The organism is Haloarcula terrestris, from assembly GCF_031624315.1.
Lineage (GTDB): Archaea > Halobacteriota > Halobacteria > Halobacteriales > Haloarculaceae > Haloarcula > Haloarcula terrestris.
The window spans coordinates 1-42645 of record NZ_JAMQOM010000015.1; the positions used below are offsets into that span (position 1 = coordinate 1).

Consider the following 42645-nt stretch of genomic DNA (forward strand, 5'->3'; position numbering starts at 1 on the left):
GCCGTGCGTGCGCGAAGCTGGTGGCTCGAATTCCGTGAAATCATCCTCAAAGCCACCGTCTACAACCTTCGTCGGAGCGTCCGATATCCGTGAAATCCAGCGCAGTGTATCGAAACTACAGAGCCGAGATATTGATACTGATCAGGCGAATCGCCCGAGTAATTTGATCACTCTCTGTGTAGGTCATCACGGCGTTTGGGAGCAACTGTCGCCACTCCAATTCGATATCCGACATATAGAATAAAGCTCTACGATGAGCGAATCAATATTCTCCCGTCCTCTTGTCAGTATATCAAGGATCATTACTGGGAGCTAATCGTTTCGGAGAGTCGACCAGTGTACTTTTAGGCTGGTTGCATTTTGTGGTCTTTCTGTATTTTGATCAAGTATCATCTACGCTCAGGACTGCAAACCCACCAACACTGTGTTTGCACCGACAGGATGGACACAAGGGGCCATCCAACAGCTCTGCACCTATCTTTCCGAGAAGGTACACGACTGCGCGCTCCCTCTCTTTTTTTATTATGCGCCAGACCAGCCCAGACCCCACCGCCCCACCCTCCGCTCCGTGCTCGCTACGCTGCGCGCGCAGCCACGACCACGGGTGTGGTTTTTTCCGCCGTGATGGGTGCCGGCGAAGTTGGGACGGGCTCGCCCCGTACCCATGCGTCGGCGCTTGAGGTGTACAAAATGCACATGGTGATCTACGCGCTGGTAGAGGCATCGACAGAAGACGAAGCATTGGCTGCAGGAAAGGCAGTGTTCAATCGACTCGTTGGCACTGGACCCCATTCTCGAGCGGTCTTTGATTATTTCGTCACTTTCGAGCAGGAAGATGTGACGATGGCTGGAAAGGCTCGCTGGGGAGACCTGCCGACGGCAGCACCCATCAACTCCGAGGAAGGTAGCGAGCTACTCGATCGGGCCTGGAACGCCACGAAAGAAGAGTTCCAACGGAATCTCGACCGCGTGAAGGAGGCTCTTGACGAACTCAGCGACGAGGCGATCATGCGCGACGAGGACCTCGCTCGCCATGCGTTCCATCAGGTCGGGGCGTACGAAGGGCCGTCCATCCCGATGTACGACCAACACGCACAGGGGATTCGACATCGGGGTCAGCTCGACCGGATTCTCGAGGAAGACGAAGACGGCCAGACGCTCTGGATCGTGCCCGCAGACGTCCACTACTGACAGGATGCCCCGAATCACAAAGATAGGTATCCCGCTATCTGAATGTACACTAGAGAGACCATGGAAAAAGGAGCGGCCCCTGTGAGGATAGCGAAACGCAGACCAATGGGAGACGATAGAACCCCGATTGCCAGTAACTCTATCTAGTCGGTCACATAACGTCTGGCACAGAGGCCACAGTGAATGAACGATGAATTCGTCACCGAAGCTATTGCTAACGATCGGTGTCTGAAGGCGAAAAGACTCTTGGACCGGTTCGAATCCGAACTCCATGCCGAACTCAGCCGTGTTGGCACCGAGATGCAGGCCGCCCAACCAGAGCTATTTGAATCGGATGCCCCTGCGAATATCAAATATCACTGGGATTCAGGGACAATTCTGGCGAACGTACGCGACAATCTACCGATGACACGTATCAACCCCGAAACCGGGAACCAACTCAAACTCAACATCTCGGTACGGTGGGTCGACCCCACGGACTGGGGGGAGAATACCGATGTTGGTGCACTCTGTGCAGCGTGTTACAAAATAAACCACGACCACGCCGACGATTTCGAGGTGGTGAAAGAGAAGACCCTGGCGGGCGATTGGGAAGTGAACTTCGGCACTGATCAGTTCAACAATGCCGCGGGTATTATCTACATCCCGGTCACGGACGGAACCGAGTTGCGGGCTGCGACCGACAACCTCATCGACCATTTCGAGCAGTTCGGCACATACTGGGGTGTTGAACCCGATACCGACGATTAGGCCTTACTCAACTGACGAGAGCATCGTCTCTAACGAGTCGAAATAGGCTAGTTGGGCCGAGATATCCGATCGTTCGAGCGCCCAGAGATCCGGGACGCCTTCAGCAGCTGTATCGCTGTGGGCTGTCCCTAGGACAGGATCGAATCCGAGAAGTTTCTGTTCTATGAGTGCGACACAAAGATAGGCTGTACTCAGCCAGTGTGACGATGGTTCCGCGTCGGTTACCAGCACCCGGCGAAGTGCCCGTGCAATTCCCTGCCAGTACAGCACTTGGATCTGTGGTTTCCGTGAGGTGTCGATTGTCGGTGGATCCGTCTTCGTATCGAATGCTGTGCCGAAGGTCGCTTGAAGTACAGATTGCTTCTGTTCGGGGAGGAGCAATACGTGGGTCCAGTCACGTGTGTCGTGGCGTTCGATGAGCGCAGCGGTATCCGGGGTCTTGCCGTAATGCTCATCACCGACTTTGATTTCAATCGAGATGGCCTTGGCTGGATATTCGACAAGAATATCGATACGACGGTTCATTTTGTCCGGTGCGTGAAATGGGACTTCGCGACGGACCCGTGTCGGTGTGGTTGCGAATGCTTCTCCAAACACCGCCTCAAGGAATGGGCCAGCAGAATTCCGACAGAGATACGCGAGGAGCTGCGACCAATCTTCTTCGTGGGTAATTCGGAACGGGCCACTGTTGCCCGTGCTCTGGTTCCAGGGTTCCGAGAGTGGATCCGTGTCGAAGTGGCTGTCACTGGCCTTCCAGTGGGCTGTGAGTGTGGCCACAGTGTTCTGAAGGGTTCGGTAGGTAGTTTCGGCCTCGGTTGCATAGACATCCCACCACGGCTCGATGTCGGCCCATGTCTCGGTCAGCCAGTCAGAATCGAGGATATAGCGTTGAGAGTTCTCGAGATTGGCGACGGGATCGTCACTCGTGGTGGCCCACCATGGATCGATCGTTGCCCACTCTGCAGCCCCGGCCTGGATGTCCATTGGCGGGGTATGTATACCAAGCCGTATCACTGTTCGGCCGGATGCTGTGGCGGTGTTTAGTTAAGCGTGAAAAGTGAGGCGAGAGTGATTTCAGCTGTCCATGGCAGAAATCACACGCCTCAGCGGATGTAGAGACTGGATTGATTTGGATTTTGTGGAGCGTGAGCGGACACCCGAGCCGGCGATGGCGCTGGGTATTCAATCGCACGTTGCGGGGCTCTCGTTGTCGAATACCGTCGAATTACTCGACTCACTGGGTGTCCAACGTTCGAGAAAAGCGATCCACGATTGGGTGCAGAAAGCCGATCTACAGCCAGAATCTGGGCGATCTCCGAATCAAATTGCGCTCGATGAAACGGTGATTCGCATCAACGACCAGCAGTATTGGCTGTACGCCGCTGCCGATCCACAGACGAACGAACTGCTTCACGTCCGGTTATTTTCGACGACTACCACCGCCCTGACTGAAATCTTTCTCAACGAACTACGGCAGAAACACGATATCGAAACTGCCGTGTTCCTCGTCGATGGTGCGAAACACCTCCAAACTGCACTGCAACGAGTTGGACTCCGATTTCAGATGTGTCGCCACGGAAATCGGAACGCTGTCGAACGGATTTTTCGAGAGCTAAAGCGTCGAACCTCGTCATTTTCGAACTGCTTCAGTCACGTCGAACCGGAAACCGCCGAAAACTGGTTGCAGAGCTTCGCTCAATGGCTCAATGCTACTAACTAAACACTACCGATGCTGTCTAGATAACAGTCAGACATTGATGCAGGTACCGTCAGTACTGGTCCTGAACCTTGTCCATCTTACACTGAACACACAGGTCGTCAACGACACACCCGACACTATCGTACGGGCAATCGTAGTCCTCAACGTCGACAGCAAGTCGTCGCTTCGCACGCCCCCATTCGTTCTCCCAGTCGTCGATATCCATTTCGTCAGACGTGAACAGAATCTCTTCACTTCGGTTTTCAATTTTCACAGTGGTCTCAGGACCATTTTTTGCTTTGACCAGACGAATCGCTTCTTTGAATGAAGAACACGCAATCCGCTCTCGCCGGTTTGGCTTCCCCAAGATGATGACTGTAATCTCGTCATCTGTCGTTTCGGTTGGCTCTAACCCGTCTGTCATGGTGTGTTCATATCCATACTGGTACAATAACCCGTGCGACGGACTGGTAGTATTATACGACGTGTCTTGGATTCGTGATCTCAGTCACACAGGCACTCACTCATTCTTCGCCGACCTCCAGGTTTCCAATCCGTGTCCGCATGTACTCCTGCAACTGATCGTCACAGCAGTACAGATAGCAGCCTTTCATCCCCCGTGTCATCAGTGTCCGATACGTGTTCTTGATCAACTCCTCGGCCAGGTCAGCTGCTTTCTCTGGCTGTTCGTCGAACATCTTCTTGATGCCAAACAACGACCGATCGGTACTTGCCCGGGCCTCGTGATCTGCGCTAATATCATCATATCTATATTTGGTAGCCTCACGAATGATCTTGCCCACTAGCCCACTACTCTCAATAGAACATATAAGCAATTATCTCCCGGTAGCCTCAAAATATAGTATTCCAGTCTCAGGTTCCCAAATCTGACTCGAAACGGCAGTGATCAGATACAAAGTCTGCGATCAATGCTCTATACATATTATTCCGATATTGCTGACTCACTTTATATGATAGAATTCCAGCTACAAATAGAGCAAGAGCGGGAACAGTGGTGAAATAAGGCATCTCCAGGATATTTGGACCATTTCTTAGAAATATATCATATATTGAAAGGCAAGCCAACAAAAAAGATAAAAAAGACAAGCTCCGGAATAAATTCGAGATAGCGAAGAAGCGCTCAACTCGTCCAGTGACACCCTGTGACGCCACATATGTAAACGACAATTGGAATATTTCATTTGCTTTGCCTGTTTGGATACGCTGAATCGACTTATTCATATTATAGCCAATCGATAAAAAATATATCAGCTTAGCTTCAAGCGTCTGAAAATGGAGCTTATCATCAGAGTTGACCAGCCAATAGTCAAGCGTTTCAGAATCTATCTCTCCTCCGTCTGGCGTTTGTTTAGGGCTGGTTTGCTTATATTGTTCCTCTATTTCATTCACCCCCCTTTTTTCGAGCTTCTGTTCAAATCCGCTCGGATTGCCAAACAGATTCCAATATAAGAACTCTGAAATACGCTGTATAAAATGACCAAGAATGTAGCTGAGTAGCAATATAGTAAATAGACCAGTTGGTTCTACTGAATACTTTATATCTGGAGAGAATTGCTGATACATGAAAACCAGAAATAGGAAGCCTGGAATAATATCTACAAAAAAGTCGAAAACATTAAAATCTATAAGCGATATTTGGTTTGCCGACATTGCTTTAGGATAATCGAAGTACTGCGTTGACCGCGTCAGAGAGATCTTCCATGATCTCCTCTGAATGTCCCTTGAGAAATAATGGAACCTCTGAGGTGGTATCATTCCATATAATGACTGGGATTCCATGTCGATTAGCTTCATAGCATTCAATCGATGCTCCTGCCAAATTTTGTCCGTCAACTCTTCGTAGAAGGACCCCGTCTGAGCTCCGGACAAGATCCAGGTCTTCTACGATGATTTCCTGCACGTGGTCATGTGCCTCAGAACGTGGGTAGGAATGTGATTTGAACGGGTTAATCCATGTAATATCTGGCCATCTTTGTTGGATCTTTTCATGCCAAGCGAAGGGATTAGGGCCATCGCTAATCGGTCCTGCTAAGTAAATTGATATAGTATCCGTATTGTCCATAGACTGAATACTGGCTATTTCTACATATATGCCGGTGACTTCTGTTCCGAGCCCAATCAGTCATGATCACCAGAAGTTTTAGAGGTATCTTCTTGACCTACTCTCACCCTTCACTAGGAAATTATCACACCTACTGAGCGGAGATTTGAATTACCGGTATTGCTGTACGTCAATACTCCCGACCAGCGCAATTAGCCGGATTGAATCTCCGAGTTGATCGCGGGAAGGGTCTGGTTTTGGCGGTATTCACAATCCCCGAATCAAATAGGTATACCACGGCGTCAGATATCAAAGATGAAGTGGAAAAGTAATCCCTCCATTCCAAACTAGCAAATCCAACCTATTTCTACTCGTATTGGGATGATTCAGTATCACGAAGTCTTTCTGAATGTTTTCCCGGAATATCGCAAGTGAATCGTTCTGGCGATATTTTTGGAAACCAGTTATATAAGAGTTGAATATCCTCTGTTAATTCCCGGCGTGATGGAGTCGGTACGTCCACACACATCTGTTGTACGAATTCTTTCATTTCTCCAAAATATATTGATGGCTCCATACGTGCAATGATCTCTTTGATAAAAGGATGACTCTCAAATTGCTGCCTCATCCCATCTCTGACTTCAGCTTCGCTTCGACCCTGTAGGTGCTTCAATGAATAAGATGTCATATCATGCATGACACAATGTCGCTGAGGTGCTGGCAAATCTGTGAGTGTTCGATCATAATTACTCGCTAACACAGATACGATCACTTCAGGATCCTCAGTGGTCGGAAGCTGTGAGACAAGGAATTCAGGTTGATTACCAATATCAATGGATTCATCATCTAGATCTGAATTTATAGTCGATTCCTGAGTAACTTCAAGCGCTTTTTCATAACCAGCTTCGGTCACAAGTTGTGCATTTTTTTCGGCTCGGCGTAATTTGAACTGAGCTTCAGTAGATAATTGAAGTGGATCAGTCAATATCTCAATATTTGTCTCTTGACCGATACCCATTCCAGCATCAGTTAAATTCGCACTTCCAACAATCGCTTTATTCAAGTCCCAAGAATAGACTTTGGCATGGAGATAGGGGTTTATTTTAAGTACATATCCATGTTCCTCACAAAATTTATACACATCAGGGTCAGAGACCCCTGAACGCAGATCATCTCTCTGCCACCGTGTAATTACAATGGTATCTACACTTTTTTCGGGTAATACGCGAGCAATTGTATCCCGTTGGATAAATGGAGAAAAAATATATCTGATATCCCCAGATTCAGATGAAAAGTACTCCTCTATTTGGTCTGTCCCAGAAAACTCAAAGTTCATATTTATGATCTAACTAGTATTCGAGTGATTTGTATCACTCTGGTACTTGATCTTGGGCTAAGAATTCCCGGGCAACTCTACCCCAGTCATTCCGGATATCTTTCAACTGGTGCTTTGTCTCGCCAGATTCTTCATCCTCCATACGAGCCCATGCTTCTAACAGAAGCTTCAGAGCCATATTTGCTGCTTCAAGTTTTTCTGTTGCCTCTTCTTCATCAAATTCTTCTTCATCCTCGAATTCGAGTGAAGAAAACAATTCCTCATAAGCAAGATGATCTTTATTGACCCCTATAATAATACTACCTGCTGTAGGTTCGACAGAGAATATTTGTGAGCTAGCCAGTGGCTTCTCTACAAAAGAGAACTTGAGTCCATAATCAACCACATCTCCTTTCACTTCTTCAATAGTTCTCTCATCCAATCCTTGTTCTTCTAATCTAGTTTGTATTTCTTCTTCCTTCTCATTTTCTGATAGCTCTTCTTCTTCATCGCTTTCGCCAGTCTGACCCTGTTCCTTCCGTTCCTCTGTTACTGCCGTTCCAACTCGTTCTGGAGTCCCCTCATGACGGTTATCTTCATCATTGTCTTCTGTATCGTCAACATTATACTCACCTATCTCTTCAACCTTTGTGGCAAGTTCACCGATAACCTCGTCAATTTTTTGTCGGAGGTCAAGACAAACATATGTTTGAAAATCCTCACTCTTTAAACGCTCTCGCGTTTCTGCTGTCGTTTCGCCTTCTTCCGCATAATCTTCCCAGTCACTGTTAGCAACTTCGACGAGTCGATCGGCTCCCTGCTTGTTATTTGTAACACCAAAGATATCATCCATCCGACGACCAAACTCGATTTGTGCTCCCCACCATCTGTTACGGGGATCCTTAGTAGTCCAACTTCTGTCGAGGAGTAGTTCACGTCCTTCTCTAACGATTGATAGGCCCATGTTGTCCTTTGCATGCTTACCATGGGATGCAGCACCAGCTGGTGTTCCATCAACTCTTTGCCGAGTTTCTGGTTTACAAATCGAAAAAGTAAGTGTGACCGTCTCCTCCGTCGTTCCTTCGCCGGGTTTTGTGACCTGGTATTTTCTCTCGATTTTTTCTCCCATCTGTTCAAACATAGGATCTGGAACGCCTTCTGGGAGATCGACATTCGTGTTCTCCATGAGATAGAGAGGATCGTTGGGTTGGAATTTCCAGGTTTGGTCAACCTCTTTTGTCTCCTCATTGTAAATCTTGAGTGATATGGATGCATCCGGTTGCTCAGTATCTGTATGGATCCAATTCCGGTACATTCGACCGATCAGATCTTCAGAATTTTTGTAGATGGTTTTACCTTGTTTCCAATTGACCCGATCAACATGAGACCAAACGACTAGTGTCCCAGAGTCTTTTGGGAAACTAGTTGTGTCCTTCCATTTTTGAGGGATTTCTACATCTTGTTCCGGTTTTGGAATAGACATATTTTTGACCCACTCCTCGTCGTCAAGATCGATATAAGTGTGATATGCATTCTCAATATCATTTTGCCATGTCCAAACGTCAATCCGTTTAGCTTGTGAGACAGAGGCTTGAGGTAATCCAACTCCAAATTTTCCTATACCCGATTGATCGTCAAAGTGTGTCCCATCACCAAGCCTGAGTGCGCGACGGAGGAGATCACTATCCATTCCCTCACCATCGTCAAGGACCGCTATCTCGTTAACCCTATTGACAGTATATTTGTTGGGAGTTACTTCTTTTTCTGAGACGAGAATGTCGACATCGGAAGCCCCAGCCTGTATTGAATTATCAACCAGTTCCGCGAGGGCTCTCGCTACGTTTTTGTAACCACTACTTCGGATTGATTCTAAGAACTGGCTTCCGCTGGCAAAATGATAATCTTGTATCGTTTCTTGTTGCGACATAGTTACCAGACGTCCTCCCAGTTCCAAAATGCTTCTGTTAAATCCCCGAACCCTGGTAGGTCAGTATCAATGACTGTCCAGATGTCAGCATCTTCAGTACCTCCGACTTTAGGACCTCGAATAGCCCGACCCACCATCTGTGAATATAACACTAGTGATGTCGTTGGTCTTGCAATTACGGCTGCACTAGTTTGTGGGGCATCAAATCCGGTCGTCAATACATTGTAATTGCATAACACACGGGGCCCATCGTTATCAGATTTGAATCGCTCAATTTGTCGCTCCCTAATATAATTCGGCGTCTCCGCTGTGATGACTGCCGAGTCGACATCCTGACCTTTCAATGCGGCAGAAATAATTCTTGCATGGTCGACGGTTGTCGCAAAGAGGATTATCCGGTTGTGACCTTCTTTAATTAGGTCTAAGATTTTGCGTATAATCGACAGATTACGTCGTTCATCTTCGGATAATTCCCTCAAAATAGCTTTTGAATAATCCTGTCCTTGACTCATCCCCTCAACTTCCTCTCGTAGATCCTCACTCAGAATTTGTTTGTTGATTTTTAATGTGTGGAACTCCGGTTTGGATAGATATCCTTCAGATTTCAAGTAATTGAAAGGGTCGCTGTAACCCGAGACATCGATTTCGATTTTATTCTGATCATATAGTTTAGCTAGCTCCCTATCCGCAGATCGGTCAGAATAACTCCTCCCAGGTGTTGCAGAGAGACCTAACAGTCGACAGCTCTCATTGAATAGAGTTAGACGATCAATCATTTTTTGATATGTTTCGGCGACTGATTGATGAGCCTCATCAAATACTACCAATGAAACATCACTAGAAAAGTTAGCCAGGAATGTTGCTGATTTTTTCTCTTTATTCCAAAGTTTGCGCAACCCTGCAACGACTAATCCTTGATTAATTTCATTCCACTCATGGGTCCCATAGAAGCGACTGATCTGAACCTCTTGATTACCTAAATGGCTCCAGGCTGTTTGAAATTCGTCAGCTGCTTGGTCAAGAAGTTCTTGACCTTCGGCCAACCACAAAACCAGGCCGGGATCAGACGCTCTGATTATACTACATACCAGTGACATAGTGATTCGAGTTTTACCCGATCCAGTTGGCATATGAAGAAATACCCGGTTTTCCCCTCCCTGGAATTCCTTCATAACACGATTGAAAACTGTCCGTTGATAATCGAACAAACCGTACTTTGGCGTTACATCAGTTAATCCTGGTAGGTCTCCGTCATCATCTCTATCAGGAAGTGGGACATCAAAATAATCAAATAAACTCGTCTCACGACTACTATATTTATAGAATTGACTACCTTTTAGGGTAGAGAAGGAGTTTTTGTCATCGTTTAGACCTAATTTTTGAACTAACTGGTCTGCTTCATCTTTTTTTAATCGAGTGAAGAGTTGGTCACGGTAGGTTGTGTTACGAAGAAGCTGTTCTGGGGGAGTTATACTGAGAGCGATCTCCACCCTTCGTTGCGAGGATAGCGACTCATTATTTAATATCTCCAAAAGTCGATCAACTGACTCTGGGATTAACATATCCAGTTCGTTCCTGGGTGCCCGCGAAAGAACTTCAGCTATAGTTGGCATTTGAATACACTTTCCATGAGCCAGGATATGTGTCTACCTATATAAATGGTCAAGTATGATTACCAACTGCCACCATTGGTTAAATAACTGCAAATTATAGTATAATTCAGTAATATTAAAGGCACAACTGAAAACAAATCAAGAACTATACTTTCATTTATATTTTCAATTAATGAAATATTACAGCTATAAATACTATCTTTTTGTCACACATCGCGGATCGACTTGAAGCTGTAGAGTCAAATTTCACTTCCACCGCGGTAAGACAGCTATTAAGTGTTCTGAGGGGGGAGTGATTACCAGACCCTCTATGAGTACAGACGATACGAATGCCAATGAATCTGGGCGATCTGACCCGAATGAAAGGGATCGCGAGTCCGTATTTAGTACCCGGAGTTTAGAAGAAATTCATCAAGAAATCAGGGAAACGTACGTTCGCGACGAACGACCCTGGGTCATTGGTTATAGCGGGGGAAAAGACTCGACGACTGCTCTCCAATTAATTTGGCATGCTCTCAGTGAATTAGAAGAGGACCAGTTAACGAAAACTGTCCACGTGATCTCAAGCGATACATTAGTCGAGACGCCCAAAATCGTCAACCACATCACGTCTACTCTCGAGAATGTTGACAAATATGCAGAGGAAGCAGGGTTACCATTTGAGGCACACAAAGTCTATCCTGAAGTTGATGATTCATTCTGGGTCAATCTGATCGGCCGAGGGTACCCGGCACCCAATCAAAATTTCCGTTGGTGCACTGACCGGCTGAAAATTGACCCAGCGGATCGGTTCATCGAAGAAACAATCTCAGAGCATGGTGAAGCAGTCGTAATCTTGGGTGCTCGCAAATCTGAAAGTGCCACCCGCGAGCAGGTAATGAACCTGAATAGTATCGATGGGTCAGTTCTCAGTCGCCATTCGAAGTTCTCAAGCGCATATATCTACACCCCAATTGAGGATTTCCTTGTTGACGACGTCTGGGACTACCTACTGCAGGTTGAATGTCCCTGGGGCAAGAGCAATCGTGACCTCGCTGCGCTGTACCAGGAAGCAGATGACGAATGCCCAATGGTAATCGATACATCCACGCCCTCCTGTGGGAATAGCCGGTTCGGCTGCTGGACCTGTACTGTCGTCTCTGATGACAAAGCGATGGAAGGTATGATCGATGCTGGGAATGAGTGGATGGAACCACTTCTCGAATTTCGGGACATGTTGAAGTCAACACAAGATCCTGATGAGAAATCTACCTACCGGGAAATGAAAGGGCGCCGCTACGGGAAAGTCAAGCCCAAAACCAACGGCGCTGAGGGGGAGATTATCCCAAGAGCATATAAGCTAGAATTCCGGAAAGATTTGCTCCGTAGACTCTTAGAAACCGAAAAGGAAGTCAATGAACGCCGGAGTGACGATCAGGAGTACTTGGAACTGATTCGCGATCCAGAACTGAAAGAGATCCGTCGTCTCTGGCGTAATGAGGAATCGGATTGGGAAGATTCTGTTCCCCAGATTTACGAAGATGTAATGGGTGACAGCCTGGATTGGGTTGATGATGATCTTGACTCTTTCAGTAAAGAGGAGGAAGAGGTTTTGAGAAAGGTCGCTGCTGAAGAAGACATTCCACCGAAACTCCTCAAACGGCTCCTGGATACGGAATTGCAACACCATGGTATGAAGCGGCGAGCTTCGATTTATGGCCAAATTGATTCCATTCTCAAGGAGGACTGGCGGACGAAAGAAGAAATTCTCGATGAGTATGAAAATGAGGATTCGGATAGTTGGGTGTATGATGTTGCATACGAGGAACTGTAAGAGCCACCAATGAAAATTGATAACTTGACTATCACAGACTTCGGGCCATACCGTGGCGAGAATCGATTCGACCTCCGTACAACTCCCGAGTCGCCAATTATTCTCTTTGGTGGAAAAAATGGCGCGGGTAAGACGACTCTCTTCCAAGCTGTTCAATTGTGTCTCCATGGGAAGAGCGCCCTCGGCCGACGGACTAGCAACAGTGAATATGAAGACGAGATCCGTGCCAAGCTCCACCAAAGCACAGATGGGAAGGCCGACCAGGCTTCAGTGGAGCTGCAATTTCAGTACGCCAATCTTGGTGACAGAGATACATATGTAGTCAAGCGAAGCTGGCGGGACCGAGGTAAGAGTATTGCAGAGGATCTCACGGTCAAACGGAACGGTGAGGAGCTCTCAGATCTAGATTCCGACCAGTGGGAAGACTTTTTGAAAGAATTGGTCCCGCCTGGTGTCTCGCAACTGTTCTTTTTTGATGGCGAAAAAGTCCAAAAGCTGGCGAGCGCCATTGAAAATAATTCCAGCTTTGAGGATTCGCTCCGGTCGCTATTGGGGTTAGATCTGGTCGAACGACTGGAAGCTGATCTGTCAATCTATCTTTCTAACAAGCTGGACGAAGGTCAACAGTCCGAACTACGCGCCGAAATGGAGGAACTGAATGACGAACTGGATGAGCTGAGTGACGAACTCCACGAGGTCGAGTATGAGATAGCAGACAAACGCGATGAAGTATCCGAACTTGAACGAGAGATCTCTCAACGAGAAGAGGACCTCGCCCAACAGGGTGGTGCATTTGCTCAAAAACGGAGCGAACTGAAAGGCCGGCGCGCGAAACTCGAATCAAAACAAGAATCGCTCGAGGAGCAAGTTCGTGAGGTTATTATGGGCCAATTTGCCTTCACTCTCGTACCTGACCTCTGTCGAAATGTTCGCGATCGGTTACAGCGACAGGCAAAGGAGCACAACATCGAAGCAGCCCGTGAGGAAGTCGCAGAAGAGATCGATACTCTTCTGCAAGATCAGGAAACGATCCTGTCAGAATCTGATCTGTCCGCGGATGAGCGTGCGGATCTCGCCGAGCAATTACAATCGGCCTTGCTCGATAAGCCAGATGAGACGACCGATGAACATGATTTGGCCGCTTCCTTCTCTGAGCGACAACGCCAACGAATGTACTCGGTGGTTGAACGAGCGCTCGCCGAAGTGCCTGAAAAGATGGCTGAATTAACGACTGAACTGGAAGCTACCTCACGCGAACTCAACGAGGTTGAACAACAGATCAACCGGGCACCAGAGGAAGAAACGATATCGCCACTAATTGAGGAAATCAATGAGCTGAACGAACAAAAAGGCGAGTTACAGTCCCAGCTGGATACGCTGGAATCTAAGCGGGAAGATCTCGATAAGCGGATTACTTATCTGGAAACAGAACGGGACAGAAAGCTAGAGAAGCAAACGGAGCTGGAGGATATCTCCGATCGGGCTGAGCTGGCGAAAAGCTCTCGCCAGGCTGTAAAAAAATATCAACAGCGACTCACTGAGCGCAAACTCTCGCGCTTGGAAGAAGTACTGACCACTCGGTACCGCCAGCTCTCTAATAAGAGTGAGTTCTATCAGCACGTCCATATTGATGAGGAGTCCCTAGCCATTGAGATCGAAACTTCGAATGGAGCGATGAAACAACAATCACAGCTATCCGCAGGCGAGCGCCAGATTTTCGCGACGGCTATTATTTGGGCTCTTGCAGAAATCTCTGATCGGCCATTACCGTTCATTGTTGATACGCCGATGGGTCGATTAGACAAAGAACATCGGGAGAACCTTGTTAAATACTTCTTCCCCCAGGCATCTCATCAAGTGATTGTCCTCTCCACTGACACTGAAATCACCGATGAATACTATGAGTATCTCTCAGATCAGATCGCAAGCCAGTTCCACCTGAATTATGATGAAGACGAAGGGTACACTGAGATTAGTGGTGGATACTTTGATGATGAACAGACGGACACTCCGGTTGAGCAAGCCAGAGAGACGAACGACAGCCAAGTCACAATAGACGGATACAATGAGTAAAGGATCAGATTTCAACCGTGTACAGCTCGATAAGGGTGTCACACACCTGCTCCGGAATATGAAGGCCCGCACCGGACTTTCACGCAACTATCTGTGTCGCATCGGCTTATGTTATTCACTAGGTGAGCCGGTTCCTCCAAGCCCCGAAGAATACGATTCCAACGGGCAGGAACTTGACCGGTACCTATTGCTCGGTGAGGATGCCCCACTATATATTGCACTCACGCAGGAGCGACTGATCGAGGAGAATCGAGACCCAGAGGCAGAATTCTATGACCAGTTTGTCGCGCATATCAACCGAGGTGTCGAACAGATGTCGGGCCGGATCAGTAACCTCACAGATATCCAGGATCTGATCCCAGCCGATATGAATGCTGCAGAAACAACTGAGGATACATGACTGATGACAATCCAGTTTATTTAGACCATCACGCCACGACACCTGTGGATCAGTCTGTCGTCGCCGAAATGGAGCCGTATTTTACCGAGGTATACGGAAATCCGGCTAGCGATGATCATAGCTATGGAGTTGAAGCTGACCGAGCTGTACGAGAGGCAAGAGAACGGATCTCTTCGGCAATTAATGCCAGATCAGAGGAAATAATCTTCACCAGTGGAGCAACGGAGTCGGATAATTTGGCTATTCGAGGAACAATGGAATACGCTCGGGAGCAGGGCCATGGTAACCACCTCATCACAGCAGCCACCGAACATGAGGCTGTTCTCGAGTTATGTGGGCGGTTAGAGAAAGAAGGGTTTGAAGCTACAATATTGGATGTTGATGAAAACGGGTTCGTAGACCCAGACGCAGTCCGTGACGCAATCCATTCTGAAACGGTTCTCGTCTCGCTCATGGCTGCAAATAATGAAATCGGGACGATGGCACCTATCGGAGAAATTGGCCAGATTACAAGCGAGACGCAAACACTGTTCCATACTGATGCGGTACAAGCATTAGGATATCGAGATCTAGATGTAGATGAGCACGAGATCGATCTGATGTCGCTGTCAGGACATAAGGTGTATGGACCAAAGGGTGTTGGGGCCCTCTACATCCGTCGACGGCGGCCGAAAGTAAAAATCAAGCCACTGGTTTACGGCGGTGGTCACGAACGTGGATACCGCTCAGGCACGCTGAATGTACCGGGAGTTGTGGGCATGGGGAAGGCGGTCGAATTGGCGGATAAAAACATGGACTCTCGGAAGTCCCATGTGCAGGAACTGAGGGATCATATGTGGGAACGCCTGCAGGACGAGGTTGATAGTATCATATTAAATGGTCCGCCAGTTACCGGCGATAGGTTGCCCAATAATCTCAATGTGAGTTTCTACGGGGTAGAAAACAAGGCTATTGTCCGAAAATTACGGTCAGATGTGGCTGTCTCTGCTGGGAGTGCCTGTACTACAGGGTCCGTAGAGGCCTCACATGTGCTCCAAGCTCTAGGAGGCGATGAAGAACACTGGCATTCGGCAATCCGATTTGGTTTGGGAAAGGACAACACTTTGGAAGAGATCGACTTCGCTGTCGACCGGATGGTTGATTCTATCTCCCGTCTCCGGCAATTCTCGTGATTCGAGGGCTCGTCTCCCTCTTTAGCAGATAGCAATACCAGGAGCATTAAGCTCTCTGATCGGATAGAAGCGTGTACGTGTGAAGGTTCTCCGCAATCGGCCCGAGACTACTTTACCGTCAATCTTCGCTGCTGAGTTATCGAAAAGCTAGTCAAGCGAGCGGTCTTTTAAAATTAAAATTGGCATGCAGTATACCCATATATAAACCCACATTCAAATAGATTAGCTAGCAAAAAAATGAATGAACACGAGACAACAGATCATACTCCGTTTAAAGCTTCGTGATACTGTCGAAGGAATTGGTCAAACTCGCCTGGAGCTGGGATTTCATTTTCCAGAATACGATAACCCCGTTCAGCATAACAATTCAGTAGCGTTTTACCATGAGAAGTCAGACGTGTTGGGTCTGTAGAATCTAAGATCTCCAGCATAAGATGTCTAATTTCAGTTTCAGCTCTTTTGGGTATATTTTGTCGTTCAATTTCTGCCATTATTAGTGCTGCATAAATCTCATATTTTTGATCGTCGTAATCAGATATGACGGAGTCAACGAAGGGTTCATCCGTTGGTTCGTCATCAGTTCGAATCCGATCTCGGGCTTTAATCCCGACCATCGCTGCCAGGTAGTATTTATCCCACATACTGTCGAAGTCACCTGTAGAGCTGTTCTGCTCAATCTTGTCGAAATAATCACGAGCCGAGGAACTAAGCCTGAACGACATAATTACTCTATCCCCGCAGTGGTAGTTGTTTCCTCTTCCTCCGAGGTAAACTCCATGAAGAAGTCCCGATCCATATGCTTCCTAACCACTCCTGGTGTTTCGGTCTTGTGAGCGGTATAATATTGTATGTCTGCAGACCCATTGTGCGACCGAGGCTCTAAATTCTGTACAAAACCCTCTTTCTCTGTCGAAATGACAAATGCAACAAGTTGATCGAACAGTCCAGAGATGATCGTTGCCACTTCACGCCGAACCTTGTGATCTAGACTGACAGCCGGACTATCGATTATAAATGGCATATCTACTTGCGAACCCTCGAACAGCGTGGAGAGGTAAGCATATGCAACTGACAGAGATTGCCCTTCTGACGACCCACTCTTACCCCGGAGTTTGATTGAATCATCAACCGACTCAATCTGGACTTCAGATAACCCTAGGATCTGTTTCAGACGTTCATTTGTTTCCTGAATCTGACGCTCTTTAAGCTCCGACAAACTACGATCAATGAATTCATCAAATAACTTTTCTAGCTTGTCGGCCTGTTTACTGAACTTTACCGTATCACTCGCCTGTTCAACTTTCTCCTTGTACTTGTTGACTTCACGCTTTGCTTCGGGGATGTTGGTCTTCCAATCTAAGTCAAATCGCTCGCGTTGGCCTTTATCATCCGTAGTCAAGAGATCAACCTTTTGTTGCTTTTCATCACGCGCGTTTCGCTCAGATTCGATCTCTTCAGTGAGTTCTTGCTTTCTTTCTTCCAACTCTGGATCGTCCAAATCTAATTGATCTTGCTCCATCTCATTTTCCTTGAGTTGCTGGCGGGTGTCAGAGAGTGATTCAAACCGAGATTCGAAATCTTCAACCTCGGCTGTGTTACGCAACTGTTCCTTGAGTGTATTTAGTACGCCAATATCCTCGTCAGATAGGTATTCCTCAGCATTCTTACGAATTTTTTCTCTATGTTCCTCGTTTAATATACGCCCGCAAATGCAAGCCTCTCCCTCAGCTAGCTCATTAAAGAATTCCTCAGACGTAGATTTAGGTAATTTCAGAATAGTCATATGTTCCAGCAATTCTGAGAAGTCTTCATTAAAACCAGTTGAAACTGCGCTGGGCCTCCTCATATCATCTAAGAGGTCGCTCGCATCGCTTTGGAGCTTCGTCTGCAGACGCTGAATCTCCTCTTCCAGTTCTTTATACCGTTCTAATGCTTCTTTATCCTCAGCGATGATGTCCTCGCGCTCGTCTTTTTTTTCTTTAATTTTGGAACTGTGCTCCTTAATTTCCTGTTTAAGCTGATCACGGCGATTCTTCAATGTCTGAAGCTTATCGCGACGCGAATTGAGCCGTGTACGTAACTGTTTAAGTCCCTGAGCTGTTTTCGCACCTTTATTTTCCTGGCGTTTTTCAACTATTCGGTCGATACGCTCCCTTTGGCGTTCAATTCGGTCTAGTCGACTAACTATTTTAAGAGCGTTTTCGGCCGTGTCATGACCTGTTTCAATAAAATCATCTGTCAATTCGCCGTTAAAGACGAACAGGTTTACGAATTCCTCAGTAAGAGTGTCCTCAAGTTCGAGTGGTAGAAAATGGCCACTATCAGTTCCACCACCTTCTCGCTGTGGATAGGAGTGGCGATACTGAACCGACCCCATCTCATAGTCGAGTTCCATATGGATCCGAAACCGAGTAGAATCCGTGGCAAAGGTCATCGAAAACTCTCCTTGATCAGGATCATATTCTGGGGCGTACTCTGGATCCGGAGCAAAATCTTGGACCTCCCCTTCTTCTAACTTATTACCGAGAAGAAGATGCCTGATGAGTTCCATGGTAGTTGTCTTCCCGGTTCCATTCGGCATCTGGACTAACGAGATATTGTGCGTTTCATTGGATCCGTCTCTCGTGAAGTCCAGTCGTAAATCGCCGAACTCTCGAATATTCTCGTACCGAATATTCTCAACTCTAAGCTTCATCTATATCCTCCTCAGATAGCTTGATATTCGTGATGAGCCGTTCTAAGTCATCATCCTCTGCTTTACCTTCCATAGCGTTTTGACAGAATCCCACAAATCGCTCTTTGAAAGTGTCCTCCTGCTCGTATTCTTTTAGAACTTCCGTAGCAACTTCCTCATATGAGAATTTATCAGACATAAATTATTCCAACTGAGTTACCGTATTCAGTTCTCGAAGCCATTCATAGCGGTCTTTATCAGGGGGGGTCATGCTCTGATCCTCATCGTCTGCATCCTCAATAATCTCACGATTGATATCACTTCCAACCACAAAGTCTACGATATTAGCCTTTTTGTTAGGGTTGGATGGGTCCTTGCGTAACGCTCTTCCGATACGCTGAATCGTCGTCCCTCGGGAACGAGGTGCTGTGCACAATATAATGTTTTTAACCGACTGTATGTCAATCCCCTCTGAGATGGCTCTGCTTGTTACAAGAGTTGACAGTGTACCATGTGAAAATGCCTCTAAGTTAGATTCATCATCTTCCCCATAGTAAGTGTGAAAGTCATCGACGTAGTCGAATATTATCTGCTGCACTTCATGTCCAAAATCCTTAGTCTCTACAAAAATAATGCAGCTGTCTAAAATGTTGGGGTTATCACTCAAATATTCTCGTAGAATCGGGAGCTTCTGATGCGATTCTTTTCTCACTCTGGATAACATTATATAAAGTTGACTCTGAGGAATAGATGGGTTCTGTCTCTTGAGGCCAGCAAATTTACTAAAGGCTTCTTTCTGTGCTTTCTTATCATCGTCTGACAATTCGTAGGTGAGGGGAGTATAATCGAACTCGCATAGTATGCCCCGCCGAATTGCTGATTCCAGTCCAAATTCATATACTACTGGCCCAACTTCATTTTTCAGAAATTCATTCCGATCCGGATCATAGGGATCAAATGGCGTTGCACTTAAACCGAGCCGATAGGGGAATACATCCAACTTCCCCCCTAATTGCTCTTGTTTCGCTTCCGCCCCCATATTATGTACCTCATCACAAATTAAAAGAGAATCTGCGAGTTTGTCTTTTGTATCTCCTTCAATAGCATCACCGAGATTCGCATACGAAGTCAACAGTACCTCAAGTCGGTTGTTATTCGATGCCAAGTAGTTTCCGAGCTTTTTTTCACCACCATACTGACAGTAGAGGAACATTTCATGAGGAGAAAAGTGTTCCAAAATAGTGTTTTTCCACTGATTGAGTAGATCGTTTCCATGAGTTGCTACGACAAGGTTTTCAATTTCATCATCTCGAAGCAGTTGATCAAGGACTTTGAGCGAGGTCCTTGTTTTCCCCGTTCCAGTCGCCATTTCAAGTATCCCGGCTTCGGCTTCGATAAACGCGGTTACCGCCTCTTCTTGATGCCGCCAACGATATGGACTTGTTAATTTAGTTTTCTCTCCGGGGTCTTGATATGGGCGTTCGTCAGAGCGAAGCTCAACGATATCCAGATTCACGCTATCTGGGAGGCTGAAACATTGGACACCAGATTTCTTATTATCCCAGAGATCATCAAAGCGCTGCTCATGCTGTTGAACTCTAGTCTCATCCAACTCTGACCGCCATGACGTGAAAATCGAATTGGCTTCATAGTTTGTGAGGCTCTTTCGGCTATCATTTTGTGAACCGTGGAACGCTATCTTGTCGCCGAATTCATCAATGATGATTCCCCATTTATCATGGAAATCACCGCCAAGGGGGTCCTGAGCGACGGCAATCTTGATTTGTAATAAACCGTCCGCAATCAACCAAGCGAGAGTATTTTGCGTGTTTTCTTTTAAGTTTGTGTGAAGATCGCCAACTAACGAATCCATTTGAGAGTAGAGTTCCCTATCACGTTGAGCGGCTTCACCTCGCTTGATTGCTTCCCAATCGTCGGTGGCCAGCTTTGGGCTAATGATCCATTTCGCTGTCCCCCCGTTATCAGCAAGACCCGCCATCCCGGTAGCAGCTACTTCGAACCAACTGCTAGTGAAGTAGCCAACTGCGCGTTTGTACTCAGTCGCCACCTGTAGACAAGGGGTATAAAAGTCTTCTATCAGGTCATCTGTAGCAGTTTCCTGCAATAGTGGAAGTTCAATATCCTTTAGCCGAGTATTGGTTCGATCCATGTTTGGATGTCCGTTTTAGTCGGGTATCATTAATTCATCGCCAGGGTTTTAAATACCATCGTCAAATAACATCTTCTTCTTTAATGCATCATCTATTTCTCCCGAATTATCTTTGGAATCTGCATCCCCATCTGATTCTTCGGATTCGCTGTATCTGCTGTCGGAATTTGATCTTAATCCGATCTCTCTGTGGAAATCTTCCTTCGTAGCATCCCCTGGGAGAAGACCTGCCGCTTTGTAGGCATTAATAAGATTACCAAATTCTTCTTGATATCGTTGAAGAGCATACTCGCTTTGTTCTTTGATTTCATTTGGACCGGGAAGATGGTCCACCTTCTCTGTGAGCTCAACGAGAGATATAATCAGGTCGCGTCGTTGTAAATCCGTCTTATCAGGTGATTTGCCGTTACCAGGGGTCCCTCCTTCGGGATCCTCAATTAACGACTCTCCCATCTCAGTTGCCCGAATATATGAATCCTTGTCGCGGTAGTAGTATTCTGAGAGATGAGATTCCAGGTACCAATGGACTTCACTTCCACTTTTAAGCGCCCACTGATCTTTCAATTCGGCATTTTTTGTCGGTTGTAAACGGACTATATCGCGTAGCCGATTAAGCTCCTCCTCATCCAGTTCATTTTCAGGATTAGATTTTTCTGATTTTTGCTCATCTTTACCGAAATTAATGTCACCCGTTGAATCGATGTTCGGGTCCGCCAGATTACAAGCATCCTTCCAGCTATCAAAATACTTGGTTACGGTCGTAGCCGATACGCATCCGTGTTTATTCATCTCGACCGTTGAAGGCCGTCTACCGAGTTGCTCCCAAACTCGCTCGATTTCACTCAGGAGTTGCGCCTCCCGATCAATTCCGGACTCACTGAGAGCTTCGTCCCACGACCCAAATCGTTCAGTATATTGATTAACTGCGTACGCCCCATTTTCCTGCATATCCGTTGCCTTCACTAAGCCATCAGTCTCGTTAGAGAGCCGATTAAGTTCACGAATGAGGGCGCCCTTCGCAGGAGTTTCAGATTCCTTCGTGGGATCGTCGTTCTTTTCGTTATTACTTGTCTCCTCCCCCTCGCTCTCATCATTATTTCCCTTGCTAACGCCCGCTGCTTCGAGTGTGTTTTCCCAAGACTCGAAATACTGTGTGTATGCCGAGGGGAACTCAGAATGTTTATTGAACTCGTCAGTATTGGGGAGATGGCCTAATTCACCCGCGACCCGTTCCACCTCCTTTAACAGGGCCTTCCGTTTGTCATATCCTGCTTCTGCAAGTGCATCATCTAAGCTACCAAATTCAGATGTGTAGTCGTACTGGGAGTATTCAGTCTGCTCCCGGATATCATGTGCGAGCGGGATCCGACCTAGATTGTCGTAGAGGTCTTGGAGAGCATCAACCATCTCCTGCCGCCTTTCAGTAGCCTGAGAATTGTCAGCCTCCGACGCGTCTTCCTTGTTGACATCCGCCGCTTCGAGTGCATCGTCCCAAGACTCGAAATACTGATTGTATACCCCAGATAACTCAGAATGCTCCTGGAAATCGACAGTACTAGGTGGATGGCCCAGTTCATTTGCGACCCGTTTCACCTCCTTTAGCAGGGCCTGACGCTTGTCATATCCTGCTTCTGCAAGTGCTTCATCCAAGCTATCGAATTCGGATGTGTAGTCGTGTTGAGAGTATTCTGTCTGCTCCCGAATATCAGACGCAAGCGGGATCCGACCAAGGTCGTCATAGAGGTCTTGGAGGGTCGCAATCATCGCCTGCCGCTTTTCATTCTGCTGGGAATTAGCCTCCAGTCCCTCCGAAGCATCTGCTTTGTCACCAGACTTGGCTTCCGTGACATCCGTCGCTTCGTCGACGCTCACGTCATCAGTTCGGGACAGCCCCTCGTCGCTCGCGTCATCCGACTTATTTTGAGCAGTATCTAATTCCCCAGGAGCAGCTGCTTTTCTTCCCCCCTCGTTATGTTCCCACTCATACCCCGCGGCTTCGTAGAGGGTCTGCCAGGAGTCAAAGGTGTCGAGATACACGTTGGTATCGTATTGTCCCTTTGCGAGGAGTACCCCCGGCTTCGGGGTATCCCCGATTTTTTCGGCCACCCGGTCAAGCTCCCAGAGCAGTGCGTAGGGGGTTGGAGCCTTGTGTTTATCGGGACCGGATGACTCAAGACACTCTTCAAGCGTTGTATCCCACGAGCTAAATCGGGTAATGTAGGTTATAGAAACATACTCGCCAAGTGCGTCCACTTCCTCTCGTGTCGGCTGCCGACCCAGTCTCGTCTTGATATGTCTAAACGAAGTCCGAAGCGACTGGTCAAGTCTCTGCGTATCAATGCCCGCGTCGGAGGGAGTGAACCCGATTGTCGAAATCGCTGAATCGATTGTAGGGAAGGCAGACTGATAGGCAGTTTCCGGATAGCGGCCGTATTCGGCTACCAACTGAGCTGAAAGTTCGTCTCCGAACTGGTGTTGAAGTCGGTAGAGATCGTCCAACAATACCCCCATTTCCCCAAAGCCAGTTTGAAATCGTAGTATAGACTCGAATCGTACGCGGTCAACCTCTTTACTTCGATAGTACTGAAGAGTTGGAACCGTTGACAATAGGTCGTAGCCGACCGCATTTAGCGTCGAAATCCACCCGTCAAATCGACGGATAGCACTTGCATAGTCAAATTGACCGTAGTCAGCATATTCATCGAGTGTCGGCGGGCGACCAAGTTCTTCACCAACTTGCTGAATGTTGTGGAGCAGCTCTTTATTCGACGGCAAATCGTCATCGTACTCAAACCCTGCCGCATTATGGATGTCAGCTATTGACTCGAATTTTTCGGAGAATTTCTCCAGAGAAGCACTACTATAGTAGAGCAGTTCGATCAGCTTTGGTGCTCGCTCCAGAAATTCACCTAACTGGCTGAGTTCGTCAACGAGGACGCGCCGCGGGGCGTACTCGCTGCCGCGAGTATCGGAGTGTTGAATCTCAAATAACCGGTTGAATGCATCATCAAGTGATCCAAACTGTAAATTGTAGTGCTCAACGTCAAATGAGCCGATTTCTTCGAAGCGCTCTCGGGCATCTGACCTGCCTTTTCGTTCGACAAGCCAGTGGAGTTCGCGGAGTAGGGCAGTGTGCGAAGGTATTTTACTGCTTGCATCTGGCGGTTCGTCAAGCGGTCCCTGAACAGGTCGTCCTGACGGCAGATCCAGGTCAGACACAGAAAGTGCCTGTTTGAATGAGTCGAAATGTGATTCGAGCTCTGTAGCTGGTAATGAACCGTAACGGTCGAATTCCTGTCGTGATGGTTGATGACCAAGCTCCTCGCCGACTTCCTGGAGTTCCATCAGTAACCTTTCGGCGAAATTGTCCTGACTGCCGTTTTGGATCCCAGCCTTACTCAAAGCCTTCTTCCATGTTGGAACATCGTCATAGATTTCATCAAGCAGATCTAGTGTGTGTTCTCGTACGCCGAATGGTAGCGGAACTTCCTCTTTCTCCAAGTGTAATTTTCGGAGGCTTTTGATCCAGTTGTATCGATCAGTGTTGACCGATTCGAACCCTGCGGCCTTGATCGCTGCTTCAATTGACCCGAAGTGGTCCTCGTGAAGCCGAGGTGGATACGTCGCATGTTCCTCAAGGTTTCGCCGCATCGGAGACATACCCACCTCGTCAGCTACTGATCGCAAATCCTCGCACAATGCGTCCCGAACATCGAGATTAGCGGCCTCTAAGACATCGTTCCAGGTACCTAACTGACTACCGTACTGGCTGCCTGAGAATTCGCTTCGATTCATTCCTTCCTGATACGTTGGCGGACGTCCAAGTGCATCAGCAGCCTCTCGTACGGGGTCGAGGAGTTCTTTTGTAGTAGAAGTATCCTGCTTAACAGCTTCACCACAATCATCAGCGTCTTTGGAGTCGCTTCCGGCGAATCCATTGCCCTCCTCGGTTGCGTTCAGATCGGCTGCTTGGAGTGCACTTTCCCAGTCGTCGAAATAAGCAACAAACCGTTCAATAATGTAACGACCATGCTTTCGAACATCCTCTTTGGTCGGCTGTCCTTCAACCCTATCTGCGACATTTTGGAAATCCGTTAAGAGATCCGATGCCGGATCGAGATCAAGTGAGTCGAGTAAACTATCGAACGACTCATAACGCTCCTGTAAGGTGGTGGCGGATACTTCGGTCTCAGAAAGTACTTCATCACGGGTAGGCGTCCGGTCGTGGCTATTATAGATACGGCGAACTGCGTCCGGAAGTGGCCCAGTTAATTTACGCTTTGTTTCTAATTGTTCAATGTATTCTTCTGCCTGTTCCACAGTAAGTAGTCCATCAGCACCAAATTCGGAACACGGTGCACAAACTGAGACAGGAGACTCTCCGATTTCGATGTCAAATTTAATACCAATCGGCCGACCACAGCCATCACATTGCTCTTCTGGGTTGCATTCGGCAAATTCAATATCGGCGCTATGGAGTTCATCGAGATACTCTCTTATACTCCCGACAGCATCTTCGAGTTTAGCTTTTGCCTGCTTCGGATCGCTCGCTTTTTGTGATGCCGTTTCGCTATTGCGTGCAGTTCTAAGAAAGTCATGCAACCTCCGATGAGTTTCAGTAGGTGTTATCGCGTTGTCCCGAACTCGCAACTCTGTGCGCACTCGCTTGATATGGCTTTTCTCCGGTATATCATCCAGTTCAACACCAATGGTTTCGACAAAATCATCTAAACAGGCATGAGCCTTCTGGTACTTGTCACTCGCCACATTAATATCGCCATTTTTGAATGCGGCGTCCCCATCCTGCATAGCCTCCTGGACATGTTTGAGCACCGACTGGGCAGTGCGGCTAGCAGAGATACGGTCAGTCAGCGAATCGATCTCTGTGTCGAGATCTTCGAGACCGCCGTCGCGCGCAATTGCTTCTTTCCATTCACTAGCAACGCCGAAGCATTCCCGGGCTGTATCTATCAAATCAGCTGCGTACGACAGGTCGCCATCGCTGATAGCCTCCTTTGCGTCAGCGACGTGCTTTCGCGTCTTCGACTCGTAGACGTTGTATATTTGTTCGCGAATGAAATTAAGTAATGAATCGTGGTTTTTGACATTTGCACCGAAGAACCGGTACGTCTGTTCGGCAGTCTCAACGAGGAGTACCAGGTCCGACCAAAGTAGTGACCCACCATCTACTATATCAACCGTATCAATCTCGGTATACTCAATATCACCCGTAATATCCCCCTCGCTCGCGCCAACCGCATAGAGAATTCTTTCACTCGTCACAGCTGTCATCGCGCGGTAATTATCAAGAGACTCTCGTTGGGGGTGCCCATCAATTGTTGGGGCTTTTTTTGTTGAAGCGAATAGGTAATGAGGTATCTCGTTCACGGAAAAGAGTCTATAAAACGGTCTTTCAGAGAGATATCCCTTTGAAAATAGCCCTCCCTTTCCTTGGCCGGTAAGCAGTTGGCGGTCTATGTGGCCTTCTGCTTGAGAAATGACGCGATCGATATTCACGCCCGAGTTGTCGATAGGCTCCATTAGATCTGTACCTCAGTTAGCTTATTTATACTTAAAGTATCTTAAACGCTTCCCGGCATTATCATAATAGATATATCTAATAGGATCGTGGCTGTTACACGTGAGAGTACAGGTATTCGATGGACGAGAATTCTGAGCGATTATTATCGAGACTGGCGGCCTGTTCTAGCGCTCACTCGTCAGCAAATACCCCGGCTTTGTCGTCGTCCCACCGGACCATAACGTGCTTTAGAGTCTCAGGTCTACACATAGAATGATACTTGTAGTTTAAATGAGTGGCCCAGCTGAGCTTCAGCGACTGGAATTATCCGCGAACAACACCCCCGAATCTCCGTATTTAGCTCCTCGAAGTGCATAAAATTACGTGCTGTAGTGATGTGGAAGAAAGCATTGGCCCGGCTGGGAGTCTGTGATTTGCCAACCCTCGTTGCCATGTTCGTTTTGTAGATATTGTTAGGGTGATGGTTGAGGTTATTGTTTATCCACTTGAAATGCTCTCAGCTGTCGATAAGTCATATCCCTTCTCCTGTAACATCAGCAGATTATTCAAAATAGAGTGAAGCATCAAATATACTGATTCGGTCTTCCGACTCGCTATCGACTGAATTCATTGACGGCACCAGTGTTGCGGTTGGATATGTACTCGTAATAGCCGCAGTGGCGTTTCTGGTACCTGCCTATGTTGGCCCAATTGCATTCACTGAGGCGGGACTTAATTCTGTCAATGTGATCGGAGCGGTTCTCAAGGCCGGAGTCTTGTATCCGGTCGTGTTTCGAGGTATCGGTGGCGCTATGCAGTTCTATTGTGGAGGTTCATCGTCGGACGGAGACGGAGAAGACCTGTCGAGCGAGGCAGTCGAATGAAATCATAGGCGGTGTTTGCTGTCCTAATTCTTTGTAGCGACTTGCAGGGTGTGTGATTTGTTCTATTATGATCTCTCATGGTGATTTCCGAGATTGTAGCTCGCCCCAATCATCAAGACGCATCACAGTCACACCCAACCAATGAACGAGCAACGCATCAACGCAGTCGCCGACGCCCTCGCGGCTATCGGATATGACGGCATTACAGCCTTCGATCGGACAGAGCCCGAATATGACACACTCACCTATCTCTACGACCGCTATGATTCCGAGGCCCACGTCAAACTCCTCGGGCTTCTTGCGGCAAGTCAAGACTACCAACTCAATGGCGATGGCCAACAGTTTTGGCAAGCCCTCGAAGACACCGCCACTAATTTTGAGCACCTCAACTCAACCCAAGCTGTCCGCGATCTCCTGGGTGAATTCGTGGAAGCGGATGTCAACGCCCGATTGAACGAACAAAAACGTGACCGGTTAGTCCGTGTTCTGCAAGCCGGGTTCGATGAATGGTTCGTCGCTAACCATGCGTCGGTCACGCCGCTGGAAGTGTGGGAACGGTTTGCCGACGATATGCAAACCCGGATGGAATCGAAAACCGTAGTGCTCGCCATGAAGATATACGATATCGCCCATCTTATCCGCCATGACACCTATCTGGAGTTCCCGCGTGAGATTCCGATTCCCTGTGATCTCCAAGTCGAACGTGTTTCCACATCCGCAGGCATCACCGACTCCACCGATACTGACACCGTCCTCGATGCATGGGCCGCTGTGATGGAGGTAACGAGCGACCAGCTGGGGCGTCACGTCTCACTTTTACGGATCGACTCGATAATCTGGCAGGCTGGCCAGATTATCGGCAAACACGAACCTGATCAGCAAGCAGCCCAGGAGGCACTCCAGCAGCACTTCCAGACGGTCGGTCTCGATTCCGAGCCGGCAACCAACTTAGCACAGGAGTTGACATTGCTGCTCGAGTCCGCTTAACGAGACATACTGATGGCGAATAGATCGTGCGGGCGATTGATACCTGTTCAGATTACCTGACAACGAAACAGCCACCCAGTCTTAACAATGGTCTCGTCAGTGCCCGGCCAGTTGGCAACTCAATCTGTTCAATCACTGAATCCTCGCCAATCCCCAAACAGCCCCTCAGTCAGCCGAACTATTATCAGGATTGATGGGAGTATCAATTGTGTGCCGTCGGCTACTAACCCCGTTGCCAAAGCCCAGGCGCAACAACTCCTTGAACGCTCCCTTGGCCCCGATGCCCAGTTCCGTCCGGATCAGTGGGAGGCTATCGACGCTCTGGTCAATGACCAAGCCCGGCTGTTACTCGTCCAGCGAACCGGCTGGGGGAAGAGTACGGTATATTTCATCGCGACAAAACTCCTTCGCGACCGCGGGGCCGGGCCGACGCTGATTATCAGCCCTCTGTTGGCGCTGATGCACAACCAGATCCAAGATGCCCAAGACGATCTTGGACTTGACGCCCGGACAATCAACTCCAACAACACGGAGGAATGGGCCGAAACCAAGGAACGCGTCCGAAATGGTGAGTGTGACATCCTGCTTATCTCGCCGGAACGGCTAGCCAATCGCGAGTTCCAAGAAGACGTCCTGGAACCCATGGATGATGACTTCGGCCTGCTCGTAGTTGATGAGGCTCATTGTATCTCCGATTGGGGCCATGATTTCCGGCCGGATTACCGCCGGATCAAACGCATCCTGCAGGAGTTGCCCGATCACATCCCGGTCGCAGCAACGACGGCCACAGCCAACGATCGTGTCGTACAGGACGTCACCGAACAAGTCCCCGAGCTCGACGTTATCCGAGGCCAATTAGTCCGGGACTCGCTCCGCATCCAGGCCATTGAGCTTGGCTCTCGGGCTGAACGCCTGGCCTGGCTGGCGGAAAATATCACCAATGTCCCCACCGCTGGGATCATCTACTGTCTGACCACTGATGAAGTCGAAACCGTTGCGGCATGGCTTACGCGCCAGGGATTGACCGTCGAACCGTATCATGGCGGCATGGATGGGGAGCGACGGCGAACCCTCGAACAACGACTGCTGGACAACGATGTCGACGCGTTGGTCGCAACCAACGCTCTGGGAATGGGATTCAATAAGCCGGACCTGGGCTGGGTGGTCCATTTCCAGCGGCCCCCGAATCTCATTCGCTACTACCAGGAGATCGGCCGGGCAGGACGTGGCCTCGATGAGGCCTATGCCATCGTCCTGACTGGTGAGGAAGATGATCGAATCGCGGAGTACTTCATCGAGAGCGCGTTCCCCGAACCAGGTGATTTCGAGACCGTTCTCGAGACGCTTGAGGCCAACGACGAGCCGCTGTACAAATACGAACTTCTTCAACGGGCGAACATCTCCTGGAAGGTCGCCTCGAAGTGTCTCGGTATCTTGCGGGTCGAAAACGCAATACTCCGTGTTGATGACGGGTTCACACGGACGAACAAGGAGTGGACCTATGATCACGAGCGCATCGAATCAATCACCGAGTTGCGCCGGCAGGAGCTGGCCCAGATCCAGGCCTTTGTCGAAACTGATGCGTGCCTGACCAAGTTCATTGATGATGCACTGGACGGGACCATGGACGGCCCCTGTGGCCAGTGTGCTAACTGTGTCGGGGAGTTGCTCCCGACAACCATACAGGATGCGGGGCTCATCACGGCCGCTGAGGATCACTATCGGGCCGAGTCGTGGGACACTATCGATGCTCGGTACTACATGCCATCTCGCAAGGGCGGCCGGTCGAAGATCGCGGACCATCGCAAACCCGAGGATGGCCGGGTGTTGTGTGAGTATGGCGCGCCTGGCCTCGGAGAGACGGTCCGCGAGGAACACGAATCAGAGGCCCCTTACAGTGACACGGTTGTTTCAGCTGCTGTGCAGCATCTCCGGACCGAGTGGGATCCCGAGCCGGCCCCAGCGTGGGTGACGGCTGTCCCTGCCTACGATGGCTCGAACCGGGTCGAAACCCTCGCCCAGGCAATCGCATATCGCCTGGACCTGCCCTATGAAACAGCCTTGCGGAAGGTCGAACCCACTAACCCACAACAGGAACTGGCGAACTCTTACCAGAAGCGCTGGAACGTGGAGGGCGTCTTCGAAGCGACGGATGCCGTCCGGTCCGGACCAGGTCTCCTGGTTGATGCCACCGTCAACTCTCGGTGGACGCTCATGGAGGCCGGAATGACGCTTCGAGATGCCGACAGTGGGCCGATCTATCCGTTTGCACTTGGGAAACGACAGCGGATTTGAGCTTCACAGCAGACTGGTAGCATTATAGAGTATTCCGCAAAAAACGGCCTTGAGAGAGATAGGTCACAATTCGAGTAGAAGTTTCGCCGGAAACCTACCGCAGCCAGCGCTGAGGGACGATCCAGATTGTTGTGATCGAATGCGGGATGATTACAGGAACTCTCGCTCCATCTCGTATACGACTCACCCGCTAATATGTCAATGAATAACTTAAAATAAATTGGAATTAAATGTGCGAGTCATGGCTGATTTTCGGACGGACATCAACCGACTCCAGGATAACAACACCAAGTCTGGACTCAAAGATAAGTTGGCACAACGCCTGGGCGAGCGCACAACAAGTGTTAACCCCCTCACAACGGCCATGTTTGAGGAACTCCAGCCCGGGACACGCCCGGTCGAATATGCGCGTCAAAGTGAGTATTACACTCCGGACACCTCTCGGGTCGCCACGAATGCGATCGCGCTGAAGATCCTACTCCACGAGCAGGTTGGTCGACCACTATACGAACCAGTCGAACGACTGGTCAAACAGGATTTCGCTGAGTGTATTGTGGCTATCGATGCATTTCGTGATGGGATGGAGTCTGGCAGAGGACTTCATACTCCGACAACGTTGCCGGAAAATGTCTCTGGATTCGTTGATGAGCCGCCAGACAGAGCAGATACGATTGCGTCACCATTCGGTGTCATTGCTGACCTCGATACGTCACAAACAGCGCTGGAACTCGACGTTCCGGAGGCCTCCCATTATGTATACGTGTTAGATTGTACGCCCCCGCTCAACGATGAACCGGGACAAATCTGGGATCGACGTCGGGCGGTCAAGACCAAAATCGAGGCGGGGATTCCACTGTCACGTCTGGAACCAAAGGAACGTGCCACAGACGCGTTGAATCAGCAGGAACGAGTTTACTACGTTGGTTCGACAAGCGATCCCACCAAACGGATTCAGGAGCATATGAGCGGCACAGACAAGAGCGGTGTGAATTTCACCAATTCGCTTCCACCGCAGGCTGTTGTTGAAGTCACTGGCTGTAACTCACGACAGGCTGCGGAATCGAACGAAGGTGCCAGAGCGAGGGAAATCCATCGCAAAGACGGTCTGTTTGCCTACTCTGACGAGATGTGAAATCTGGCTACGTAGCCCTTGGACGCCTTATTGAGGCATAGTATCGAACATCAAGCCCCACGAGGATAAGTTTCTATTCTGACCTACTGATGGTCCCGCACTAGCTCACGGAGAGTCTGCTTCGTCATTGGCTCGATTGACACCAGCTCCCCACTCGTGGAGTAAAACAGGCTCGTGGTCACCTCCCGATCCGGATACTCACTGGCGAGCACGTGATAATACACGCTCAGTTGCTTGCGGTACTCGTCCTGTGCCCGTCGGCTTCGGTCAGTCTTGTAGTCGATGATCTCGACGCGATCAGGCGTGATGTGGACCAGGTCGACGATACCCGTAATCGAGACACGCTGGCCATCGATTTCGAGTGGCAGGATGGCATCCTCCTCGGTGTACAACTCCCCATTCAGTTCATCCAGCAACGCTTGGATACGCTCCTCATGGGGATTCGACGGTGAAACCGACTCACCCAGCACGTAGGCCTCGGCGAAGTCGTGCACCTGCGAGCCAAAGTCTACTCCACTCGCTTCGTCAGCATCGGCCTCACCGGCGTTGGCCTCCGACTCAGTAAACACGGAGTCATCCATCAGTGAATGGGGACTGTAGCCAACCGGCCCATCGGGTGTTGCTATGCTGAACGGCAGCTGTGCCTGGACTGACTCGTCGGGCTGGCTCGCCGCAATCTCTGGCGCCCCCTCAGTAAGCTCTACCGGAAGCTCGGAGAGGAACGTATTGGGGTCGGACCCACCAGCGAACACAACGTGACTCTCGGCCCGCGTGATGGCTACATACAGGAGCCGCCGTTCCTCGTCGTAGTTGTCTGGCAGACACTGCCGCATGACATCGTAGCGCCAGTTGTCGTAGACGTGTGGATACTCCGCTTCTTCAGCGTAGACTTTGCGCTGTCGAATACCCGTCGCCTCGTTATACTGGAGGACGCCACTGGTCCGACCACGCGGCGGGAACCGCCCCTCGTTCATATTGGCCAGGATGACGATCGGATACTCCAGGCCCTTCGCGCCGTGGATCGTCTGGACCGTCACCGAATCCATATCAGTGGTCGTATTGATCGCATGGGTACTTCCCTGGTCAATCGCGCGTTCGATAAACTGGATCAGATCCCCGCGGGTCAATGTCGTGGCATCGTGGACCGACTGGATATGCGCCAGCAGCTCCCGCGCATAATCACCAGTCAACCCGTAGCGATCGAAGACGCGTCGGGCCAGCGAACTTACTGCCTCAAGCTCCCGCAGGGTCTCCCGAAACTCGGTCATCGCTGGCGGGTAGCTCTCTCGCTCCAGCTGCGCATCGATCTCATCTAGCGTATAGCCGGCCCGCTCCAAGACGACGGCCCACCCGCGGTCCCCATCGGACTCGACGATCCGCAGCCACGCCAGTAGTAGCTTCGCGGGGTCACTGCGATACAGTTCAACCTCCCCGTCGTAAGCCATCGGCAACCCATACTCTTCAGCTGCAGCCAGCAGCTCTCGTCCGTAGTCACGTGTCCTCGTCAGGACCGCAATATCGCCGTGGCTCGGGGGTGTGGGGTCGCCATTCTCGTCTTCGATTCGATACTCCGTGCTGCCGACGATCGACTGAATCTTGGCCAGCACTGCCTCGTGTTCGTCCGCGTGGTGAATGGCCTCGATGCTGGTCTCGTCGAAGACGGCATTCGAGGACAGCGGGTCGACACCGACGGGCTCGTCGATGCTTTCAGAGCTCGTCGCTGGCGTGGTCAGCGCATTCGTCGAGAAATCCAGCAGTGTCTGTGTCGACCGGTAGTTTTCTTTGAGTTCGATGTACGTGATCCCATCCGTCCCGAATTCGACCCGCTGGGAATCGGCGTTCAACTCGCTGCGGAATCGCTCCAGCCTGGTGTCGAACTCCGCAATGTTCTCGACAGCGGCGTACTGGAACGAGTAGATACTCTGTTTCCAGTCGCCCACGACACAGAGATTATCTGTGTCAGCAAGCAGCAGCGCCAGCTTGAACTGAATCTCACTGGAGTCCTGGAACTCATCGACCATCACGTACTCAAACCCAACGCGGTCTCGCAGTGTTGGCTCTTCACACAGCGCCACGAAGGCAAACAGCTGGAGGAACCCGAAATTCAGGTAGTTTCGTCCCAGTGCGAACTCCAGATACTCGAAGTAACAGTCATGGATGAACGCCAGTAGCTCATCCCGATCCTCCTCGAAGACCTCGCGAGCAACGCTGTCATCGAGTTCCTTGGTCCCCCGGCCACCCCGGATGTCCGACTTCGATGGCGCGGACTGCCGGTAGGTTTTGTTTGTTCCGAACCGCGAGAGATCGTCCCGAAGCGGGGACTGCTTGCGCCCGTCGTTGCGGGCCTGATTTTGGGCATCAAAGTACTCCTTGAACGTCTCGTAGTCTCCCAGCAGGTGTTGTGCCCCATCTCGATACCAGCCGTCTGCAGTCGGGAAGACACCCTTGGCAGCGAGTTCGTTGATGAGCGAAAGGGGTTCAGTTGGCTCCGAGAGTGCCCGAAAAATGTTGTTGTACTCGGGATGGCGGTCCCGAAACTGACCGAAGAACTCACGGAACAGCTCGTCCTCGAGCTGGCTATCCTCGAGGATCTGTGTCCCTCCGGTGATCCGGTCGTCGATGCCCAGATGCGTCGGGGCTTGATAGCCGTGTTCGTCGAGCAGGTCGTGACAGTACGAGTGGAACGTCTGGATCGGTGCGTCGGCCAGTTCACGCATCCCGTACGAACAGTGTTCGACGATACGTTCGCGCATCTCGGTGGCTGCACTCCGAGTGAAGGTGACAAGCAAGATGTCCTCGGGCTCGACATCAGGCTGGTCGACGATGTTCGCATACCGGCGTGTGATGGCGAAGGTCTTGCCGGTGCCAGCCCCGGCGTCGACGTGGTAGATCCCCTCGGTCTCATCGATCAACTGTTGCTGGTCCTCGTTCGGGGTGGGCTCGTCGCTCATCGGCTATCCTCCAGAAACATATCGCGATGATCGATCCGGCGATAGTTGGGTTCGCCACCCAGGCCCTCGATGGGGAATCGCTCCTCACCAGCCCGATAACGATTGATTTCCGTCAGTCGGTCGGCAACGAATCCTTCGAACTGGTCGAGATCACCCTCGAAGAAGTTGCGCTTCCGGACGCCGTTGAGCGCTCGAATCGCCTGGTCGGCCCCCTTCTCGGCATCAACGTTGTCGCTGGTTTCCTGACGTACGGCCTCCGCAAACCGGTCGGCGAAGTCGGACTCCCGTACCGCCGACCGATCTGTCGTGTCCGGGAACGTGAGGTCTGTCATGATATCGCTGTAAGCCGTGAAGCCGAGGTCCTCAAACGTCGCCACGCAGTCCTTGTAGCCATCCAGAAGGACCTCGTACGCTGCACGCGTTCCGACGAACTCGTCGAACGACTGGGCATAGTAAGAGACCGTCGTCAGCGTGTCGTCGATGTCCGCGTCGCCGGTGATCGCATCTTCAAGCGTTTCGAGGAAGTGGAAAAACGAAAAGGATAGCTCCTCACCTGGCTGGTGGGTGCGGAACTGTGCCAGGTAGGCAATCGCCTGGTAATTGACCGTGTCGCTGGGCGGGTCCATCGCAGCCTGTTTGCAGACGTCATAGGCTGATTTCTTCGATCCGCTCTTGTAATCGAGCAGGGCTGTGGGCCCTTCCACGAGGTCGATCTTTCCGTTGATGCCGAGGTCTGGATTAGTAAACTGGCGTTCGGTAAGCGGCGAGTCAACCGGGCGATCGAAATACGATGCGAAGAAGTTCTCATCGGGGTCTTCAGCCGGGGGGAGATCGGCAGGTGCCGTCGGTGGATGGGCATCCAGATACTCGACGATGGTTTCCAGCCCGATTCGATACTGACGCCGGCGTAACACCCGATCCGTCTCAGGGTAGAAGGGCTTGGCCTCCTCAAGCATGATATCGACCACCTCCGAGAGCGTGTCTGTGTCGATGCTCTCTGGGTAGTTGACGTAGAACTCCGCGAAGTCATGAAACAGATTCCCTTCACGGAAGTAATCCTTGTCAGGGGAGTTGACCAGCCGGCTGAAGAGGTATTCCCGTGGGCTGTTGACGAAATTGTTGAGGCTGGTCTGACTGATGGTGTCGACGGTCTTTGACTCGACTGGCGGCTCGATGGCGGTCCTGGCAAAGCCATCACGCTCGCCGTCAACTGTCCGATCATACCTGACTGATTCGAGGTCGCTGAACTGCTCGAATGTCTCTTCGAGAAGTTCTTCGAAGTAGAGACACGGCGTCACTGGCTGGCCCCCAGCGGTGTCCTCGACGAGATAGTACTGGTCGTCACCGCTCTGAATCAATCGCTGGAACCGACGGATATACCGATCGAACTGTGCCTCAGTATCAACCCAGGGCCGCTGTGGAGCACTGTTGGTCCAGCCCTCGTCGAGTCCGAGGAAGAACACGGCCTGGCGGTCGACATAGCCGGCAGATTTGGCATCCGCGAGCAACACGCCCTCGTTTTCTCTGTCTACAGGGACCTCGTAGGTATCCAGATAGAAGCTCAAATCGCTGACCCGCGGTTCCGTAATCGCTGTATCGTCCAGCCCGAGTGCCACAAGTTCCTCCCGGAGACGGTCCAGGGTTCTGTCGGCCTTCTCCTCGTAGGCCGTAAGAAGCGAGCCAAAGGTTCGGTCCTCAATCGTCTCACACACGTCGGTAATCCACGCGGTTGCTGGCAGATCAATCGTTGCCAGGCGCTTCTCAGTGTGCTCGATATCAACATCGGTCCCGAGTCGTGACAAAATCGGGGCTACATCGCTGACAGTCGTCTCGGAGCCACGATAGGCCACGCGCAAGAGCCGCAGTACTGCTCGCACATCGGGGTCGTGGATAAACCCCGGCCCTCCATAGTAAGGAATATCCGCAGCTTCAAGCGCCGATTCGATTAACGGTGAGTACTGGCTCGAACTATCCAGCACCACGGCCACATTGTCAGCTGACTCTTCGTCGATGGTATCCACGACCGCGTCGACGATCGCCGATGGTGACCTGAAGATATTGAACACCGGGTAGTCGAAGGCGTCGTCGGTCAACAGGGAATACGTATCATACTCCGAAGGCAGAACGGACCGTTCGAGTTCGGTGAATTCTGGGAGTCCGACGACAGCAACCGACTGGTCCGAATCCACTGTGAACTCTGTCAGTTGCTGTGACGTCGACTGGAGCGAGGAGAGACCATCAACCACCGTTTGTGTGGTCGGGTCATCGTAGGCTGAATACTCCAGGATTGCTTCGGCCTGTCCGTGGTGCTCCCAGCACTGGAGAACGTTCCCGATAGCGTAGGACAGGGCTTTCCAGGAATCGTCGACAGTATCTGCGAGTTCCAGAAAGGCAGTCCGGTCCTCGGCCTGCTCGCGACGCCCAGCGGCGAGTCGGCGTGGGGTGGTTGCGAACGTCCCGAACTGTGGCCGGTCGAGTCGGCGGTTGAGGGCACTCGCAAGTGGGGCGTCAGGGACAAGCACGAGGTCGTACCCAGCGACCTGCGCATAGAGTTTAGCCAGTGACTTCGCGCGCTGAATGGGCACAGAGAGTGGAGGAGAACCAGTGGCAAAAAGATGGCCCCATTTCAGTGGTTATTGGTGAAATCACGTTCCGCAGATTGGCTATTGCCTGGTGGACAGGCGAGAAACCGCGCGGAGGCGTCACTTCTTACGACTCATCGAACAGTCGGCGCGCGTACCGGTAGATCGGCGCGTCAAGCCAGTCTCGCCCAGTAGCGATCGTTTCGAATGCGGTTTCCGCATCCGCAGAACTGAGCGCGCCACGCTTGACGAGCGCTCGGAGCACGATCGGTGACACCACCACCTCCGCATCGACCAGTCCCTCTAGTTCGGGAAGTGCTCGATAATCGTCCGTCACGAGGAACGCGGCATCAACATCGCGGGCTGCGGCGACGCAACTCGCTTCTCCAGTATCGATACGACTCGTTTCAAACGGCGCGCCGTCAGCATCCTGCACCGTTAATGCGTCTGTTTGTCGAAGTGCAGTGGTCGCCGCTGTGCCGTGTCGATCATCGTACTCAGCCGTCTCTTCGAGTTCCTCAATGACTGTCGATGTCGTGACGACATCGAACGCTGCCAGCGTCTGATCGAGCACAGCACCGACAGCGAGTGAAATGAGCGCACTCGTATCGACGACGACAGTCACAGGTCTGCAAGATCGTTAGCGAGTTCCTCGCCCCGATCTAGCACGTGCTTTGACGCACGCACTGACTCGGCATCCTGCCGACCGATGACGTCCGCGAGTTTCTCAAACTCGATCTGGCCGTCGAGATACAGTTCCACGACCGCCTCCCGGAAGCTTTCATCAGACTCTTTCTCTTCAAGATACTGCCGTAGTGCCTCAATCAGGATCTCGGTCCGATTCTTATGCGTGACTTCCGCAGCGACATCCGCTTGAGCGATCAGCTCCTCCGGGAGCCGGAAATTCACACGCTTCGTGCTCATTGTTGTATGCACGTTGTGTGTACAATTATATAGAAGTGTCGCCAGTCACCCGTACGCACTCGCTACCGGGCAGGAAATCCGTCCGCCCCACTCTTCATCCTTGACTAAACAGGACCTCTGTGACATCCCCCAGATGCTTCTGATAATAGCACTTCCGATAATCGTACTTTAGAGTATGATACTTCAAAGTATTATATCACGCCAGGAAACGGACAACCCCCAATATCTGCTCCTGTATGCAAACCTCGACGACCTCTACAGGTGAGGCAGGCCGAGTGTCTCGGAGCAGGCCATTGCTGTTGTTGACACGAATGTCCTGCTGATTTGCAGCCGTGTGTGGAGGTCAATGGAGACACACAGTACGGTACGGTGTGTAGCTACTTCGCAACGCTCGGTCGCTATATCGGGCTTTGCCCAGCGCTCGGGCCAGCGGAATTCTTTTGTGACGAACTGCCATCTTTTGAAACATGACGATCCCCGGTGACCGTTCCGAGGTTCTCGACGAAATCGCTGCGTCGGTCTGCCCCGACCCCGATGTCGAGTACGTGGTCGTCTTCGGTTCACAGGTTTCTGGGGAGCCGACGGCGTCATCCGACCTAGACCTTGCCGTCAAATTCGTTGACGACCTCTCCGACCGAGAGCAGTTTCAAAAGCGGTGTTTTCTTTCGGGCAACCTCCAACGGGAGGACGCACCATTCATCGACGTCACAGACATTGAAGCACTCCCACTGGACGTAGCCCATGACGTGGTTAACGGAGAGCTTGTCTGTGGCGACGAGGAAGCGTTCGAGCAGTTCAAAGCGGAAATCGAAGCAGAGTTCAGCGAACAACGGGAGACAATTCGCCGTCAACAGCGAGATATCATTGACCGTATCGCGGAGGACGGTCTACGTGGCTGACGAACGTGTTGTCTCGGTCAAACTCGAACAGATCGAACAGTACCATGGGGAACTGAGGGAGAAACAGGAGACTCTGTCCCGCACCGAGTTTCTTGAGAGTACAACCGAACAGCGTGCTGTTGAGCGAATGTTCGAAAACGCCATCCAGGCGTGTTCCGACCTTGCTAACCACATCGCCACCAACGACTTCGACTTCAGTGGCAGTAGTTCCAAAGAAGCGATTCGTACGCTGTCTCAGGAAGACGTCATCGACGAAGAGACGATGACAACACTCGTCGCTGCAGTCGGTTTCAGAAACGTCCTTGCACACGAATATGGACACGTCGATACTGAGGAAGTCTACGCAACGCTCCAAACGGGACTCGCGGTATATGATGCGTATAGTCGTCAAGTTGCGCAGTGGTTCCAAGAGAAGGCCTGATTTTCAGCCGTGCGTGGAGGTCAATGGGGAAACACAATACGTTACGCTGTGTCCACAGTCTTGTTTCGCCAGTTCGAGAACGGTTCAAACGTATCTTTCTCATCAAAACGCTCGATGCACGGTACCTCGTAGGGATGCAACTCGACAATCCGGTCACGAAGATCGGGATACCGCTCATCAGTCGTCTTCGCCAGGAGGATTTCCTCAGTGTCAGTATGAACATCGCCCTCCCATCGATACACGGACTCACAGGCAACGCGATTCACACAGGCTGCAAGTCGTTCCTCGACGAGTGTCTGTGCAATCTCCGCTGCGGCCTCCTGAGGGGCTGTAATGTAGATCGTCGGCATCAGTTACTACATCGGGGTCGAGGGATTTCAGAACTCCCCCTCATTCACCTGCTGCAAAGCTACGCCTGCAAAGGCAGATACCTGCACGCCTGCCGAATTCAGTCCCCACCATCCACATACTGAAAGGCCACGTACGATTTCCGACCGAGTTCGGTCGGCCTGACGATCTTCTGGCGGCCCCGCTCCTCGATCTCGATATACTCCTTCTCCAGTAGCGGGTCGAGAATATGGTTTTCCAGCCGTCGATAATAGCCGTTGTAGGAATCGCCATCATAATGTGCTGCAAACGGCAATTCCTCCTGTTCGCCGAAATCGATGAGATCCTTCTTGCGAACGGAGTAACTGAGCCCCTCGCGCAGGCTGTCCTGTTCGGCGACCAGATACCCCAGGACTGCAATGCGCTGTGGATCGGGTTTCGCGATCGGGTACTGTGGGAGGTCCATCTTCGTCTCGACGCCGTGGCCGACAGGTTCGTCACCGGCCGCATACTCCTCGGCCCGGACGTAGTACGGTGCCGCTTTGCCGGTCACCATACACGCGATCATCCCTCCGATTGCGGTGATCTTGCTGCCGGTGGCGAGATTGACATAGACCCTGTTGCCGGCTGCGTGTTCGCTGACGATCAGGTCGGCGATGACCGAGATCGTCTCGTACAGGTCGAAGATATTGCACTCGATTTCGGTCGTCTCGATCGGACTGTCGGCGAATGCCTCGCGAACGTCCGCATGGTACGGTGGGCGTTCAATCCCGTCAAGCCAGTCCAGCAAGACAACCTTGTCGGCGTTCGATTCGAGTGCTGTCTCGACGATGCGGTCCTTCTCGAACCCAAACGGCATGATGTGAATATTCTCTGGAAAATCCATGGTGAACCAGTGACCAGTCTGCAGATCCAGCGGCCATCGAGCAACTGGCCTGAGCTATACAGTATACTGGTGAACCATACAGATAGTAATGATTGTAACGATACTTCCGTACTAACACTCATTCGTTGACATCCAGTCCGAGTGACTGTGCAGTCTCAGACACAGTTGACACGCGACGAGACGCAGTGGAATAGTCACAAACCTGGAATCGAGCATGACCAACAGCCTGGCGAGCTCGGGCAGTGGACGTGTACTGGTCTGGTCGCTTCCAGCCAGGACAGCCAACCCGAACCTCGCACCAGTGGGGTGGCCGAATGACTGGCGATACACCAACACAGGAGGCCATCCACGGGTTCGAAATCTTTCGTCACGAAACCCGGATCCAGATCGTCGAGACACTATCGTCAGCCGAGGTTCCGCTTGACTGTGCGACACTCGCCGGGGAACTCCCGGACGAACCGACTGTCTCCACACAGTCTGCCAGCAGCCAGGAGCAAGCACTGCATCACCTGCATTTGCCGGTCCTCGAGAAGACGGGTGTCATCACCTATGATGCCGAGGCTGAACAGATCACGACGTTCGATCAAGACCGACTGGCGACACTCATCGATGCGACACAGGACCTGCTCCGGTCACTGGAAGCAGGCGAAGGGTATGAACGATAGAGAGTCCAGATCGTAGGGGAACAAACACAGTAACGGTGAACTATCACCGAACAGCCACCCATTCATCATTATTGTTTATTTTTATTACATGTGCCGTTCTACGATATCTATGGGGTCTGTACTCGCTATCGATATTGGGGGGACGACAATCAGAGGCGTCAAAGCTGATGCGTCTGGTCTCCAGGGCGACCCGTGGACGTTCACGACCAATACAGTTGAGTCTGCGAATGCGCTTGTAGAGCGAATCAGTGACAGATACTCCGATATCGATGCGATCGGTGTTGCCGCTGCTGCTGTGGTCAACCGTGAGACCAACGAACTCCGGAACGTTGCGAACTGGGCCGGGTGGGACCTGACCCCGCTTGCTGACTCGTTTTCCGTTCCACTCGCGGTCGAAAACGACGCCGATGCGAGCGCGCTGGGACTGAAAATGTACGGTGATGTCGCTCCAGACGCGAACCTCGCGTATCTGACGCTCAGCACCGGTATCGGGGCGGGGATCCTCCGTAATGGCGAACTCATCCCCGGTGCTGAGGCCGGCTTCGTCAATGTGAACTGGGACGGTAAGATCCAGCACTCGGGGGTCAACGATCCCTGGGAAGGATATGCGTCTGGATCGCTATTCCCAAACCGCGTCCAGGAGTGGCTCGCGGACGAGGAACGAGACACACAACTCACAGGGAACGAAGACGCCAGAGCGTTTTTCGAAGCCGTTCGTTCCGGGGATCACGTCGCACGCGACTACTACACCCGGCTCAAACGAATCAACGCCGCTGGCATTGGGACGATCACGGATCTCTTCTCGACCGACCGCGTGAAGGTCGGTGGCGGCGTTGCGCTCAACAATCCAGCGTTGATTGACTATCAGAACGACCCATACACTCTCGAACCGGTCGACCTCGATGCGTACTGTATGACAGCGACGCCGGAGATCGAACTCACCTCGTTCGGTGTCGACCTCGAACTATATGGTGCCGCCGCCGCTGCAATCGACCGTTTCCAACCGTAACACCCCATCTAAAGAGTCCGATGGACACCGATACGACGGGCAATCTAATTATTGCACTAGTTTAGACACGAAAATCCAGCCGCTGGCAATTGGGAGGGAAATCACTCAGAGACGGGCCGAAACTCGAAGTCTGTCTGATTGGCAGGCGCCTCTTCTGGAACCTCTTTTTGATTGAGTGGCTCTGTAGTTTCGCTAGCCGCGACAGCTACGACTGCGTTATCTTGGTAGAAAGCGAAGAGACAGATTGGTTTGACATCCGAAATCCGCCTCTTCACCCGTGTTACGGTCGCTAAGTCTAAATCA

At 50.7% G+C, this 42645-nt stretch carries 33 protein-coding genes and 1 pseudogene; 15 read left to right on the forward strand and 19 right to left on the reverse strand.

Annotated features, from left to right (window positions below; all coding sequences use genetic code 11):
* From NDI54_RS19195 to NDI54_RS19205, 3 genes and pseudogenes are all read left to right on the forward strand, one after another.
* Nucleotides 1-93 (forward strand): annotated as a pseudogene (locus NDI54_RS19195) (IS5/IS1182 family transposase); the annotation flags it as partial.
* Between the two features lie 597 nt (nucleotides 94-690).
* Nucleotides 691-1191, forward strand: a complete 501-nt coding sequence (locus NDI54_RS19200) for a PX domain-containing protein (protein ID WP_310898012.1) — start codon at nucleotides 691-693, stop codon at nucleotides 1189-1191.
* Between the two features lie 183 nt (nucleotides 1192-1374).
* Nucleotides 1375-1941, forward strand: a complete 567-nt coding sequence (locus NDI54_RS19205) for a hypothetical protein (protein WP_310897981.1) — start codon at nucleotides 1375-1377, stop codon at nucleotides 1939-1941.
* Between the two features lie 3 nt (nucleotides 1942-1944).
* On the opposite strand, the gene NDI54_RS19210 is transcribed toward NDI54_RS19205, so the two are convergent.
* A complete protein-coding gene (locus tag NDI54_RS19210; RefSeq protein ID WP_310897982.1) occupies nucleotides 1945-2925 on the reverse strand; it encodes a hypothetical protein in 981 nt (326 codons plus the stop codon).
* 100 nt (nucleotides 2926-3025) lie between these two features.
* On the opposite strand from NDI54_RS19210, the gene NDI54_RS19215 reads away from it, so the two are divergent.
* Nucleotides 3026-3661 carry an IS6 family transposase gene (locus tag NDI54_RS19215; protein ID WP_310897983.1) on the forward strand — a complete coding sequence of 212 codons (636 nt, stop codon included), beginning with the start codon at nucleotides 3026-3028 and terminating at the stop codon, nucleotides 3659-3661.
* A gap of 49 nt (nucleotides 3662-3710) precedes the next feature.
* Here NDI54_RS19215 and NDI54_RS19220 read toward each other — a convergent pair whose 3' ends face one another.
* The 6 genes from NDI54_RS19220 to NDI54_RS19245 form a co-directional block, all read right to left on the reverse strand.
* Nucleotides 3711-4064 (reverse strand): hypothetical protein, encoded by a 354-nt coding sequence (locus NDI54_RS19220; protein WP_310897984.1) that lies wholly within the window; start codon nucleotides 4062-4064, stop codon nucleotides 3711-3713.
* Nucleotides 4065-4164: 100 nt separating this feature from the next.
* Nucleotides 4165-4443 carry a DNA/RNA helicase domain-containing protein gene (locus NDI54_RS19225; protein ID WP_310897985.1) on the reverse strand — a complete coding sequence of 93 codons (279 nt, stop codon included), beginning with the start codon at nucleotides 4441-4443 and terminating at the stop codon, nucleotides 4165-4167.
* 70 nt (nucleotides 4444-4513) lie between these two features.
* Nucleotides 4514-5311, reverse strand: coding sequence for a hypothetical protein (locus tag NDI54_RS19230; protein WP_310897986.1), 798 nt, complete (start codon nucleotides 5309-5311; stop codon nucleotides 4514-4516).
* Between the two features lie 758 nt (nucleotides 5312-6069).
* Nucleotides 6070-7038, reverse strand: coding sequence for a phospholipase D family protein (locus NDI54_RS19235; protein ID WP_310897987.1), 969 nt, complete (start codon nucleotides 7036-7038; stop codon nucleotides 6070-6072).
* Between the two features lie 34 nt (nucleotides 7039-7072).
* Nucleotides 7073-8944 carry an ATP-binding protein gene (locus tag NDI54_RS19240; RefSeq protein ID WP_310897988.1) on the reverse strand — a complete coding sequence of 624 codons (1872 nt, stop codon included), beginning with the start codon at nucleotides 8942-8944 and terminating at the stop codon, nucleotides 7073-7075.
* A gap of 2 nt (nucleotides 8945-8946) precedes the next feature.
* Complete coding sequence (locus NDI54_RS19245; protein ID WP_310897989.1) at nucleotides 8947-10506, reverse strand: DEAD/DEAH box helicase; 1560 nt, start codon at nucleotides 10504-10506, stop codon at nucleotides 8947-8949.
* 361 nt (nucleotides 10507-10867) lie between these two features.
* On the opposite strand from NDI54_RS19245, the gene dndC reads away from it, so the two are divergent.
* The 4 genes from dndC to NDI54_RS19265 are packed head-to-tail and all read left to right on the forward strand — an operon-like array spanning nucleotide 10868 to nucleotide 16015.
* The gene (gene dndC / locus NDI54_RS19250; protein WP_310897990.1) at nucleotides 10868-12370 is read left to right on the forward strand and encodes a DNA phosphorothioation system sulfurtransferase DndC; all 1503 of its coding nucleotides are present in this window, start codon (nucleotides 10868-10870) and stop codon (nucleotides 12368-12370) included.
* A 9-nt stretch (nucleotides 12371-12379) separates the two neighbouring features.
* A complete protein-coding gene (dndD, locus tag NDI54_RS19255; protein ID WP_310897991.1) occupies nucleotides 12380-14443 on the forward strand; it encodes a DNA sulfur modification protein DndD in 2064 nt (687 codons plus the stop codon).
* Nucleotides 14436-14843, forward strand: a complete 408-nt coding sequence (locus NDI54_RS19260; protein WP_310897992.1) for a DndE family protein — start codon at nucleotides 14436-14438, stop codon at nucleotides 14841-14843. The genes dndD and NDI54_RS19260 overlap by 8 nt, the downstream gene beginning before the upstream one ends.
* Entirely contained in the window at nucleotides 14840-16015 is a 1176-nt protein-coding gene (locus tag NDI54_RS19265; RefSeq protein WP_310897993.1) for a cysteine desulfurase family protein, read from the forward strand. The genes NDI54_RS19260 and NDI54_RS19265 overlap by 4 nt, the downstream gene beginning before the upstream one ends.
* A gap of 260 nt (nucleotides 16016-16275) precedes the next feature.
* On the opposite strand, the gene NDI54_RS19270 is transcribed toward NDI54_RS19265, so the two are convergent.
* From NDI54_RS19270 to NDI54_RS19295, 5 genes are read right to left on the reverse strand one after another with little or no spacing between them, the layout of a single operon-like run.
* Nucleotides 16276-16737: a hypothetical protein gene (locus NDI54_RS19270; RefSeq protein WP_310897994.1), complete on the reverse strand. Its 462-nt coding sequence runs from the start codon at nucleotides 16735-16737 to the stop codon at nucleotides 16276-16278.
* Between the two features lie 2 nt (nucleotides 16738-16739).
* Complete coding sequence (locus tag NDI54_RS19275; protein ID WP_310897995.1) at nucleotides 16740-18710, reverse strand: AAA family ATPase; 1971 nt, start codon at nucleotides 18708-18710, stop codon at nucleotides 16740-16742.
* Entirely contained in the window at nucleotides 18700-18888 is a 189-nt protein-coding gene (locus NDI54_RS19280) for a CxC ATPase DNA modification system associated small protein (RefSeq protein ID WP_310897996.1), read from the reverse strand. Before NDI54_RS19280 ends, NDI54_RS19275 begins: the two co-directional genes overlap by 11 nt.
* 3 nt (nucleotides 18889-18891) lie before the next feature.
* Nucleotides 18892-20859 carry a DEAD/DEAH box helicase family protein gene (locus tag NDI54_RS19285; RefSeq protein ID WP_310897997.1) on the reverse strand — a complete coding sequence of 656 codons (1968 nt, stop codon included), beginning with the start codon at nucleotides 20857-20859 and terminating at the stop codon, nucleotides 18892-18894.
* A 48-nt stretch (nucleotides 20860-20907) separates the two neighbouring features.
* Nucleotides 20908-26400 carry a DUF5797 family protein gene (locus NDI54_RS19295; RefSeq protein ID WP_406600208.1) on the reverse strand — a complete coding sequence of 1831 codons (5493 nt, stop codon included), beginning with the start codon at nucleotides 26398-26400 and terminating at the stop codon, nucleotides 20908-20910.
* 1005 nt (nucleotides 26401-27405) lie between these two features.
* Here NDI54_RS19295 and NDI54_RS19300 point away from each other — a divergent pair.
* The 3 genes from NDI54_RS19300 (at nucleotide 27406) to NDI54_RS19310 (ending at nucleotide 31678) form a co-directional block, all read left to right on the forward strand.
* A complete protein-coding gene (locus NDI54_RS19300; protein ID WP_310897998.1) occupies nucleotides 27406-28251 on the forward strand; it encodes an N-glycosylase/DNA lyase in 846 nt (281 codons plus the stop codon).
* Nucleotides 28252-28461: 210 nt separating this feature from the next.
* Nucleotides 28462-30546 carry a RecQ family ATP-dependent DNA helicase gene (locus NDI54_RS19305; protein WP_310897999.1) on the forward strand — a complete coding sequence of 695 codons (2085 nt, stop codon included), beginning with the start codon at nucleotides 28462-28464 and terminating at the stop codon, nucleotides 30544-30546.
* A 241-nt stretch (nucleotides 30547-30787) separates the two neighbouring features.
* Nucleotides 30788-31678, forward strand: coding sequence for a GIY-YIG nuclease family protein (locus NDI54_RS19310; protein WP_310898000.1), 891 nt, complete (start codon nucleotides 30788-30790; stop codon nucleotides 31676-31678).
* Nucleotides 31679-31761: 83 nt separating this feature from the next.
* Here the strand turns inward: NDI54_RS19310 and NDI54_RS19315 are convergent, their stop codons facing one another.
* The 4 genes from NDI54_RS19315 to NDI54_RS19330 all read right to left on the reverse strand — a co-directional run bounded on the left by NDI54_RS19315 (nucleotide 31762) and on the right by NDI54_RS19330 (nucleotide 38135).
* Nucleotides 31762-34629 (reverse strand): UvrD-helicase domain-containing protein, encoded by a 2868-nt coding sequence (locus NDI54_RS19315; RefSeq protein WP_310898001.1) that lies wholly within the window; start codon nucleotides 34627-34629, stop codon nucleotides 31762-31764.
* On the reverse strand, nucleotides 34626-37214 hold the full coding sequence (locus NDI54_RS19320) for a PD-(D/E)XK nuclease family protein (RefSeq protein ID WP_310898002.1): 2589 nt from the start codon (nucleotides 37212-37214) through the stop codon (nucleotides 34626-34628). Before NDI54_RS19320 ends, NDI54_RS19315 begins: the two co-directional genes overlap by 4 nt.
* Nucleotides 37215-37338: 124 nt before the next feature.
* Nucleotides 37339-37836 carry a hypothetical protein gene (locus NDI54_RS19325; RefSeq protein ID WP_310898003.1) on the reverse strand — a complete coding sequence of 166 codons (498 nt, stop codon included), beginning with the start codon at nucleotides 37834-37836 and terminating at the stop codon, nucleotides 37339-37341.
* The gene (locus NDI54_RS19330) at nucleotides 37833-38135 is read right to left on the reverse strand and encodes a ribbon-helix-helix protein, CopG family (RefSeq protein ID WP_310898004.1); all 303 of its coding nucleotides are present in this window, start codon (nucleotides 38133-38135) and stop codon (nucleotides 37833-37835) included. The genes NDI54_RS19325 and NDI54_RS19330 overlap by 4 nt, the downstream gene beginning before the upstream one ends.
* Before the next feature lie 467 nt (nucleotides 38136-38602).
* Between NDI54_RS19330 and mntA the strand changes: the two genes are divergently transcribed.
* Together mntA and hepT are read left to right on the forward strand one after the other, a co-directional pair.
* On the forward strand, nucleotides 38603-39034 hold the full coding sequence (mntA, locus tag NDI54_RS19335; RefSeq protein ID WP_310898005.1) for a type VII toxin-antitoxin system MntA family adenylyltransferase antitoxin: 432 nt from the start codon (nucleotides 38603-38605) through the stop codon (nucleotides 39032-39034).
* Nucleotides 39027-39455, forward strand: a complete 429-nt coding sequence (hepT, locus tag NDI54_RS19340) for a type VII toxin-antitoxin system HepT family RNase toxin (RefSeq protein ID WP_310898006.1) — start codon at nucleotides 39027-39029, stop codon at nucleotides 39453-39455. The genes mntA and hepT overlap by 8 nt, the downstream gene beginning before the upstream one ends.
* Before the next feature lie 41 nt (nucleotides 39456-39496).
* On the opposite strand, the gene cutA is transcribed toward hepT, so the two are convergent.
* A complete protein-coding gene (gene cutA / locus NDI54_RS19345) occupies nucleotides 39497-39805 on the reverse strand; it encodes a divalent-cation tolerance protein CutA (protein WP_310898007.1) in 309 nt (102 codons plus the stop codon).
* 98 nt (nucleotides 39806-39903) lie between these two features.
* Nucleotides 39904-40668, reverse strand: coding sequence for an HFX_2341 family transcriptional regulator domain-containing protein (locus NDI54_RS19350; protein ID WP_310898008.1), 765 nt, complete (start codon nucleotides 40666-40668; stop codon nucleotides 39904-39906).
* Nucleotides 40669-40982: 314 nt separating this feature from the next.
* Between NDI54_RS19350 and NDI54_RS19355 the strand changes: the two genes are divergently transcribed.
* Together NDI54_RS19355 and NDI54_RS19360 are read left to right on the forward strand one after the other, a co-directional pair.
* The gene (locus tag NDI54_RS19355) at nucleotides 40983-41333 is read left to right on the forward strand and encodes a DUF7344 domain-containing protein (RefSeq protein ID WP_310898009.1); all 351 of its coding nucleotides are present in this window, start codon (nucleotides 40983-40985) and stop codon (nucleotides 41331-41333) included.
* A 109-nt stretch (nucleotides 41334-41442) separates the two neighbouring features.
* Nucleotides 41443-42342 carry an ROK family protein gene (locus NDI54_RS19360; protein ID WP_310898010.1) on the forward strand — a complete coding sequence of 300 codons (900 nt, stop codon included), beginning with the start codon at nucleotides 41443-41445 and terminating at the stop codon, nucleotides 42340-42342.
* Between the two features lie 101 nt (nucleotides 42343-42443).
* On the opposite strand, the gene NDI54_RS19365 is transcribed toward NDI54_RS19360, so the two are convergent.
* The coding region (locus tag NDI54_RS19365) for a hypothetical protein (protein WP_310898011.1) at nucleotides 42444-42645 on the reverse strand (202 nt) is incomplete at its 5' end.

Bases quoted from the DNA above. Each gene is read 5' to 3' on its own strand.
- NDI54_RS19350 (WP_310898008.1), bottom strand. From the start codon at position 40,668: ATGGATTTTCCAGAGAATATTCACATCATGCCGTTTGGGTTCGAGAAG.
- NDI54_RS19280 (WP_310897996.1), bottom strand. From the start codon at position 18,888: ATGTCTGATAAATTCTCATATGAGGAAGTTGCTACGGAAGTTCTAAAA.
- NDI54_RS19360 (WP_310898010.1), top strand. From the start codon at position 41,443: ATGGGGTCTGTACTCGCTATCGATATTGGGGGGACGACAATCAGAGGC.
- NDI54_RS19300 (WP_310897998.1), top strand. From the start codon at position 27,406: ATGAACGAGCAACGCATCAACGCAGTCGCCGACGCCCTCGCGGCTATC.
- NDI54_RS19270 (WP_310897994.1), bottom strand. From the start codon at position 16,737: ATGTCGTTCAGGCTTAGTTCCTCGGCTCGTGATTATTTCGACAAGATT.
- NDI54_RS19295 (WP_406600208.1), bottom strand. From the start codon at position 26,400: ATGGAGCCTATCGACAACTCGGGCGTGAATATCGATCGCGTCATTTCT.
- NDI54_RS19330 (WP_310898004.1), bottom strand. From the start codon at position 38,135: ATGAGCACGAAGCGTGTGAATTTCCGGCTCCCGGAGGAGCTGATCGCT.
- NDI54_RS19230 (WP_310897986.1), bottom strand. From the start codon at position 5,311: ATGTCGGCAAACCAAATATCGCTTATAGATTTTAATGTTTTCGACTTT.
- NDI54_RS19240 (WP_310897988.1), bottom strand. From the start codon at position 8,944: ATGTCGCAACAAGAAACGATACAAGATTATCATTTTGCCAGCGGAAGC.
- NDI54_RS19310 (WP_310898000.1), top strand. From the start codon at position 30,788: ATGGCTGATTTTCGGACGGACATCAACCGACTCCAGGATAACAACACC.
- NDI54_RS19315 (WP_310898001.1), bottom strand. From the start codon at position 34,629: ATGAGCGACGAGCCCACCCCGAACGAGGACCAGCAACAGTTGATCGAT.
- NDI54_RS19210 (WP_310897982.1), bottom strand. From the start codon at position 2,925: ATGGACATCCAGGCCGGGGCTGCAGAGTGGGCAACGATCGATCCATGG.
- NDI54_RS19355 (WP_310898009.1), top strand. From the start codon at position 40,983: ATGACTGGCGATACACCAACACAGGAGGCCATCCACGGGTTCGAAATC.
- NDI54_RS19245 (WP_310897989.1), bottom strand. From the start codon at position 10,506: ATGTTAATCCCAGAGTCAGTTGATCGACTTTTGGAGATATTAAATAAT.
- NDI54_RS19215 (WP_310897983.1), top strand. From the start codon at position 3,026: ATGGCAGAAATCACACGCCTCAGCGGATGTAGAGACTGGATTGATTTG.
- NDI54_RS19275 (WP_310897995.1), bottom strand. From the start codon at position 18,710: ATGAAGCTTAGAGTTGAGAATATTCGGTACGAGAATATTCGAGAGTTC.
- dndC (WP_310897990.1), top strand. From the start codon at position 10,868: ATGAGTACAGACGATACGAATGCCAATGAATCTGGGCGATCTGACCCG.
- NDI54_RS19205 (WP_310897981.1), top strand. From the start codon at position 1,375: ATGAACGATGAATTCGTCACCGAAGCTATTGCTAACGATCGGTGTCTG.
- NDI54_RS19200 (WP_310898012.1), top strand. From the start codon at position 691: ATGCACATGGTGATCTACGCGCTGGTAGAGGCATCGACAGAAGACGAA.
- NDI54_RS19285 (WP_310897997.1), bottom strand. From the start codon at position 20,859: ATGGATCGAACCAATACTCGGCTAAAGGATATTGAACTTCCACTATTG.
- NDI54_RS19220 (WP_310897984.1), bottom strand. From the start codon at position 4,064: ATGACAGACGGGTTAGAGCCAACCGAAACGACAGATGACGAGATTACA.
- cutA (WP_310898007.1), bottom strand. From the start codon at position 39,805: ATGCCGACGATCTACATTACAGCCCCTCAGGAGGCCGCAGCGGAGATT.
- NDI54_RS19260 (WP_310897992.1), top strand. From the start codon at position 14,436: ATGAGTAAAGGATCAGATTTCAACCGTGTACAGCTCGATAAGGGTGTC.
- NDI54_RS19265 (WP_310897993.1), top strand. From the start codon at position 14,840: ATGACTGATGACAATCCAGTTTATTTAGACCATCACGCCACGACACCT.
- NDI54_RS19235 (WP_310897987.1), bottom strand. From the start codon at position 7,038: ATGAACTTTGAGTTTTCTGGGACAGACCAAATAGAGGAGTACTTTTCA.
- mntA (WP_310898005.1), top strand. From the start codon at position 38,603: ATGACGATCCCCGGTGACCGTTCCGAGGTTCTCGACGAAATCGCTGCG.
- dndD (WP_310897991.1), top strand. From the start codon at position 12,380: ATGAAAATTGATAACTTGACTATCACAGACTTCGGGCCATACCGTGGC.